Origin of the sequence: Aeromonas sp. R10-1, assembly GCF_040908465.1 — a bacterium.
Taxonomy (GTDB): Bacteria; Pseudomonadota; Gammaproteobacteria; order Enterobacterales; family Aeromonadaceae; genus Aeromonas; species Aeromonas caviae.
Genome location: NZ_JBFODT010000038.1, coordinates 57672 through 115342 on the forward strand (window position 1 = coordinate 57672; position 57671 = coordinate 115342).

The 57671-nt window shown below is 62.0% G+C and carries 47 protein-coding genes (2 of these 47 cut by a window edge); 9 read left to right on the forward strand and 38 right to left on the reverse strand.

Translation table 11 applies throughout. The features are described from left to right. The 4 genes from amoF to AB5Y93_RS19220 form a co-directional block, all read right to left on the reverse strand. Positions 1–272 carry the start of an amonabactin biosynthesis non-ribosomal peptide synthetase AmoF gene (gene amoF, locus AB5Y93_RS19205; protein WP_368230143.1) on the reverse strand. It extends 2830 nt beyond the left edge of the window, so only the first 272 of its 3102 coding nucleotides appear in the window; it begins with the start codon at positions 270–272; its stop codon lies beyond the left edge, outside the window. After that, positions 269–1177, reverse strand: coding sequence for an amonabactin biosynthesis bifunctional protein AmoB (gene amoB / locus AB5Y93_RS19210; protein ID WP_368230145.1), 909 nt, complete (start codon positions 1175–1177; stop codon positions 269–271). The genes amoF and amoB overlap by 4 nt, the downstream gene beginning before the upstream one ends. A gap of 17 nt (positions 1178–1194) precedes the next feature. After that, on the reverse strand, positions 1195–2859 hold the full coding sequence (amoE, locus tag AB5Y93_RS19215) for an amonabactin biosynthesis (2,3-dihydroxybenzoyl)adenylate synthase AmoE (protein ID WP_368230147.1): 1665 nt from the start codon (positions 2857–2859) through the stop codon (positions 1195–1197). A 76-nt stretch (positions 2860–2935) separates the two neighbouring features. Then, the gene (locus AB5Y93_RS19220) at positions 2936–4123 is read right to left on the reverse strand and encodes an isochorismate synthase MenF (protein ID WP_368230149.1); all 1188 of its coding nucleotides are present in this window, start codon (positions 4121–4123) and stop codon (positions 2936–2938) included. A 320-nt stretch (positions 4124–4443) separates the two neighbouring features. Between AB5Y93_RS19220 and AB5Y93_RS19225 the strand changes: the two genes are divergently transcribed. Together AB5Y93_RS19225 and AB5Y93_RS19230 are read left to right on the forward strand one after the other, a co-directional pair. Continuing rightward, positions 4444–4995 carry a lipoprotein gene (locus AB5Y93_RS19225; protein WP_045524966.1) on the forward strand — a complete coding sequence of 184 codons (552 nt, stop codon included), beginning with the start codon at positions 4444–4446 and terminating at the stop codon, positions 4993–4995. Positions 4996–5141: 146 nt separating this feature from the next. Next, a complete protein-coding gene (locus tag AB5Y93_RS19230) occupies positions 5142–7142 on the forward strand; it encodes a hypothetical protein (RefSeq protein WP_368230151.1) in 2001 nt (666 codons plus the stop codon). 58 nt (positions 7143–7200) lie between these two features. On the opposite strand, the gene glgC is transcribed toward AB5Y93_RS19230, so the two are convergent. After that, on the reverse strand, positions 7201–8475 hold the full coding sequence (gene glgC, locus AB5Y93_RS19235) for a glucose-1-phosphate adenylyltransferase (RefSeq protein WP_010674430.1): 1275 nt from the start codon (positions 8473–8475) through the stop codon (positions 7201–7203). 188 nt (positions 8476–8663) lie between these two features. Between glgC and AB5Y93_RS19240 the strand changes: the two genes are divergently transcribed. After that, positions 8664–10301 carry an EAL domain-containing protein gene (locus AB5Y93_RS19240; RefSeq protein WP_368230152.1) on the forward strand — a complete coding sequence of 546 codons (1638 nt, stop codon included), beginning with the start codon at positions 8664–8666 and terminating at the stop codon, positions 10299–10301. Here the strand turns inward: AB5Y93_RS19240 and AB5Y93_RS19245 are convergent. The 9 genes from AB5Y93_RS19245 to recR all read right to left on the reverse strand — a co-directional run bounded on the left by AB5Y93_RS19245 (position 10264) and on the right by recR (position 20063). Further along, complete coding sequence (locus tag AB5Y93_RS19245) at positions 10264–10758, reverse strand: hypothetical protein (RefSeq protein WP_368230154.1); 495 nt, start codon at positions 10756–10758, stop codon at positions 10264–10266. The two genes, AB5Y93_RS19240 and AB5Y93_RS19245, sit on opposite strands and share 38 nt — an antisense overlap. A 147-nt stretch (positions 10759–10905) precedes the next feature. After that, complete coding sequence (locus AB5Y93_RS19250) at positions 10906–11268, reverse strand: DUF2750 domain-containing protein (protein ID WP_010674427.1); 363 nt, start codon at positions 11266–11268, stop codon at positions 10906–10908. Between the two features lie 123 nt (positions 11269–11391). Next, positions 11392–13020, reverse strand: coding sequence for a methyl-accepting chemotaxis protein (locus tag AB5Y93_RS19255; RefSeq protein ID WP_225315776.1), 1629 nt, complete (start codon positions 13018–13020; stop codon positions 11392–11394). A gap of 162 nt (positions 13021–13182) precedes the next feature. After that, complete coding sequence (locus AB5Y93_RS19260; RefSeq protein WP_010674425.1) at positions 13183–14487, reverse strand: inosine/guanosine kinase; 1305 nt, start codon at positions 14485–14487, stop codon at positions 13183–13185. A 175-nt stretch (positions 14488–14662) separates the two neighbouring features. Further along, on the reverse strand, positions 14663–15055 hold the full coding sequence (locus tag AB5Y93_RS19265; RefSeq protein WP_104455791.1) for an MAPEG family protein: 393 nt from the start codon (positions 15053–15055) through the stop codon (positions 14663–14665). A 64-nt stretch (positions 15056–15119) separates the two neighbouring features. Further along, on the reverse strand, positions 15120–16094 hold the full coding sequence (gene hemH / locus AB5Y93_RS19270; RefSeq protein WP_368230155.1) for a ferrochelatase: 975 nt from the start codon (positions 16092–16094) through the stop codon (positions 15120–15122). A 119-nt stretch (positions 16095–16213) separates the two neighbouring features. Beyond that, the gene (gene adk / locus AB5Y93_RS19275) at positions 16214–16858 is read right to left on the reverse strand and encodes an adenylate kinase (RefSeq protein ID WP_010674422.1); all 645 of its coding nucleotides are present in this window, start codon (positions 16856–16858) and stop codon (positions 16214–16216) included. Between the two features lie 238 nt (positions 16859–17096). Further along, entirely contained in the window at positions 17097–19010 is a 1914-nt protein-coding gene (gene htpG / locus AB5Y93_RS19280; RefSeq protein ID WP_201888934.1) for a molecular chaperone HtpG, read from the reverse strand. Positions 19011–19460: 450 nt separating this feature from the next. Further along, positions 19461–20063: a recombination mediator RecR gene (recR, locus tag AB5Y93_RS19285; protein ID WP_010674419.1), complete on the reverse strand. Its 603-nt coding sequence runs from the start codon at positions 20061–20063 to the stop codon at positions 19461–19463. 752 nt (positions 20064–20815) lie between these two features. Here recR and hypF point away from each other — a divergent pair. The 5 genes from hypF (at position 20816) to hypA (ending at position 26091) form a co-directional block, all read left to right on the forward strand. Beyond that, positions 20816–23227 (forward strand): carbamoyltransferase HypF, encoded by a 2412-nt coding sequence (gene hypF / locus AB5Y93_RS19290; RefSeq protein ID WP_368230158.1) that lies wholly within the window; start codon positions 20816–20818, stop codon positions 23225–23227. 5 nt (positions 23228–23232) lie between these two features. Beyond that, positions 23233–23484 (forward strand): HypC/HybG/HupF family hydrogenase formation chaperone, encoded by a 252-nt coding sequence (locus AB5Y93_RS19295; RefSeq protein WP_040065728.1) that lies wholly within the window; start codon positions 23233–23235, stop codon positions 23482–23484. Further along, on the forward strand, positions 23478–24590 hold the full coding sequence (hypD, locus tag AB5Y93_RS19300) for a hydrogenase formation protein HypD (RefSeq protein ID WP_368230160.1): 1113 nt from the start codon (positions 23478–23480) through the stop codon (positions 24588–24590). Before AB5Y93_RS19295 ends, hypD begins: the two co-directional genes overlap by 7 nt. Before the next feature lie 85 nt (positions 24591–24675). Beyond that, positions 24676–25680: a hydrogenase expression/formation protein HypE gene (gene hypE / locus AB5Y93_RS19305; RefSeq protein ID WP_368230161.1), complete on the forward strand. Its 1005-nt coding sequence runs from the start codon at positions 24676–24678 to the stop codon at positions 25678–25680. Positions 25681–25749: 69 nt separating this feature from the next. Further along, the gene (hypA, locus tag AB5Y93_RS19310) at positions 25750–26091 is read left to right on the forward strand and encodes a hydrogenase maturation nickel metallochaperone HypA (RefSeq protein ID WP_005333346.1); all 342 of its coding nucleotides are present in this window, start codon (positions 25750–25752) and stop codon (positions 26089–26091) included. On the opposite strand, the gene AB5Y93_RS19315 is transcribed toward hypA, so the two are convergent. Further along, the gene (locus AB5Y93_RS19315) at positions 26069–26428 is read right to left on the reverse strand and encodes a hypothetical protein (protein ID WP_368230163.1); all 360 of its coding nucleotides are present in this window, start codon (positions 26426–26428) and stop codon (positions 26069–26071) included. The genes hypA and AB5Y93_RS19315 overlap by 23 nt on opposite strands. Between AB5Y93_RS19315 and hypB the strand changes: the two genes are divergently transcribed. Then, a complete protein-coding gene (hypB, locus tag AB5Y93_RS19320) occupies positions 26309–27151 on the forward strand; it encodes a hydrogenase nickel incorporation protein HypB (protein WP_368230165.1) in 843 nt (280 codons plus the stop codon). The two genes, AB5Y93_RS19315 and hypB, sit on opposite strands and share 120 nt — an antisense overlap. A gap of 346 nt (positions 27152–27497) precedes the next feature. Here the strand turns inward: hypB and AB5Y93_RS19325 are convergent, their stop codons facing one another. From AB5Y93_RS19325 to tssK, 23 genes are all read right to left on the reverse strand, one after another. Next, entirely contained in the window at positions 27498–28139 is a 642-nt protein-coding gene (locus AB5Y93_RS19325) for an ATP-binding cassette domain-containing protein (protein ID WP_368230167.1), read from the reverse strand. Beyond that, positions 28139–28927, reverse strand: coding sequence for an ATP-binding cassette domain-containing protein (locus AB5Y93_RS19330; protein WP_368230169.1), 789 nt, complete (start codon positions 28925–28927; stop codon positions 28139–28141). Before AB5Y93_RS19330 ends, AB5Y93_RS19325 begins: the two co-directional genes overlap by 1 nt. Then, on the reverse strand, positions 28921–29733 hold the full coding sequence (locus AB5Y93_RS19335; RefSeq protein WP_368230171.1) for an ABC transporter permease: 813 nt from the start codon (positions 29731–29733) through the stop codon (positions 28921–28923). The genes AB5Y93_RS19330 and AB5Y93_RS19335 overlap by 7 nt, the downstream gene beginning before the upstream one ends. Further along, positions 29723–30733, reverse strand: a complete 1011-nt coding sequence (locus AB5Y93_RS19340) for an ABC transporter permease (protein WP_368230172.1) — start codon at positions 30731–30733, stop codon at positions 29723–29725. The genes AB5Y93_RS19335 and AB5Y93_RS19340 overlap by 11 nt, the downstream gene beginning before the upstream one ends. Continuing rightward, positions 30718–32349 (reverse strand): ABC transporter substrate-binding protein, encoded by a 1632-nt coding sequence (locus AB5Y93_RS19345; protein WP_368230174.1) that lies wholly within the window; start codon positions 32347–32349, stop codon positions 30718–30720. The genes AB5Y93_RS19340 and AB5Y93_RS19345 overlap by 16 nt, the downstream gene beginning before the upstream one ends. 107 nt (positions 32350–32456) lie before the next feature. Beyond that, positions 32457–32999, reverse strand: a complete 543-nt coding sequence (hybE, locus tag AB5Y93_RS19350) for a hydrogenase-2 assembly chaperone (protein WP_368230176.1) — start codon at positions 32997–32999, stop codon at positions 32457–32459. Beyond that, positions 32981–33511, reverse strand: coding sequence for a HyaD/HybD family hydrogenase maturation endopeptidase (locus AB5Y93_RS19355; protein ID WP_368230177.1), 531 nt, complete (start codon positions 33509–33511; stop codon positions 32981–32983). Before AB5Y93_RS19355 ends, hybE begins: the two co-directional genes overlap by 19 nt. Further along, positions 33511–35214: a hydrogenase 2 large subunit gene (hybC, locus tag AB5Y93_RS19360; protein WP_368230179.1), complete on the reverse strand. Its 1704-nt coding sequence runs from the start codon at positions 35212–35214 to the stop codon at positions 33511–33513. The genes AB5Y93_RS19355 and hybC overlap by 1 nt, the downstream gene beginning before the upstream one ends. Next, positions 35211–36398 (reverse strand): Ni/Fe-hydrogenase cytochrome b subunit, encoded by a 1188-nt coding sequence (hybB, locus tag AB5Y93_RS19365; RefSeq protein ID WP_024941907.1) that lies wholly within the window; start codon positions 36396–36398, stop codon positions 35211–35213. The genes hybC and hybB overlap by 4 nt, the downstream gene beginning before the upstream one ends. After that, positions 36391–37416 (reverse strand): hydrogenase 2 operon protein HybA, encoded by a 1026-nt coding sequence (gene hybA, locus AB5Y93_RS19370; RefSeq protein ID WP_368230181.1) that lies wholly within the window; start codon positions 37414–37416, stop codon positions 36391–36393. Before hybA ends, hybB begins: the two co-directional genes overlap by 8 nt. A 2-nt stretch (positions 37417–37418) precedes the next feature. Continuing rightward, the gene (hybO, locus tag AB5Y93_RS19375; protein ID WP_319901652.1) at positions 37419–38552 is read right to left on the reverse strand and encodes a hydrogenase 2 small subunit; all 1134 of its coding nucleotides are present in this window, start codon (positions 38550–38552) and stop codon (positions 37419–37421) included. A 599-nt stretch (positions 38553–39151) separates the two neighbouring features. Next, entirely contained in the window at positions 39152–39949 is a 798-nt protein-coding gene (locus tag AB5Y93_RS19380) for a hypothetical protein (RefSeq protein WP_261999798.1), read from the reverse strand. A gap of 3 nt (positions 39950–39952) precedes the next feature. Beyond that, on the reverse strand, positions 39953–42511 hold the full coding sequence (locus AB5Y93_RS19385) for an N-acetylglucosaminidase (RefSeq protein ID WP_368230183.1): 2559 nt from the start codon (positions 42509–42511) through the stop codon (positions 39953–39955). A gap of 9 nt (positions 42512–42520) precedes the next feature. Then, the gene (tssI, locus tag AB5Y93_RS19390) at positions 42521–44566 is read right to left on the reverse strand and encodes a type VI secretion system tip protein TssI/VgrG (protein WP_368230185.1); all 2046 of its coding nucleotides are present in this window, start codon (positions 44564–44566) and stop codon (positions 42521–42523) included. Positions 44567–44576: 10 nt separating this feature from the next. Further along, positions 44577–44864 (reverse strand): type VI secretion system PAAR protein, encoded by a 288-nt coding sequence (locus AB5Y93_RS19395; protein WP_017411057.1) that lies wholly within the window; start codon positions 44862–44864, stop codon positions 44577–44579. A gap of 257 nt (positions 44865–45121) precedes the next feature. After that, complete coding sequence (locus AB5Y93_RS19400; protein WP_368230187.1) at positions 45122–46552, reverse strand: VasL domain-containing protein; 1431 nt, start codon at positions 46550–46552, stop codon at positions 45122–45124. 46 nt (positions 46553–46598) lie between these two features. After that, positions 46599–50084: a type VI secretion system membrane subunit TssM gene (tssM, locus tag AB5Y93_RS19405; RefSeq protein WP_368230189.1), complete on the reverse strand. Its 3486-nt coding sequence runs from the start codon at positions 50082–50084 to the stop codon at positions 46599–46601. A 41-nt stretch (positions 50085–50125) separates the two neighbouring features. Continuing rightward, positions 50126–51565, reverse strand: a complete 1440-nt coding sequence (tssA, locus tag AB5Y93_RS19410) for a type VI secretion system protein TssA (protein WP_368230191.1) — start codon at positions 51563–51565, stop codon at positions 50126–50128. Positions 51566–51573: 8 nt separating this feature from the next. Next, positions 51574–52179, reverse strand: a complete 606-nt coding sequence (vasI, locus tag AB5Y93_RS19415) for a type VI secretion system-associated protein VasI (RefSeq protein WP_368230193.1) — start codon at positions 52177–52179, stop codon at positions 51574–51576. Then, a complete protein-coding gene (gene vasH, locus AB5Y93_RS19420) occupies positions 52179–53717 on the reverse strand; it encodes a sigma-54-dependent transcriptional regulator VasH (protein ID WP_336989104.1) in 1539 nt (512 codons plus the stop codon). The genes vasI and vasH overlap by 1 nt, the downstream gene beginning before the upstream one ends. Positions 53718–53719: 2 nt before the next feature. Next, positions 53720–56362, reverse strand: a complete 2643-nt coding sequence (tssH, locus tag AB5Y93_RS19425; protein ID WP_336989103.1) for a type VI secretion system ATPase TssH — start codon at positions 56360–56362, stop codon at positions 53720–53722. Positions 56363–56382: 20 nt separating this feature from the next. Beyond that, a complete protein-coding gene (gene icmH, locus AB5Y93_RS19430; protein ID WP_010634228.1) occupies positions 56383–57162 on the reverse strand; it encodes a type IVB secretion system protein IcmH/DotU in 780 nt (259 codons plus the stop codon). 22 nt (positions 57163–57184) lie between these two features. After that, on the reverse strand, positions 57185–57671 hold the 3' end of the coding sequence (tssK, locus tag AB5Y93_RS19435) for a type VI secretion system baseplate subunit TssK (RefSeq protein WP_213319489.1). 848 nt of this gene lie beyond the right edge of the window; 487 of the gene's 1335 nt are visible here — the last part of the coding sequence; the start codon falls outside the window, past its right edge — the gene reads right to left on this strand; the stop codon is at positions 57185–57187.

Below are 57671 nucleotides of genomic sequence, written 5' to 3' on the forward strand. Positions count from 1 at the left end.
AGCGTCTCGTCATCGTGCTCGAGGGAGACCTCTTCATAGGCCAGGGGCAGCTCATGCGAGACGAAGCAGACCGTCTCGCCGTCCTGTTCGAAATGGCCCTTGAGCGCCTCGCACTCCCCCACCGCCTTGGCAAGGGCCGCGACCAGCACGGCCGCCTCGACCTTGCCGTCGAAGGCGATGCACTCGGCGGTGTTGAACATCGCCTTGTCGTTGTTGAGCAGATGTCCGGACCAGAGCCCCTGCTGGGGAATGGTCAAGGGGAAGCGGTTCATGGGGTCACCTCCAGGGCCTGGGCTGCCAACTTGGCCTCGATGAGGCGCCACCAGCCGTTGAGGGTCGGCAGCTTGGCGAGATCCACGAAGCCGAGCTCCACCCCGGCGGCGCGCCACTCGGTGAGCAGGGCCATGATCCGCACCGAATCCAGACCGTAGTCGATGAGGTTCTCGTCGGGGTCAAACTCCCCTTCGTCCTCGTCGATATGACTCAGCAGCCGTGCCTTGAGCCCCTCATACGTCAGCAACGGATTGCTCTGGACGGCAGAAGCGGCAACCGGCGCAAGGGCCAGCACCTCCTCGCAGCGGATCACCTTGCCGCAGCGGGTTGCCACGTAGTCGAGCGCCATCTGGTGATCGGCCAGGGAGAAGTCTGCCACCCCGTCCGCCAGGAAGAAGGGCTGGATGTCGCGCATGAAGGCGTCGCAGGCGGTCATCATGCAGCCGATATGGCCGTAGATGCCGCCGATGATCAGCTGATCCCGCCCCAGCGCTTTGAGCATCAGCTCCAGCTCGGAGCGCTGGAAGGCGCTGTAACGCCATTTGACCAGCACGGTGTCGTCACGCTCCGGGCGCAGCGCTGCCACCACCTGCTGCTGCTCGGGCCGCTTGTTGAGACCCGGGCCCCACATGTCGTTGAGCAGGGCGCGATCTTCAGGGGATTGATCCTTGGGCTGGGCGGTGTAGAAGACCGGGATGCCGAGGGCCTTGCACTGCTTGCGCACGGCGGCCAGACGCTCGGTGAGCGCCGCGATCAGCGGGCTGTTTTCGCCATAGAAGGCGGTGAAGTACTCCTGCATGTCGTGGATCAGCAGGGCAGCGCGTTTGGGATCCAGAGACCAGTCGACCTTGTTGGCCTTCCACTGGCTGGGCATGGCGTAATTGTTCAGGGTTGGGATAGCCATAACGTCATGATTCCTTACTAGTTTTTATGCTGTAGAGGCTGGTTGGCGGCGATGAGGTGCGCGATGCGCGCCCGCAGCCCCTGCTTGTCAATCTTGCCCACCGCCGTCATGGGCAGGGCGTCCAGGGTTTCGAAGCGGTCGGGCAGCTTGAAATCCGCCACTCCGCGCTCGCGCAGAAACTTGCGCAAGGCCAGCGGCTTCAAGTCGGGATCCGTGCTGACGATAAAGGCGCAGCTCTTCTCCCCCATGGCGCTGTCAGGCATGGAGACCAGGGCCGCATGGGTAATGGCCGGATGGTGCAGCAGCTGGTTTTCCACCTCTTCCGCCGCGATCTTCTCGCCGCCCCGGTTGATCTGATCCTTTTGCCGCCCCACCACGGTGAGGTAACCATCGGCATCCTGTACCACCAGATCGCCGGAGCAGTAGAAACCCTCGGCATCGAACACCCGGGCGTTGTGGGCCGGGCTCTGGTAGTAGCCGCGGAAGGTATAGGGGCCGCGGGTGTGCAGGGCGCCAGGCTCGCCGGGGGCAACCGGATTGCCCGCCTCATCGAGGATGCGCACCTCGTCGTCCGGGCTCATGGGGCGGCCCTGGGTATGGATCACCTTCTCGTCGGGATCAGAGAGCCGGGTGTAGTTGACCAGCCCTTCCGCCATGCCGAACACCTGCTGCAGCTGGCAACCGAGCAGCGGCCCAATCTTGCTGGCCACCGCCTCCCCCAGCTTGGCACCGCCCACTTGCAGCAAGTCGAGGCTCGCCAGTTGGGTGCGCGCTGTGGGATCCGCTTCCGCGGCCTGCAGCCAGAGGGAGACCGCCGGCGGCACCAGCGAGGTGAGATTGACCCGGTGGCGGGCAATCAGCGGGAAACAGCTGATGGGGCTGGGATCGGGTGCGAGCACCACAGTGCCGCCCGCCTCGAATACACCGAGCGCTCCGGGGGAGCTCAGGGGGAAGTTGTGGGGCGCCGGCAGGGCGCACAGATAGCGGGTATGGGGGCCGAGGCCGCAAATTTCGTTGCTGCGGCGCACGCTGTACAGGTAATCGTCGTGGGTGCGGGGGATGAGCTTGGGGGTGCCGGTGCTGCCACCGGAGAGCTGGAAGAAGGCCACCTCGTCCGCCGGGGTCGGGCCATATTTCACTGGCTCACTCTCATCCCCCTTCGTCAACCAGTGGGTCAGCCCCAGCGCCCCTGTGTCGCCATCCAGCAGCACCAGCTCAGTGCCGATGCTTGTCAGCAGCTCGCTCTCTCGACCCTTGCTCGCAAACAGCGGGTGAGCCAGCGAGCCGACAAAGAGGCGCGGAGTGATCTGTTCGGCATAAGAGAGAAGCTCCAGCCGGTTGTGGCTAAAGAGCGCATTGACCGGCGCGATGCCGGCCTTGAGCAGGGCGAAGAAGACCAGATAGAACTCGGCCACGTTGGGGAGCTGCACCAGTGCGGTATCCCCCACCCCCAGGCCGTGGCGGGCCAGATTTGCGGCCAGCCGGCTCGAGGCGGCGTCCAGCTCACGATAACTGAAGTGGCGCTCGCCGCAGAGAATGGCTTCGGCGTCGGGGGCCAGCTCGCACTGACGCGCCAGCATGGCGGTCAGCGGCTCGCCGCGCCAATAGCCCTTGGCGCGGTACTGCCGGGCCAATTCGTCGGGCCAGCGGGTATAGGACAGGAAGTGGTTTAATTGGCTCATTGCGCTACCTCCGGACTCAGGCCCAGGGCTTCCAGATTCGGCTGTCCACTCTGCCAGCCCAGATATTGAAGCTGGGTCATTGCGCCACCTCCAAATCCAGGCCAAGGGCCTTGAGCATGGTGCCCAGCTTGGTGCCGGTCTCGGCCCACTCCATGGCGGGATCCGAGCCCGCGACGATACCGGCGCCGGCAAACAGCTCGACCTGATGGCCATCGAGCACCCCGCAGCGGATCACCACGGCCCACTCGCCGTTGCCCTGGCTGTCGCACCAGCCAACGATGCCGCTGAACAGGGCTCGCCGGAAGGGCTCCTGCTCGCGGATGAACTGGCGGGCGAGTTCGGTGGGATAGCCGCACAGGGCCGGGGTGGGATGCAGCTGGCAGGCCAAGGAGAGCACCGACGCCTCGCCGCCATTGAGCCTGCCAGCGATGGGGGTGCCCAGATGCCAAAGGGTATCCGTGCTCATCAGCGAGGGATGAGCGGGGATCGCCAGCTCGCGGCAGTGGGGGGTCAGCACCCGGCGGATCTCGTCGATCACCAACTTGTGTTCATGCTGATCCTTGCGAGAAGCCAGCAGATCCCTGGCCACCATTTCGTCTTGCGCCGGCTCGCTCACCCGTCTGGCGGAGCCCGCCAACGGATGGGTGAACACCTCTCCCCCGCTAACCCGCAGCAGCAGCTCCGGGCTGGCGCCCAGCAGGCGGCGGTCCTGGCCGAGCGGCAGGGAGAAGTGGAAGGCGTGGGGATTCTGGGCCATCAAACGGGCCATCACCTGCTTAGGGTCAGCGGGCTGGTGCAGGGTAAGGGTGAGTTTGCGCGACAACACCACCTTGGACAACCGGCCTTGTGCAAACGCATCCAGCGCCGCACTGACCGAGGCCTGGAAGTCGCTGGCCGGCGGGGTGCTCTGCACCGAGATGACGCTGTTGGCCTCGGGGGCCTGCTCAGCCGCTGTCACCGATGACGGCTCTGTCGGGGCCAGTTTCTCGCCCCGCTTATAGTTGCCGGGCACATAGAGGCAGGAGGCCTCCGCCTGGTCGAACGCAAAAGCACCTATCAGCAGAGGGTTGGTCTGGCCGGCAGCCCTGGCGGCATCGAGGGCCAGGGTTATCTGCTGTGCCAGCAGGGGCCACTCGCAGGCGGGGGTGGTGATGGGTTGCCCCAGGTCAGTGGCACTGATCGTGCCCTGACACGAGGTAAACAAGAAATCAGGCGACATCTTCGCCTCGGCAGGTGCGCCATTGTCCATTACTCGAGTCTTCACGTCATACCCTCAAAGAAGATTCAAAATGATAATGATTATCAGTTTGACTTTGTGCGGCGGTAAAATACTCGCTTTGAAATCGCGGGGTCAATGGGATTTTGCATCGTTAAAACAGGAGCTTGTCTGTGGGTATGTCGGGGATGACGCCAGGGCGGGCCTGCTGGCGGTGAAGGGAAACAGCTACTCGAATGAAAACGGATTGCCATCCCCATATGGGGGATGCGACAGAAACCGGTCAGGGCGGCCCCACTGGCGGCCAACCCGCTTTGCCTCTAAGATGGCGCCACCTCTTGTGACAGCCCCGAAAATGGAACCCTCCCATGTTGAAACACCTGCTTCTGCTTCCCTTCGCCCTGCTGCTGGCGGCCTGCTCGCTGACCCAGTACAGCGTCAGCGAAGGGGAGATCAACCAGTACCTCAAGGAGCGAGTCGCCTTCGAGAAACAGCTGGGGATCCCCGGCATCATGTCGAGCAAGATCCGACTCGATGACATGCAAAGCCGCATCGGCCGCAGCCAGGCCGACAAGGTCGAGCTGGATGCCGCCGGCGAGCTGCAGGTGGCGAGCCCGCTGGGCAGCCAGCAGATGAAGATCCGCCTCTCCCTGCGGGCACGCCCGGACTACGTGGCCGAACAGGGCGCCATCTATCTGCGCGATCTCGAGCTGCTCTCCGTCAAGACAGAGCCGGCGGACGTGGGCACCGCCCTCTCCCCGCTTTTGCCCACCTTCAACCAGTCCCTCTCCCTGTTCCTCTCCCAGACCCCCGTCTACCGGCTCGATGGCAGCCGCCAGAACGAGGCGCGGATCAAGGACAAGGTCGAAGCCCTCAAGGTGGAGCCGGGCCGACTGGTCATCCCCTTCAAACTGATGTGACACCTGCCGCCGCGCCTCTCCTCTTCACCCCACCGGGGCGCGGTTTTTTTCTTCTCAAGCCCCGCCCTTTGCCCCATAATGCACACCATTCTCATTTAGATTCATGAGAAGCGTCATAATAAAATCAACAATATGGTGAGAAGGACATGAGAAAAACCGTACTGGTGCAGGCGATCGCCTGCGCACTCCTCAGCAGCGCCGCACAGGCTGCCGTCAAGGTGGAGGACAAGACGTTCAACACCGCCGCCAACATGCTGGCCTACACCGAATTCGAGCTCTCCGGCGAGCCGCTGGCCGAGGCCCTCGGTCTGGATCTGGATGTGCTGGACGCCAACCGCGCCGACGAGCCGACCCCGTTCGACTTCGCCGCCGGCATCGAATCCTATGAATACTCCGAAGAGGCAATGTACGCCCTCAACTACCAGTCCGGCATGGGCCCCCATCTGGTCAACGGGCCGCAAAACCAGGCCCGTGGCGGCACCCTGGCCGACCTGGGCAAACGGGTACTGGCCATGGCAGAGGCCGTCGGCTTCCCCGCCGATGAAATTCCCCAGGGCATGTATCCCCTCTCCCTGCCCTACGCCTCCGCCAACCCGGAGTTCGCCCAGGCCGTAAACGCCACCCCGGTCAACGGTGACCAGATCACCATCAAGACCGCCAAGGGCAACGAGAAGAGCGTCAAGACCCAGGTCCCCGCCTACTTCCGCGACTACGCCACCCTGCGCTGGAGCGGCAGTGACAACCTGCTGGTCCCGGCAGCAGTGGGCGGCATCCTGCTCAAGGAAGTGATGTGGTCCCAGGACTTCCTGGGGGGCATGCACGTAGCTGAGAGCGATGAAGAGGTGGAAGCCGCGTCCGCCACCATGGATCAGGACGGCAAGCACAAGCTGGGGGTTTCTGCCGCCGACGGCTTCAACGGCATGATGCTGACCGAGCAGTCCATCGACAAGCTCGCCATCCTGCAAGGTCAGCTCGGCTTTGACGGCAAGACCCTGGGCGCCAAAATCACCCCGCAGTACGATCCGGCCAAGGGGGTTGTCTACTTCCCTCATCAGGTGAAAGTGACCGAGACCAGCAAGAACGACGCCGGTGCCATCGGCAAGCTGGAGGTCGTGGACGGCTCCGCCCAGTTGCGCGACGCCTGGATGCTGCTGTGGCCCCTCTCCGAGTTCTACGCCTTCAGCGATCAGCGCACGGCCAACACCAATCAGAACCCGGCCTTCCACGCCGTGTTTGACGGTGCCCCGTTCGCCGCCGCTCCGGCTGCCAACCAGACCAACGATCTGGGCAAGGCGGTGGCGGGCAGCGATGCCTTCTCCCTGGCCCTGAACCTCTCCAACCTCACCTTCAAGAACCTGCTGGCCCTGCACTTCGAGCCCAAGGCTGGCACCCTGGTCGACAGCTGGCAGGCTGGCAAACAGGCCGGGCACGTCACCACCTTCGACGCCGCCTACGCCCTGGTCGCCCTGCAGATCTTCCAGCGCGCCCAGGATGCGCTGCCTGTGGGTTACGCCGCCGGTGACAATGGCGAGCTGAACCTCAAGACCCCACAGGGTGAGCAGGCGATCGCACTGGTCCGCAAGCAGGCCGATTTCATCCTCGCCCACCTCAAGGGCAAGAATGGCCTGGTCCATGACGGTCTGACCCTGGGCGGCAAGCTTGACGCCGGTCAGTCCATCGACGCGCAGTTCGCCGCCATCCGCGGCTTGACCGCCGCCTTCCTGGCCACCTCGGATGCCAAGTACCGCACCGCGGCGCGCGAGCTCTTCATCGCCGCCGACAAGGCCTACTTCAATGCCAAGGCCGGAACCTGGCTCGCCGGCAAGCAGGGTGAATACACCCCCTGGACCCAGGCCGCCATCTCCGGCGCCCTGCGCTCTGCCATGCTGAACCTGCGCAACGAAGGGGCCGAGAAGGCACCCGAGCTGGAGCTGGCCCAGCTGACCCAGCGCTACGTGAGCTGGTTCCGCGGCACCGTCAACGGCGGCATGCAGATGGCCGAGTGGATCGGCGACTCCGGCGAGAACGTCATCGAGGGTGCCGGCAGCGACACCGACGAAGATGGCGTCCCGCAAGTGACCGCCGCCGGTGGCAAGCATGGCACCGCCATGGTGATGGCCGGCAAGGCCTTGGTCAGCGAGAAATAAATCGACCACCAATAGAAAGGGAGCCCAGGGCTCCCTTTTTTTGTCTGTGTCGACGAGGTTAGCCGAGCTTGGCCAGCATCGGCTTGGTCACCAGCACGATGCCCTGCTCGGAGCGGTAGAAGCGGCGTGCATCCTCGTCCGCGTTCTCCCCCACCACCAGGCCGTCTGGCAGCTTGCACCCCTTGTCCACCACCACCCGGCGCAAGCGGCAACCAGCCCCGATCTCGACCCCGGGGAAGATCACCGCCTGATCCAGGGTACAGAAGGAGTGCACCCGCACGTTGGTGAACAACACCGAGTTGAGCACGAAGGAGCCGCTCACGATGGAGCCCCCCGCGAACATGGAGTTGATGGTCATGCCGTGCTGGCCGTTTCTGTCCTGCACGAACTTGGCCGGGGGCGACATGTTCTGGCTGGTCCAGATGGGCCAGTTCTCGTCATAGATGTCGAGCTCGGGCACCACGGAGGCAAGGTCCATGTTCGCCTCCCAGAACGAATCCAGGGTCCCCACGTCGCGCCAGTAGGGTTTTTGCCCCTCCTTGGCCCCGACACAGGACATGTTGAACGGATGGGCAAAGGCCTTGCCCTCCCCCACGATGCGCGGGATCACGTCCATGCCGAAGTCGTGCTTGGACTCCAGATTGTGGATGTCCTCTTCCAGCAACTGGTAGAGGTACTCCGCCTCGAAGATGTAGATGCCCATGGAGGCCAGCGAGCGATCCTCGCAGCCCGGCATGGCGGGCGGATTGGCCGGTTTCTCCACGAAGGCGCGGATCTTGCGTTGCTCATCGATGTCCATCACGCCGAAGGCCGATGCCTCGCAGCGCGGTACCTCGATACAGGCCACCGTCACCTTGGCGCCGAGGCGCACGTGATCGAGCAGCATGGCGGCGTAGTCCATCTTGTAGATGTGATCCCCTGCCAGCACCACGATGTACTTGGGACCGTAGTCACGGATGATGTCGACGTTCTGGTAGATGGCGTCTGCGGTGCCGCGATACCAGTGCACCTCGTCCACCCGCTGCTGGGCGGGCAGCAAGTCGATGAACTCGTTCATCTGGTAGCGCAGGAAAGACCAGCCCGATTGCAGGTGGCGCAACAGACTGTGGGACTTGTACTGGGTCACCACACCCACCCGGCGGATGCCGGAGTTGATGCAGTTGGAGAGCACGAAGTCGATGATACGGAATTTGCCGCCAAAGTGGACGGCGGGCTTGGCGCGGTTATCGGTCAACTGCTTCAGGCGGCTGCCCCGTCCCCCTGCGAGCACCAAGGCCATACTCTGATTCAATAGTTGCCGTGCTTTGGCGGTGTCTACGGGTTCTAGCAACATATCTACCTCTGCTCTGTTGGGGCTGTTTTCAACCCATCTTCGCTTTTTTTACAGGCCATGAAAGTGTTTTCACTCACATTTAGTTGCATTCCGCCGGCGCTTTATCGTGGAGTTGCGTGAGTACTCATGTTTTGCGCCAGCGACTTGGTTAGAATTTCTACATCATGAACATCATCAAGGATGAAACGATGTTGAATAAACATGAGGGAAACCTGCTGCTGGTCAGCGCACTGGTCTGCATTCCCATGCTGCTGTTACAGGGAGTGCTGCTCGCCCCCCCCGCCTCACCGCTCACCCTGCTGCTGGTCCTGATGACCACCCTGACGGGATTCGCCCTGCTGCTCTTTCTCACCCACAGCGCGCGCCGTGGGGAAAAGGCGAGGCAGGAGCAACGCTGGCTGCTGGCGCTGCAGCAGCGGGATCCCGCCATGCTCGACAGCGTACAGGCACAAACGGCTCTGCGCCAGCTCCTTGCGTCCTTCAATGAGGCCGAGATCGATGCCCACCGCCAGATCACCGAGTTGCACAATCAGGCGACCCGGGACGAGATGACGGGCCTTGGCAACCGCCACGCCTTCCGGCGCGATCTGACCGAGCTGCTGCAACAGGAAAACACCCAGACCGCCATCCTGGTGCTCATCCGCGCCACCGAGCTCGGGACCCTCAACGCCCAGCGCGGCTTCCAGTCCGGGGATGCCTACATCCGGGACATCGCCGCCCTCATCAGCCACACCGTCAGCCGCTTCCCGGGCCACCGGGTCTATCGCATCTCGGGGGCCGATTTTGCCGTCCTGCTGCCCCCCCTGGCCCAGATCCCGCCCCATCTGCTGGGACGGGATCTAAAGCTCGCCTTCGATCGCTATCAGCACGATCACGAGCTCGAGAGCGCCGCCTACTCGGGCATGACCCGCTTGAGCAGCGAGCAGAAGATAGAGGCCATTCTAGCCCGGGCGGATCTCGCGCTGGCCCGCGCCCAGACAGAGGTGGTCAATGGCTGGGCCATCCAGCAGAACGACGAGGTGGTCGAAGTGCAGGGTCAGCGTCACTGGACCCAGGTGCTGACCGATCTGCTGGAGCAGGAGAGCGTCAACTTTACCTGCCAGCCCATCCAGCCCCTGCATCGCGGCATGCTCGCCTATCACGAGATCTATCCCCGCTTTTGCAGCAGCGACGGCACCGTGCTGCCAAGTGATACCCTGCTCGCCATGGCGCAGCGGCTGGACATGGTACTGCGCCTGGCCCAGATGGTGATCCGCCACGTCATCCGCCAATACCGCGCCTTCGGAGGCCACAACAGCCGATGGGGTCTCAATCTGCCGGGCTCCCTGCTGCAAAACAGCGCCTTTCTCATCTGGCTGGATCACCAGTTGCAAAAAGACCCCGACATCGGGGCCAACCTGGTGTTCGAGCTCGACGAGGAGCACCTGGAGCGCAACCTGACCGGGTCCAGGCGGCTGTTCGAGCTGCTCAGGCGCCACGGCAGCCGCTCGGCCATCTGCAACTTCGGCAAGGGGATCGGCTCCTTCAGCCTGTTTCGCGAGCTCAAACCCGACTACATCAAGCTGGACCCCGGTCTCATCACCGAGCTGGAGCAGGATCTCACCAATCAGCAGTTCGTGCGGATGATCGTCGACGTCTCCCATCGCATGGGCTGCCTGGTGATCGCAGAAGGGGTGGAACAGATAGGCCAGAAGCAGATGCTGCAGAGCATGTATGTGGACGGCTTGCAGGGCTACCTCATCGCCCGGCCCCAGGAGCTGGGGCCGGAGATCGGTCAGATGGGGATCTTCACGGAGACGGTTTCAGCTTCAACAGGGTCAGAATGATGTCGTTGAGCTGGCGATAGCGCTCCAGCTCCTTCTGATCGTAACGGGTCGCCAGCATGGTCGGGTTGTGGCGATGCTTGAGGTAGCGGTTGATCTGCAGGCGGTTGAACCCGGCCACCTTGTAGATCTGGCCGAGCAGGGCATTGAGCTCGTCGTCCGTCAGCCCGGCCCGGGTCAGGTAATCGGGTTGGGACGGGCTCTCCTGGCGGGCCGTGACCTTCTCCAGCTGGCCACGCTCCTGCAAATAGGTGAGCCACTGCTCCACGTAGAGCGGCTTGCAGCCCCCCAGCAGATTGAAGTACCCCACGGCATCACAGCGGCACCCGCTCAGCAGCACCAGGGCCAGCTCGTCGCTGTCACACTGAAAGCTCACCGGGCCGCTCTGGCCCCAGTCCAGCGCCTGCACCTGGATCCTCCCCTGCGCCCCCGCCTTCGTGGTCACGTCAAAGACAAACATGGCACCTCCCGATCGGCAAAGGGTTGATGATGACCCATCCCCGGGACGGGTGCAAAGGCAAATCGCCTTTTCATGGCCCATGGCGGCCATAAAAAAACCGGCCCCCCGAAGGGGGCCGGTTCATCACAATCCGGCAGGACGGCAGACTCAGGCGTCCAGTTCCACCAGCGCCTTGGCCAGCTCGATGGGCTCGAGCTCCTGACCTTCCAGATCGGCGTTCCAGTTCGGGCCGACCAGCACGTCATCCTCGTCCAGATCGTTGATCCAGATGTCCAAGAACTCTTCGAGCTCGATCACTTCCGGCTCGTAATCCGCCCACTCGTCCACGCAGTGCAGGCGGGCATCCCCTTCGGCGGACCAGAGCGGCATCACGTCCGCATCTTCGAACTCGGCGGAGCGGCACACCACCCAGTCTTCACCGTAGCGCAGACCCCACACCTGACCCGACTCGCGGACTTCTTCGATGAACAGCTGGAAATTGGCGTCAAGATTGTCAGTTAGTTTGCTCATGGGGTCTCTCTCTTGCAAAGCAATGGCAGGCTGTCGGCCAGGGCTGGCCGAGAATGGGGCAGATGGTGTCCCAAAAGCCCCCCAGACTCAAGCCTTATCCCGAAAAAGCGGGGATAAAGGCCGTCAGATGCGATATTTCGCCACCAGGGCCCCCAGCTCGTCGCAGGCCAGCGCCAGTTGCCCGGATGCCTGCTCGGTCAGCCGGTTCTGGGCCAGGGCATCCGCCGCCAGCTGGGTGATGGCCACCAGCCGCTGGTTGATCTCCTCCGCCGCCCGGCTCTGCTCCGCCGCCGCCGTGGCAATCTGCCCATTCATGGCAGTAATGGTGTGGACGGATCCATCGATGGCATTGATGGCGACATCCGCATCGCCGGCCCTATCCGCCGTCGCGCGGGAGAGCTGCTGCAACTGGCTGATGCCGCTGACCACCTTGCCGGCCCCCTCCTGCAGCCGCTGGATCATCTGCCGGATCTCGTCGGTGGAGCTGTGAGTGCGGGTCGCCAGGGTACGCACCTCGTCGGCGACCACCGCAAAGCCGCGCCCCTGCTCCCCGGCCCGTGCCGCTTCAATGGCGGCGTTGAGGGCCAGCAGGTTGGTCTGCTCCGCCACCCCGCGAATGACGTCGAGCACGGAGCCAATCTGCTGAGTCTCCTGCTCGAGGCGGCTCACCGCCTGCACCGTCTCCACCATCTCGTCCGCCAACTGGCTGATGGACTCCCGGGTCTGGACCACCACCTCGCGGCCATGCTGGGCCAGATTGAGGGCCGAGTCCGCCGCGTCGGCGGCCTGGGCCGCGTGCTGGCCCACTTCGCGGCTGCTCACCGTCATCTGCTCCATGGCGCTGGCCACCCGCAGGGTATCCTGCTCCTGGCCGGTGACGATGGCGCCGGTACGCTCCACCACCTCGGCCAGCTGGTGGGCATGCACCCGGTTCTGATCCGCTATCTGCTGGCTGCGGGCCACCAGCTGCGCCATCTGGCTGGCGAAGAGGTTGAAGTTGATGCTGAGCTGGCTCAGCTCGTCACGCCCCGACTCCGGCAGACGTACCCGCAGATCCCCCTCCCCCCTGGCGATGTTGCCAAGGGCCGAGACCGAGCGGGAGAGGGGCACGACGATGCTGCGCACAATGAGGCCGACCACGGCAAACAGCAGGAGGGCCAGCACCAGCCCGATCCCCAGCAGGGTGTGCAGCACCTCCCGGTACTGGGCCTCGACGTCGTCCACATAGACGCCGGTACCGATGATCCAGTCCCAGGGGGCGAAGCGCTTGATGTAGGAGATCTTGCGTACCGGTTCGTCCACCCCCGGTTTGGGCCAGTAGTAGGCCACCTCCCCCGCGCCCTGGGCCCGGGCCAGATCGGCGAAGGCGACGAACAGCCTGAGCCCCTGCTTGTCCTCCACCCCGGAGAGATCCTTGCCGTCCAGCTCGGGTTTCATGGGGTGCATCACCATGGTGGGGTGGCTGTCGTTGATCCAGAAGTAGTCATCGTTGCCGTAACGCAACCCCTTGATCAGCGCCAGCGCCTCGGCCTTGGCGCTCGCCTCGTCCATCTCCCCCTTGCGCACCCTGGCTTCCAGCCCCGCCACCAGGCTGTAGGCGGTCTCCACCTGGGCCTGGGTCTGGCGGCTCTTCTCCCCCATCAGCCCCTGCTGATAGATCTGCAGGCAGAAGAACAGCAGCAGTCCCAGCAGCGCCAGCACCATCAGGGTCACCAGCGACAGACGCCGACCGATACTCCATTGTCTCAACATACCCTCGCCCCGCAGCAGCTACATATCCTTAACACAAGGTATGCCGCCGCGACGCGGGCTGTCCACGATGTCAGCAAAAGCGATGCCAAAAACATGATCCAGCCCCAAAAACAAGAAAGGGTGCCCAGTGGCACCCTTTCTCGTGGTCGACAGGGAGAGGTATCACCGCTCCCAGTACACCTCTTCCAGGCTGTCTTCCTTCTCCGGCAACCCGCGGGAGAGGCGCGGGCTGCTCTGGGCCAGCACCTCGTAGCTCACCCGGTTGGCGTACTTGCACACCTGGGCCAGAGAGGAGTAGGTCAGGAATTCCGAGAGATGCTTGGCGGAGTTCGGCACGTTCATGCGGTGGTAGGCGTTCGCCACCATGTCGTGCAGCACGGCGGACAGCGCCCCGTCCCCTGCCCCGTTGGTGTTCTTGATCTTCTCCGGGCCGCCCATGTAGGGGGAGATGTGGGAGTAGATACGCGCAGGCTTGCGGCACTTGTCCCGGGCCATGGGGCGGCTGAACTCGTACATGTTGAACTCGGGGATGACGCCGGGCAGCAGGGTGTGGGTGGTCTCGCGCTTGTAGTCCTCGTCGGTGTAGCTCGCCATGTAGAGGCCGATGGGGCCGGCGGTGCAGAGCACCATGTCCGCCCAGTCCAGCGCCTTGTCGGCCGCGCCGAGGGGATCCTTTATCCCGGTCAGGGCCTCCGCCTCGTCTTCGTTCATGGCGAGCACGGTCACGTTCTCGCTGATGAAATCGCGCCACCACTGGGGATTCTCGTCGATGACGAAGCGGGTGCCCAGGGTCAGCACCACGGGCACCCCGGCCTCGCGGGCATAGCGCACCGCGGCCATGGCGGCCTCCTTCATGGGCGTGCCGTCGGCGCCGCGCACCAGGTAGGCGGTGATCACCAGGGCCGAGGCCTCCTTGATGATGGTCTCGGGGATGTGGTCCACATCTAGGTGATCCATCTTGCCGGCGTTGATGCCAAAGCTGCGCTCTCCCCCTTCGGTGATGAAGGTGAAGCAGCGCCCGACCGGGCCGTCCACCGGCTGCAGGTAGTCGAGGTTGACCCGGGAGGAGGTGTTGCACAGATAGCGGTAGGCATAGCTGCCGATGCGGATGTCCTGGCTCATGACGCCAAGCAGGATGGAGTGGGAGTCCGCCAGCACGGAGTAGTTGTGCATGGTGTTGCCGATGGTGCCGCCGGCAAATTCGCTCACCACCATGTTGTTGGCCTTGAGCTCGTCGTAGACCAGCTCCGCCACCTCGTCGGAGATGAGCATGGAGTGGCCCTTGCTCAGGCCGTACCGGTTCAGGAAGTCTTCGTCCACATGGGCTTCGATATCCACCAGAGTCTGATCGATGCCCACTACATAGGCCTTGCCCAGTTCGGTGAGCTGGGAATTCTGCGGGATCAGGGGATCACGTCTGTCGACCGGGAAGTAGTGTTTGGACTTGCGCTGACCGGGAAATTTCATGGCAATCTTCTGTGCTCTGGGGAAAAGAGGGGCGGGATTTTAACACAATCCACCACGCCGAAAAGTCGCACGATTGAATTTTGAGGTCAGTATAGACAAGGGTTTGCGAGGAAAACGTTTGACTTGGCTGCCACAAAAAACCACCCCGTGGCGGGGTGGTGTTGCGGGATGACATTCAGCTTGCCGAGAGCCCCTGCACCAGGGCCAGCACCGAGAACATCCCCAGCGACAGCCAGAAGAAGAGGGTGCCGAAGAGGCGCGGCATGTTGGGAGCCCTGGGGATCTGGATGCCGATGGCATGCAGGATGCGACCCACCAGCAGCAGCACACCGCCCAGGTGCAGCCAGAGCGCCCCGACCCCCGCCAGTTCGCACAGGGCCATCAGCAGCAGGGTGAGGGGCACGTACTCGGCAAAGTTGCCGTGGGCGCGGATCGCGGCCAGCATCTCGGGGGCTTCCCCCTCCCCTATCATCACCCTGAACTGGGCGCGGCGCTTGACCACCCAGAAGGAGAGCAGCAGGAACAAGAGCCCGAGCAGGCCGGCGTAAATCAGCGTGATATGCATCATCAGGACACTCCTTTATCGTTGAATCCGAACGTCCGCCACGTCGGGCACCGGATGAGAACGGCCATCATGCCAGCTCGCGACAGATGAGGGAAACCATCATGCGGATATGGGCCTGATCGCTGTTGAGGGCCGGGATGTATTCAAACTGCTCGCCACCGGCGGCCATGAAGATCTCCCGGTTCTGCACCTGGATCTCCTCCAGGGTCTCGAGGCAATCCGCCGAGAAGGCCGGGCAGATGACATCGAGCCGCTTGAGGCCGCGAGAGGGCAATTCGCCCACGGTCAGGTCCGTGTAGGGCTTGAGCCACTCCTCCTTGCCAAAGCGGGACTGGAAGCTCGCGGTCCACTGCTCCGGGGCCAGCCCCAGCGCCTCCGCCAGCAGGGCGGCGGTGCGCCTGCACTGATGACCATAAGGATCCCCTTCCCGCTCGTAGCGCTCGGGAATGCCGTGGAAGGACATCAGCAGATGTTCCCCCTGGCCGTGCTGCTCCCAGTGGCGACGCACGCTCATGGCCAGCGCCTGGATGTACTCCGGGTGGGCATGGTAATCGCGGATGAGCCGCACCACCGGCAGATTGCGTTCGGTTTTCATCGCCCTGGCCCAGGCGTCGAACACCGAGGCGGTGGTACTGACCGAATACTGGGGATAGAGCGGCAGCAGGATCACCCGGTTGACCCCCTGGGCCTTGAGGGCCTGCCAGCCGTCGGCCAGCGACGGAGCGCCATAGGTCATGGCGAGCGCCACCGGCACCTCGACCCCTTCCCGCTTGAGCTCGTGCTCCAGGGCCGCGCGCTGCTGCTGGCTGATGACCATCAGGGGGGAACCCTGCTCGGTCCACACCTGCTGATAGAGCTTTGCCACCTTGGGGGAGCGGGTCGGCAGGATGATGAAGTGAAGCAGGGGGCACCAGAGGTAGCGCGGCAGGTCGACGACCCGCTGATCGTGCAGAAACTGGCTGAGAAACGCCTTGACCGCCGCCGTGGTCGGCGCGGCCGGGGTACCCAGATTGACCAGCAAGATCCCGGTTTTCGTGGTCACGTTAGCATCCTGTCGTTCTGTGTCATGGGAATGGAATGCAAGAAAGGGCCCGGTATGGACCCTTTTCTCACCCTCGTAGCCAGCCAGCGAACGGCTGCGTCCTGCCGGCCATGAATGGCTTAACCGAGAATGGCGGCCAGTTGCTGGCTGACCAAATCCACTGGCTGGGTGCCGTCGATCTTGACGTAACGGGTGTTGCCCGCTTCCGCTTCCTTGCCGTAGAAACCGATGAGCGGCGCGGTCTGCTGATGGTAGACATCCAGACGCTTGCGCACTGTGGTCTCTTCGTCGTCGGCACGGATCACCAGATCCTCGCCGGTCACGTCATCCTTGCCTTCCACTTTCGGCGGGTTGAACACCACGTGGTAGGTACGGCCGGAGCCGGAGTGCACGCGGCGGCCGCTCATGCGCTTGACGATCTCTTCGTCCGGCACGTCGAACTCCAGCACGAAGTCCACGGTCACACCGGCATCCTTCATGGCTTGCGCCTGGGGAATGGTGCGTGGGAAGCCGTCCAGCAGGAAGCCGTTGGCGCAATCCGGTTGCGCGATGCGTTCTTTGACCAGGCCGATGATGATGTCGTCGGAGACGAGCTGACCTGCGTCCATCACGGCTTTGGCCTTGAGGCCCAGCTCGGTACCCGCCTTGATCGCCGCACGCAGCATGTCGCCGGTGGAGATCTGCGGAATACCGTGTTTTTCCATGATGAACTGAGCCTGGGTACCCTTGCCGGCGCCCGGAGCTCCCAACAGAACAATGCGCATACACGCTCCTAGTTGATTGGTTATTCAATTCTTGAGAAGGCAAAAAACTACACGTTTTCGCCCGTATTAACAAGCTCGCCCCGTGTGAGTGGCCAGATTATCACCACACTCCCGCCCCGTCTCTGCGACCAAAGACGCAGACGACGACCACGAAAAATGATTGAAAATGCAGCAGCGCACCAGAGGGGAACGGCCAAAAAAAAGCCCACTGTCATGCAGTGGGCCAATCACAATCACATCACGCCTGGAGTAGCAGACGGTTGATACGGGAGACGAAGCTCGCCGGATCATTGAGGCCACCCTGCTCCGCCAGCTGGGCCTGCTCGTGCAGGAGGGAGACCCACTCGCCAAACAGGCTCTCATCCTCGATGGTGCCGAGCTTCTTCACCAAGGCATGGTCGGGGTTGAGCTCCAGGATGTACTTCTGCTCCGGCACCGGCTGACCGGCGGCGCGCATCAGCTTGATCATCTGGGTGCTCATGCCGTGGGCGTCAGTGACGATGCAGGACGGAGAGTCGGTCAGACGGTGGGTGACGCGCACCTCTTTCACCGCCTCCCCGAGGCTCTTCTTGACCCGCTCCACCAGACCGGCGTTGGCTTTTTCGGCCTCTTCCTGCGCCTGCTTGGAGGCGTCGTCTTCCAGATCCCCGAGATCCAGTTCGCCACGGGTGACGGAGACCAGCTGCTTGCCGTCGAACTCGGTCAGGTGGCTCATCAGCCACTCGTCCACCCGCTCCCACATCAGCAGCACTTCGACGCCCTTCTTGCGGAAGATCTCGAGGTGCGGGCTGTTCTTGGCAGCGGCATAAGAGTCGGCGGTGATGTAGTAAATCTTCTGCTGACCTTCCTTCATGCGGCCAACGTAATCCTCGAGCGACACGGTCTGGGCTTCGCCCTCACCAGCGGTGCTGGCAAAGCGCAAGAGCTTCGCGATCTCTTCCCGGTTGGCGTAATCCTCGGCCGGGCCCTCTTTGAGCACATTGCCGAACTCGCTCCAGAACTTGGCGTACTTCTCGGCATCGTCTTTCGCCAGCTTGTTGAGCATGGTGAGCACGCGCTTGGAGCAGGCCTTGCGCAGGGAGGCGGTCACCTTGTTGTCCTGCAGGATTTCACGGCTGACGTTGAGCGGCAGATCGTTGGAGTCCAGCACCCCTTTCACGAAGCGCAGGTAGGTCGGCATGAACTGCTCGGCGTCGTCCATGATGAAGACGCGCTGCACGTAGAGTTTCAGGCCGTGCTTCTGTTCGCGGTTGTAGAGATCGAACGGCGCACGGGCCGGGATGTAGAGCAGGCTGGTGTACTCCTGGGCCCCTTCCACCCGGTTGTGACCCCACAGGAGCGGATCTTCGAAGTCGTGGGCGACGTGCTTGTAGAACTCCTGGTACTCCTCGTCCTTGATGTCCTTCGGGTTGCGGGTCCAGAGCGCGGTGGCGCGGTTGACCTGCTCCCACTCCCCCGGGGTGCCGACGATGGTTTCACCGTCTTCTTCCCGATCCGGCGTACCCTCCTTGAACATCTCCACCGGCACGCTGATGTGGTCGGAATATTTGCTGACCACGGAGCGCAGGCGCCAGTCGTCCAGGAACTCCTCTTCATCGCTGCGCAGGTGCAGGATGACGTCGGTGCCGCGACCGGCTTTGGTCACGTCAGCCACGGTGAAGGAGCCTTCCCCTTGTGATTCCCACTGCACGCCCTGCTCCGGCGCGGTGCCGGCGGCGCGGGAGACCACGGTCACCTTGTCGGCCACGATGAAGGCGGAGTAGAAGCCCACCCCGAACTGGCCGATCAGCTGGGAATCCTTGCCCTGGTCACCGGAGAGGTTCTTGAAGAACTCGGCGGTGCCGGACTTGGCGATGGTGCCCAGGTGCTCGATCACCTGGTCACGGGTCATGCCGATGCCGTTGTCCGAAATGGTCAGGGTCTTGTTCTCTTTGTCCACCACCAGGCGCACGCGCAACTGGCCGTCGTTTTCGAACAAAGAGGCATCGGAAAGCGCCTTGAAGCGCAGCTTGTCCGCCGCATCGGAGGCGTTGGAAATCAGCTCGCGCAGGAATACTTCTTTGTTGGAGTAGAGGCTGTGAGCCATCAGGCTCAGCAGTTGTTTGACTTCAGTCTGAAAGCCGTGGGTTTCGGCGTGAACACTTTGGGTCATCGACCAGTCCTCAAAACGTCGGGTTGAACAGATTCCCAAGCTAGATGGGGTTGGCCTTTCAAATATCAAGGGGCTTGCGTGCAAACTTGAGAGCAAATTTGCACACCGGCCCCTCGCTTGGCCCACACAGGCAACCCCCTCCCGGCCTCCCCCTTCACAAGGGGGAGGTGCACTGCCATCCCCTGTCTGGCGAGGAGGGTCAGATTGGAATCGAGAGGGGAGCCAATAGCGGGGTCAGCCTTGCTCTCCCCTGACATAGGAGGGGTGGGATTCGTAGCCCCCTCCTCTGCCAAGGGGAGGGCTGGGGTGGGGTCCATTGCTCTCTCCCCTATCAAGGGGAGGGCTGAGGCGGGGTTCGTTGCTTTCTCCCCTGCCAAAGGGAGGAGTGGGGCAAGATCCATTGATCCCTCCCCTGCCAAGGGGAGGGCCGGGGTGGGGTTCGTGGCCTCTTTAGCTCAGGCGCTGGCGCCCCATCAGGGAGTGGGAGAGCGTGGTGCCATCCACCAGCTCCAGCTCCCCGCCCACCGGCACACCGTGGGCGATGCGGCTCACCTCCACCCCGGCGGTGCGGGCCATGTCGGCGATGTACCAGGCGGTGGCATCCCCCTCGATGGTGGGGTTGGTGGCGAGGATCAGCTCCTTGATCTGCTCCTCTTGCAGGCGGCGCTCCAGGATATCGAGCCCCAGCTCCTCGGGGCCGATGCCGTCAAGGGGCGACAGGTGGCCCATCAGCACGAAGTAACGGCCGGAGAACTGGCCGGTCTGCTCGATGGCCGCCACGTCCGCCGGGCTCTCCACCACGCAGAGCAGGCCGTTCTCCTCGCGCTTGGGATTGGCGCAGATCTCGCAGCGATCGTTCTCGGTAAAGGTGCGGCAGTGGCTGCAATGACCGATTTCGGTGAGCGCCCGGTTGAGCAGGGAGGCCAGACGCAGACCGCCGCTGCGCTCGCGCTCCAGCAGGGTGAACGCCATGCGCTGGGCGGACTTGGGGCCCACGCCCGGCAAGACCTGCAGCGCCTTCATCATCTCATCGAGCAGGGGACTGAATTTCATGGGGATATCCTTTGATGCCGCGAAGAGAGGCGCCGCCCCAGGGGCATCGGCAAGCCGTCTCTCCAACCTCTTTTGTTGGCGCAGGACTATACCAGCCCAGGGCCGCCAATGGCAGATCCCGCCCGCAGGCGCCTCGCCGCCGAGACGCACCGGGAAACCGGACTGACCTCCGTTTTTCAGGGCCGGCAGGCCCCCGCCAGCCCCCGCAAGGGGTAAAACAGCCCCCAAGGTGTTCAATTTTTCCACTCGATTGACCGCAATCGTTAAATAAAACCAAACAAAAAACCTGCGTGTTGGCCCCGCCATCCTCGATTTGCCCCCTTCAGGGGCCGGTTCAGCGCCCCGGGGGTGCGGCGCCGCCAGTTCTCACACGCCGATCGCTGGCGGAGCAGGCTCACAGGATCGCAAAGAAGCGCCGCATCTGGCACTCAAACAGGGGCGAGATCAAGGTATTGGGGACCAGGGCCCCGGTAAACTTGGCCCCCGCGGCAGGATAAGAGGCCCGCTTCCCTCCCCTGCCCAGGCTACGCCCCTTCTATCGCGACGCAGCCCGTTGCCCCCCGTTCGTTGCACCCGATGGCCCATGCCGTGGCGGCAGGCCAGCAGATGGGAGTTCGATATCGCATGACATCCCCCAGGATGATCGCCGGATGGCCGCCCCTGTCGGCCCTCCCCAGCCTCCCTGTCATGAGGGAGGGTTCCCTGCCCCCCGGTTATCAGGGAGGGGCGCTGGCCCCTCTTTGGATGGCGCCATGACCACGTCGACACGCCTTCGACTGCGCCGGGAATTTCATATAGACGGTATCGTGCAGGGGGTCGGTTTTCGCCCCTTCGTCTATGGGCTGGCGCTGCGCCACGGCCTTGCCGGTTATGTGTTGAACGATGCCAACGGCGTCACCATTGGCGCCGAAGGCTCCGCCGAGCAACTGGCCAGCTTTGCCCGCGAACTGCGGGAACTGGCGCCGCCCTTAAGCCGCATCGATCATTTCAGAGAGCGGGAACTGCCCCTCGCTCATGATCCCGACTTCGATGGCCAATTTCATGACCAGTTTCGAATTAAAGCGAGCCAGCAGCAGAGCGCGGCCACGGTCGCCATTTCGCCGGATCAGGGGATGTGCGAGGCATGCGCCACGGACGTGGCCAATCCAAGCGATCGCCACCACCACTACCCCTTTACCAACTGCACCCACTGCGGCCCGCGCTACACCATTATCCGCCGCCTCCCCTACGACAGACCCCATACTGCCATGGCAGGCTTTGCCATGTGCCCGCGCTGTGAGGCGGCCTATGAAAACCCGCTGGATAGACGCTACCACGCCCAGCCGGTGAGCTGCCCCGAGTGCGGGCCCCATCTAAGCTGGCGAAATGGCCGTGGCGATGCCTTGGCCGAGCGCGAGGATGCGCTGCACACAGCCGCCCGCGCCCTGCAAGCGGGGGCGCTGATTGCGGTCAAGGGAATGGGGGGTTATCACCTGATATGTGATGCCCGAAGCGACTCTGCCGTGGCGCGGCTTCGCCAGCTCAAGCGGCGCGAGCGCAAGCCGCTGGCGGTGATGATGGGCTCCCTTGCCGAGGCCAAATTGCATGTCACCGGCAGCGAAGACGAGTGGAAGCTGCTCACCTCTCAGGCCAGACCCATCACCTTGCTGCGCAAGCGCATTAACGATGATCGGCTCTCAGAATCCCTACTGACAACCGCGCTGCTGGCCGAGGGGATCGCCCCCGGCATCCCCTACCTCGGCATCATGCTCCCCTATACCCCGCTCCATCAGCTGCTGCTGGATGCCTGCGCCATGCCGCTGGTGGCCACCAGCGCCAATGGTCGCGGCAGCCCTATCCTGATCGACTGTGAGGCAGTAGTCAGGGAACTCGGCAGTGAGATTGACGGCATCCTGGATCACAACCGCCCCATCCTGCACCCGTGCGACGACAGTCTGGTGCAGTGGGCAGGCGGGCGACGTCAGACGTTGCGCCTCGCCCGGGGCTATGCCCCCTGCACCCCCAGCCTACAAGAGGCGGTCAAGGTGCCGCTCTTGGCAGTCGGGGCGCAACAGAAGAACCAGCTGGCGCTCGCCTTCGGCCGCCAGCGCATCTACAGCCCCTATATCGGCGATCTGCACAGCCTGCCGATGCAGGAGCACTTCGAGCAGACCCTGGCGACCTTTCGCGATCTCTACGATCTCAAACCCCAGCTGCTGGTCTCGGATCGCCACCCCGGCTACCTCAGCCACCAGTGGGCCAAGGGCTATTGCCGCGATCACAATGCAACCCACCTCGAAGCACAGCACCATCACGCCCACCTGCTGGGGGTGATGGCCGAGCACAACATCACGGGCCCGGTGCTGGGTGTTGCCTTCGATGGCACCGGCCTTGGCGATGACGGCACCCTCTGGGGCGGCGAGCTGCTGATCGCAGACGTTAAGGGCTTCGATCGTGTTGCCCACCTCGCGCCTTTCAAGCTGATCGGCGGCGAGGCGGCCATTCGCGAGCCGGTGCGCCAGCTGCTGGGGCTGCTGTTTGAATCGCACACTCCTGAGCAGATCAGTGCCCTTGATATTCCGTTGATCAAGCAACTGCCCCTTAAGCGGATCAGCAACCTGCACCAGCTCTGGCAGCTGAGTCGCAACGCCCCTTATACCAGCTCCATCGGTCGGCTGTTCGATGCGGTGGCGGCGCTGCTGGGGGTGATCAACACCCCGGATTACGAGGGCGAGGCGGGACTCTTGCTGGAGGCGGCTGCCTTGCAGCTGGCCCCCGATGAACAGCCCTTCCCCCTCGCCTTTGACCTCAGCCAATCAGCGGAAGGGCCACTGCAGATCGAGTGGGCCGAGCTCATCAATACCCTTGTCAGCGAGCGGCGTCAAGGCACCTCAACCGCCAGCCTGGCCGCCGGTTTTATCCGCGCCATCAGCGCTCTGGTCATCGCCCTTGCCGAGCGCTTCCCCGGCTATCCGGTGGTACTCGGGGGCGGCGTCTTTCAAAACCGGGTGCTGATGGATCAGCTGGTGCCCGCTCTCGAAGCAGCCGGCCGGCAGGTATTGACCAGCGAAACCCTGCCGCTCAATGACGGTGGCATCGCCGCCGGTCAGCTCTGGTTTGCCATCCACCATCTTGCCACGCATCAGCCTGCCACAGCCGGTTGTGCCACCTTGTCGGAGTCCTGAAATTCATGTGTCTATCCATCCCCTCTCAGGTGGTGCAGCTGCACCCCGAAGATAACTGCGTCACCGTCGATACCCTGGGGGTGCAGCGGCGCGTCAGCTGCATGCTGCTCGAAGAGCCTCTCCAGGTGGGCGACTATGTGCTGCTCCATATCGGCTTTGTGATGAGCAAGATTGACGAAGAGGAGGCGCAGGCCAGCCTCGAGAGCTTCCGCCAGATGGTGGCCCTGATGCCCAAACAGGATATCTTGCCATGCTGACCTTGAATGACCTGTTCCAGGGCTTTCGCCAGCCCGAGGTGATCCGCGCCCTCGCCGCCCAGATCACCGAACTGGCCAAAGATCTGCCCGAGCCGCTGCGGGTGATGGAGGTGTGCGGCGGCCATACCCACACCATCATGAAGTACGGCCTGCACCAGCTGCTGCCCGCCAGCATCGAGTTTGTCCACGGCCCCGGCTGCCCGGTCTGCATCATGCCCAAAGAGCGCATCGATCAGGCCATCGAGCTGGCGAGCCAGCCCAGCGTCATTCTGGTCACCCTGGGGGACATGATCCGGGTGCCGGGCTCCAGGGGCACGCTGGCCCAGCAGCGCGCCAAGGGGAGCGATATCCGCCCCGTCTATGACCCCCTCGATGCCCTGCGTATCGCCAAAGAGAATCCGGAGAAAACCGTGGTCTTCTTCGCCATCGGTTTCGAGACCTCCACCCCCATGACCGCAGCCTTGCTGGCTGCCGCTGAAGAGCAAGGGGCCCTGAACCTCCTGTTTCATATCAACCATGTGCTGGTGCCGCCCGCCATTCATGCGGTGATGGCCGACGGCGTTGCCAAGGTGAACGCCTTTATCGGCCCCTCTCACGTCAGCGTCATCACCGGCGCCGATATCTACCTGCCCATCGTCGATCGCTATCAGGTGCCTGTGGTGGTGAGCGGTTTCGAGCCGGTGGACGTGATGGAGGCGCTCTTGATGATGGTGCGCCAGAAAGTTGAGGGTCGCTACGCGCTGGAGGTGCAGTACAGCCGCGCCGTCACCGCCAGCGGCAATAAAGCCGCCCAGTGGCTGGTCGAGCGCTTTTTCGAGACCCGCGAGCACTTTCGCTGGCGAGGTCTGGGGGATATCAACGCCTCCGCCCTGCGCCTGCGCGATGCCTTCGCCAAGCGCGATGCGGAGCGCTACTTCCAGCTTGATCAGACCCCCATCGACGATCACAAGGCGTGCCAGTGCGCCGATATCCTGCGCGGGCTCGCCAAGCCGAACCAGTGCAACGTCTTTGGCCGGGGCTGCACCCCGACCCAGCCTATGGGCAGCTGCATGGTGAGCTCCGAGGGGGCCTGCAATGCCTACTACCGATATATGGGGATCCAATGAGAGAAATTCAGTCAAGCCACGGCGGTCGGGTGATGAGGAGAGATGAACCAGCCTGTTTCTGCAATCTTGTGGAGAACCAGACCCGATGAGAGAAATTCAGTTAAGCCACGGCGGCGGCGGTGTCGAGATGAACCAGCTGATCAACCAGCTCTTCTTTCGCCACTTTGGCAACGAGATCCTGCTGCGCGGTGAAGATGCCGCCCTGCTGCCGGTGAGCGGCCCCGTCGCCTTCACCACCGACAGCTTTACCGTCTCGCCGCTCTTCTTCGAGGGGGGCGATATCGGCAAGCTGGCCATCGCCGGTACGGTCAACGATCTCGCCATGATGGGGGCCAAGCCCGAGTATCTGAGCTGCAGCTTTATCATCGAGGAGGGGTTCCCCTACGCCGATCTGGCCCGCATCGTCGAGTCGATGGCGACCGAGCTTGCCAACAGCGGCGCCCGCATCGTCTGCGGCGATACCAAGGTGGTACCCAAGGGGGCAGCCGACAAGATCTTTATCAACACCTGCGGGGTCGGCACCTTCCCTCTGCCTGAGCAGAGCCGGGGCATCTCGGTACGCAACCTCAAGGCCGGTGACGCCATTCTGGTGTCGCGGGATATCGGCAGCCACGGCGCCTGCATCCTGATGGCCCGCGACGCCCTGCAACTGGGATCCGATCTCAAGAGCGACTGCACCACCCTCTGGCCGCAGGTCGAAGCGCTGCTAAAAGCGGGTATTACCCCTCACGCCCTGCGCGATGCCACCCGCGGTGGCCTTGCCGCCGTACTCAACGAATGGAGTTGCGCCTCCCAGGTGGCCATCGAACTGGAGGAGTCCGCCATTCCGGTGTGCGATCCGGTGCGCGGCCTGTGCGAGCTCTACGGTTTCGAGCCCCATGATCTCGCCAACGAGGGAACCATGGTGCTGGCCCTGCCCGCCGAACAGGCGCGGGACGCGCTGGGCATCTTGCGGCAATTCAACCCCGCCGCCAGCCAGATCGGCGTGGTGCAGGCGAGCGATCGCCACAAGGTGATCTTGAACAACCCCTGGGGCAGCCGCCGTTATCTGGAGCTACCGCAGGGGGAGCTGCTGCCGCGGATCTGTTGAGCAACCATGCCGTTACGTCAATTACAGGGAGGAGTCACAGCTCCTCCCCCTATCGGTTAAGGAGCTACCATGCACGAAATGTCTCTGGCCATGGCTGCCATCGATCTGGCGGCCGAGCAGGCCACCCAGCGGGGCTTTACCAAGGTGACCGCCCTCTGGCTCGAGGTCGGCAGCTTCTCCTGCGTCGACCCGGACACCATTGCCTTCTGTTTCGAGGCCGCCGCCAAGGGCACCGCCGTCGAAGGAGCCCAGCTGCACTTTCAGCACCAGGCGGCAGAGGCCTGGTGTTATGACTGCAACAAGACGGTCACCCTCACCGAGCGCGGGCAGGCCTGTCCCGAGTGTGGCGGATACAAATTACGAGTCGCGCAGGGTGATAGCCTGCGCATCACCGACATCGAGGTAAGTTGATATGTGTAGCGTATGCGGATGCGGCCAGGCGCGGATCGCCGGCCATGAGCACGATCATGAGCATCATCACGAGCATGAACATCACCATGAACATGGTCATGAGTACGACCATCATCATCATGATCACGAGCAGAGTGCGCCGCGCACTCTGATCATTCACCACCACTATCACCATCAGGGGGATGTCCATCACCACTACCACGGGGTGCGGGCTCCCGTGAGCCACAAGGAGCATAATCAGCCTCATGAGCACCACAATGATCACCCTCACGACCATCATCATGATCATGCCCACTCTCATGAACACGGCCATTCCCACGCGCATCCCCATGACCATGACCATGACCATGACCATCAGCAGGGTGATCTGCACTATGGCAAAGGGGAAGCGGGATTGTCGGTCCCCGGTATGGGGCAGCGCCAGCTGATCGCCATCGAGATGGATGTGCTGGCCAAGAACAACGCGCTGGCGGCCCACAACCGCGAACACTTCACGGCTGCCGACCAGCTGGTGCTCAATCTGGTCTCTAGCCCGGGTTCAGGCAAAACCACTTTGCTGTGCGAAACCCTGCGCCAGCTGGCCAACAAGCGCCCCTGCGCGGTGATTGAAGGGGATCAGCAGACCAGTGCCGATGCGGATCGCATCCGTGCCACCGGTGTCCCTGCCGTGCAGATCAACACCGGCAAGGGTTGCCATCTGGATGCCAAAATGGTTCACGACGCCTGCCACCAGCTGCCCGCCAATCAAGGGGGCATCCTCTTTATCGAGAACGTGGGCAATCTGGTCTGCCCCGCCAGCTTCGATCTCGGCGAGAAGTACAAGGTAGCGATCCTCTCTGTCACCGAGGGGGAAGAGAAGCCGCTGAAATACCCGGACATGTTTGCCGCCGCCCAGCTGATGGTGATCAACAAGATCGAGCTGCTGCCCTACGTCAGCTTTGACGTGGCCCGCTGCATCGAGAACGCCAAACGGGTCAACCCCTATATTCAGGTGATCCAGGTCAGCGCCACTACAGGCGAAGGGATGGATGCCTGGCTGAGCTGGCTGGCCAGTGCCTGAACCGGTTAAACGCCGCTGATAACGGTAGAAAACAAAAGAGGGAGGCTGATGCCTCCCTCTCTTTTATCTGCGCGCTTTGCCAACGATTCTCTCTGTACAGAATGGTCAGCGTTTCATACTCGCGCGCCCTCACCCTGGCCCTCTCCCCAGGGAGAGGGAACCGGTTTGTGGATGCCGCGGCTATACAACGCCCTCAAGCCCCTCAGGGGGCTTCGAGCATAACAACCAGCCATATTTTCACACATCGAGGTTCTCCAAACCCTAAACCCCGAGCCTGGCGAAATGGCACCTTATGCTCCCTTCTCCCCTTGCGGGAGAAGGGCTGGGGATGAGGGGGAACTAACCCTCAGGCCGCATTTTCAGCCAATACACCAGTCACGGGCTGCACCTCACCAAAGCGCAGCACCCGATGGCAGATCTGGCGCAATAATGCCTGCTGGTGACTGAAGATCACCATGCCCAGTCCACGCTGCTCGCACTCAACCATCAACTCCCGCCAGAGCTGGCGCTGAATCTGCGGATCCAGCTGGGCGGTCACCTCGTCGGCAATCAGCAACCGGGTGCGGGGATCGAGGGCGCGCAGCAGCGCGATGCGGGCTAACTCGCCACCGGAGAGCTGACCGGGTTTACGACCAAGCCATTCAGGCTTGACCATAAAGCGGGCCAGCATGGCGTCATCGGGGCGCCACACATCCCACAGCGCCTGCCCGGTGGTGCGATAGGGATTGAAGGTGAGTTCCGGGTGCTGGGGCACCAGCTGGATGGGGTTATAACCTTTTACCTGTTCAGGCACCGGCTGCCCATCCAGCAGGATCTGCCCGCTTGCACGAACCGGTTGCCAACCGGCCAATACCCGCCCCAGGGTGGTCTTGCCATGGCCGCTCGGGGCGGAGATGCCGAGCCGTTCGCCCGCTTTCACCGTCAGCGACAATCCCTGCCAGAGGGGGCGTTCCCCCTGGGCGATGGTGAGATTTCGTACTTCCAGCATCAGGAGACCTCCGGCACAGAGAAGAGCGCGTTGAACTCCGGCAGCGCCTGCCAGTGAGCTCTGAGCATCTCGCTCCCCTGCCCCTGGCGCAGATGGTGGCAGCTCAAGGTATCGCTCACCTGCCCCTGATGCAGCGCCACGATGCGATCGGCGAAGCGGGCCGCCAGCGCCAGATCGTGGGTCACCCAGAGGATACCGCTGCCCTGATTGGCCAATTCACGCAACTGGCCGAGCAGCAGACAGGCCAGCTCCTCGTCGAGCCAGGCGGTGATCTCGTCTGCCAGAATGTAGCGGGCACCGCCGAGCGCCGCGGTGCAGGCCAGAATACGCTTGGCCATGCCGCCGGAGAGCTGGCGCGGGAATCTGTCCAAGGTGGTCGCGGGCAGCTGGTAGCGCAGCAACTGCTGGCCGAGTCGCTCACGCGAGCCGCTCTGACCACAGAGACAAGCCGCGCGGCCCAGCTGGCGTGCGACAGTCAGCAGCGGGTTAAGGGCGCTCACCCCCTGCGGTACATAGCAGAGGGTATGGCCGCGCAAACGGGCACGACTGGCGTCGCACAGGGGGGTACCATCGAGCGAAATAGTGCCGCGCATGCGCAGGTTATCCGGCAGCAGGGTCAGGGCACTTTGCAGCAGCAGGCTCTTGCCCTCGCCACTCCCCCCCACCAGCGCGACGATCACCCCCGGCGCCAATTGCAGGCTGATATCGGTCAGCAGGGGCTGCCATCGCCGTCGTCCCAACCAGGAGTAGTGGGCCGCCTCTATGGTCACATGGTCGAAGCTCAGCATTGTTCACCCCCAAACCAGAGTTGTTGCAGGGCGCGAGTAGCCTGATCAAACAGTAAAACCAACGTCAGTAGCATCAGACCGGGGAAGAGGGCCAGCCACCAGCCACCGCCGGCCAGATATCGCAGGGCATCGGCCAGCAGCAGACCCAGCGAGGCCTCGTGGGCCGCCAGACCGAATCCCAGAAAACTGAGCGCCGCGCTATGCAGCACTGCATGGGGAAACATCAGCAGGGTGCCGATAAACCACTGGGGCAACAGCCCCGGCAGCTGATGGGTGCGCCAGCGACGCAGCGCCCCCATCCCCTGACAGCGCGCCAGCACCACATAGTCGCTGCTGGCGATCCGCCGTGCCTCGGCGCAGAGAATGAGCGCCAGCTTGGGCCAGTGGGTGAGCGCCACCGCCAGGATCACCCCGCGCATGCCGCCCCCTGCGGTAAAGCAGATCAGGATCAACAGCAGCATATGGGGCAGCGCCAGCATGGCATCGATAACCAGCCGCACCGCCGCATCGCACCTGGGGTGAATGAGCGACACGCTTGCCGCCACCATGGCCAGCAGCCCGCTACAGAGCGCCGTGCTGATACCCAACTCCAGACTGGTAAGGGTGCCCTGAAAGGCCCGCAACCAGAGATCCCGCCCCATCTGATCGGTACCGAACCAGTGCACCAGCGACGGGGGTTGCTGGCGCGCCAGCAGATCCATCAGCACATCCTGATGAGAGAGGCTCCAGCCGTAGCTGGCCAGCAACAGCAGGCAGATCAGCGCAAAGCCCAGACGTAGTAAGGAGGGAAGCGGGTTAAACAGCATGCTCGCCCTCCCAACCCCGATTGATGCGGGCCAGCAGCAAACTGGCCAACGTGTTGCCAATAAAGACCAGCAGGGTGCAAAAGAGCACTATGCCCATCAGCAAGGGGATATCCCCCCGCAGCCCCGCATCCACGGTGGCCTGGCCGAGCCCCGGGTATGAGAAGACCTTTTCGGCCAACAGCGATCCGCCAATCAGCTCACCAAGGGAGGCAAACTGCAGGCAGAGCGCCGGGGTCAGGGCGTGGCGCAGCACATGAAAACGCAGCATGGGCCAGCCGCCATCCCCCTGAGCGCGGGCGTAGCGGATAAAATCGCTCGCCAGCACCTCGGCCACCCGCGCCCGGGTGTGCAGGGCGATGTTGCCAAGCCCGAGCAGGGTCAAGGTCGCCACCGGCAGCAACAGATGGCGTGCTCGCATAGCCCAATCAGCCTCATCGGCGGAGAGGCCCGGCGTCCAGGCGCAGCAGACCGGCAACAGCGGCCAGTGCACCGCAAACAGGGCGAGCAGCAACAGGCCGACCCAGAAGGTGGGCAGGGAGGCGAGCAGGTAGGCAAAGCGGCAAATCAGGTGATCGGGCCAGCGATTGAGATAACGACCGGCGCAGAGGCCCAGCAAAATCCCGAAAAATCCGGAGAGTAGCCAGGCGCCCGTCAGCAGCAGGAAGGAAGCGGCAAAGCGCTGGCCTACGACTTCACCCACAGGCGCGTTGTAGAGCATGGAGTAACCGAGATCCCCCTGCAGCACCTGGGTAAACCAGTGCCAATAGCGCAGCCAGAGCGGCTGATCCAGCCCCCAGCGGGCGGCGATGCGGACGTACTGCTCCGGCGGCACATGCAGCAGATCGTTGCCGATATAGGCCTTGATGGGATCGATGGGGGAGTAGCTCAGCAGCACAAAGGTGGCGACCGAGACCAGACATAACAGCCCTGCCAGACGCAGCAGGGCTTTTAGCAACAAATAACCGGAGTGATTCAAGGGCGAACTTAACGGCACGTCCACCGCCAATCCTGCAGGTTGTTGAGCAGGGACCAGCTACCGTGGATTTCCGGCGCCCCCTTGCCAAGGTCGATGCAACGGTTGGCGAGATAGGTGTGCTGCACGTTGAGCAGCCAGGCCCAGGCGGCATCTCCCTGCACTCCGGCGCCGGTCTTGCCATCCCACTCAACCTGCTGCCAGAACGGCACGGCCGCCTGCCAGTTGGGGGCATCCAACGCCTGCTTGAGGTGGTCATCCACCACAGGGTTGCTGTAGTAGCCCGGGTTGTAGAACTCCACTCCACCGGAGCCGCTCTGATAGTGGTGATAGAGCTCCATGGGATCCAGACTCCCCCACCCCATCAGCACCGGATTGGCGTGCATCTCCCTCTCCACCTGCTCCCAGCTGCCGGACTTGAGGCTCACCTCAAGGCCAATGGGTTTGAGCATGGCCCGCACCGCTTCCGCCAGATCCCGGCGAGTGCTGTCGCCGCTGGTGTACCAGAGGGTAAAGGCGGCGCGCAGGTCGCCCTTGTGGCGAACGCCGTCGCTGCCCATCTGCCAGCCTGCCTCATCGAGCAGGGCATTGGCATGGGCAACATCGCCATCCTTGAAGGCGGTGGCCTTGTTCAGCCAGGGCAGGCCTTCTATCGCGCTGTAGGCGGGGATGGCATGTCCTTCCAGCAGTTGATCGGCCAGCAGCTTGCGGTCGATGGCGTAGTTGATGGCGCGGCGCACCGCCACGTCCGAGGTCACGTCGTTGCCGATGGGATAACCCTTGGCATCTTTTTTACCAGCAGGAGGAATGGGGAAGACGATACCGCGGTTCTCGACACTCGGCCGCACCCAGAGCTTGAGGGAAGCAGGCACGGTTGGCGCCAGTGACGGGGCAATGCGCACCAGGTCGAGCTGGTTGCTCTGGGCGGCGGCATAGGCGCTCTCCTCGTCGATAAAGACAAACACCAGCCGTTTGAAGTCATTGTTGCCGCCGGCGTAATGGGGGTTCGCCTCCACCACCAGTTGCTGGCCGGGCAGGAAGCTTACCAGCCGGTAGGGGCCGGCGCCGACCGGCTTTTGGGCATATGCTTTTGCGTCGTAATCCTGCTTCGACACTATCCCCAAAGCTCCCAGCACGTTGACAAAGGTGCTCTGGGGGGCACTCAGGGTGATGGCCACCTCGGTGGGCGAGAGCACCTTGGCCGAGACAAAGTTGCCCATGTCGATCCTGCCGCCACCCTTGGCTGCGCTGTTGTAGGTAAAGGCCACGTCTTCGGCGGTAAGCGGTGCGCCGTTGGAGAATGTCAGGTTCGGCTTGAGGCGGATAAGCCACCCCTTGCCATCCTGGTTCGGGGTCACCGCTTGGGTCAGCACGTTATGCCAGCTGAGATCGGCGTTTTGCTTGAGCAGCGGGCTGTGCAGCAGCAGGTAGCTGCCGTGGCTCCAGCCGAGCAGCGGGTCGAACCCTTCGGTGGGCTCACTGCCGATGGCGAGCTTGAGTTCGGCGGGGACGGGCTGGGCAGCCAGCGCCATGGAAGAGAAATCGCCCGAGAGCAGGGCCAGCAAGGTGGCCGCCGTGACAGAGAGGCCTTTACGGCGGGTGGCGTTGCTGCCTGAGTGGCAGCCAAAGCATTGAATGGTCATAAGATCCCTTGTTCGTTTTACCACTCACTACCCAAAAAACAGGGGCACGACAGAAGCGAGTGAGGGGCCAAAACGGCCCCTATTCTAAACCTGATTGCAGATGAGACCTAGCGCTGGGTGTCACCCACAGGGTCGCCGCGCCGGCCGCTGAACAGGCGGCGCCGGCTCAAATTCACGCCGCCCTCCCCCTGCTGCACCGGAAGCGAAAGCAACATCTTGAGGGTGCTGCTCACCAGCGCACGCCCCTCGTCGGCCACCAGATGCGGGTCGATGGGGGACATGAGCGAGCAGGCCAGCAACTGCCCCGTCTCGGGCAAGGTCCCCACCATAAAGGTCAGGTTGCCGCAGGGGAGCTGCAGGGCGAGCCGATCACTGCTGCCGCGCACCGGCCAGAGTTGATCCGGCCCCGGCAGCACCACCACGCTCAGCATCCAGGGGGTGAGCACGCAGCCGAGCCACTGACCTTCAAACAGGGTGCACTGCGCCACTATCGGCATGGCCGGGTGGTAGAACGGCAGGGCCTGCATCTCTTCGCGTGCGATCCGCCCGTACTGGGCCACCAGCAAGGGTGCGGGATTGGTGGCAAAACCGATGAACTCCTGCACTGGCTCATGCACGGCATCAACCTCGCTTAAATGGGACTGCGCCATAGGCCCTCCCGTGCTTGTTCAGCTTTTTCCTGCTCAGAGAGCGGGATGGCAGGGGCACCGACACTGGCCAGCAGGGTCAAAATCCGATCCGTCGCCTCCCCCATGGCGGCCGCCACCACAGGGGTGAGCCCGATGCGCGGTTCGAGGGATTCGGGTTCGATGCCGATCAGGGTGAGCCGCCTGGGGGATTCCCCCGTCATGTGCAGCGCCGAGAGCACGTCCGCCAGCCCCAGCTGGTGCGGGGAGATCTTGCGACCAAACAGGGTCGGGACCTCCTCATCCTTCAGGGTCACTACGGTACCCGGTGGATTGCCGCTGCGCACCGCATCCGCCAGAATGATGTGGTCGCGACTGGCCATCGCTTCGAGCAGTTCCATACCGGCAGTACCGCCATCGAGCAACTCGATGCCGGGGGCGAAACGGTATTCACGCCCCAGCGTCTCGACGATACGCACGCCCACTGCCTCGTCACTCAACAGCAGATTGCCCACGCCCAGGATCAGGGTGTTCATCACAGCACCTTCACCTGAGTCGTTTCGCAATTTTGGGTATCCACCACGTGGACCGCGCAGGACATGCAGGGGTCGAACGAGTGGATGGTGCGCACCACCTCCAGCGGCTTGGCCGGGTCGGCCACCGGGGTGCCTACCAGGGATTGCTCGTAGGGGCCGGGCTCGTCGTTGAAGTTGCGCGGGCCCGAGTTCCAGGTCGACGGCACCACCGCCTGATAGTTGGCAATCTTGCCGCCCTTGATGACTACCCAGTGGGAGAGCATGCCGCGCGGCGCCTCTTCAAAGCCCACCCCGCGAAACTCCTTGTCCGCCGGGATCTCGGTCTTGATATAGGCGCTGACATCCCCCTTGCCGATATTGTCCACCAGCGCCTGCCACTGGTGAGACAGGGTGTCTTTGAGCACGCAACAGCGCACCGCCCGGCCGATGATGCGGCCCAGGGTGGAGTGCAGCTGTTCAGTCTTGATGGCTGAACCGGTGAGCGTTTTGTAGAGACCGTTCAGCTGGTCGAAGTGTGCCACCGTCTCCGGGTGCTTGGCGGCGAGCTTGACCAGCAAGTCTGCGAGCGGCCCCACCTCCACCACCTTGCCGTAGAAGGTGGGGGATTTGACCCAGGAGTACTTGCCGTCATCCTGCCAGCCGGTGTAATCGGGCTCGGTCTTGCCCTCCCAGGGCTTGAGGGGGGCGTCATCCTTGTACCAGGCGTGCTTGTTGCTCTCGGCGATGCCATCCATCAGCCAGGCATCCTGATGGCTCTCGATGGGACGATAGCCGGCCAGATCGCCGTTTTCGATGTAGCCACCCGGCATCAGGAAGCTGCCGCCGTCACCGTCGGTGGGCAGCTCCGGCACGCTCAGGTAGTGCCTGGCCCCCTGCCCCAGGTTCAGCCACTCGGGGTAATGCGCGGCTATGATGGCGGCATCCACCTTGTAGACCTGCTCGATAAACTCGCCGAGCCGATCGATAAAGCTTTTCACATAGAGCAGCCGCTCCAGGTTGAGCACGCTCGGTGCATCCAGGTTGATGGGGTTGGCCACCCCGCCCACCGCCAAGTTCTGGATGTGGGGGGTCTTGCCGCCGAGAATGGCGACGATACGGTTGGCATCGCGCTGGCACTCCAGTGCCTGCAGATAGTGGGCCACGGCGATGAGGTTCACCTCCGGGCTCAGCTTCATCGCCTTGTGACCCCAGTAGCCGTTGGCAAAGATGCCAAGCTGGCCGCTGGCTACCAACGCGCGAATTTTATCCTGCACCTTGGTCAGCTCGTCGGCACTGTTGAGGGACCAGGTCGATACCCCCTTGAGCATGTCCGCCGCTTTTTGCGGATTGGCCTCAAGGGCCGCGGTGATGTCCACCCAGTCCAGCGCGGAGAGCTGGTAAAAGTGGACGATGTGATCGTGGATGTTGTGGGCCGCGATGATGAGGTTGCGGATGTACTGGGCATTGACCGGCACCTTGGCGCCGATGGCGTTCTCCACCGCCCGCACCGAGGCGATGGCGTGAATGGAGGTACACACCCCGCAGATACGCTGCACTATCATCCAGGCATCGCGCGGGTCATTGCCCTTGACGATCTCCTCCATCCCGCGCCACATGGTGCCGGACGACCAGGCCTTGGTGACAACGCCGCCTTCGATTTCGCAGTCGATACGCAGGTGACCCTCGATACGGGTGATGGGGTCTATGGTGATACGTTGGCTCATACGTTGGCTTTCCCTCGGGCCTGATAATCTTGGTGAACACGTTCAAGTGATGGCAGTACCGGCAACAGCCGGATCAGCAGCAAATAGGCACACACCTCGATGGCGACGAAGCCCAAGGAGATCAGCACTTCCGCCGCGGAGGGGAAGTAGTGGTAGCCATTGCCGGGGTTGAAGGCGAGCAGGGAGTAGTCCAGTCGCCAGAGGGCGGCGCCCAGCAGCATGCTGAGGGCCCCTAGGAACAACATGCGCGAATCGCGGCGGCTCTTGTCCCAGTGGAACACCAGCAGCGGGAAGATCATCAGCGCGATCTCGCTCCAGAACATCAAGGCGTAGCGATTCCACTGGGAGAGATACTCCGACTTGTCGTTGATGACGATCTCGGCAAAGCGCAGCGCCACGAACAGGATCAGGAAGATGTCGATCACCTGGGTCAGCTTGTAAAACAGCGACTTCTCGTTGGGGCCGCGCCCCGCCAGCCCCGCCTGCACTAGGGAGCCTTCAAACACCACGATGGAGAAGCCCATGATGAAGGCGGTCAGAAGCGAAAAGACCGGCAGCAGCTCGTAGCTTTGCCAGAGCGGATGGATCTTCTCCCCCGCCACTATCATCAAAGAGCCCATCGAGGATTGGTGCATGGTGGGCAGCAGGGCCCCCAGCGCCAGGATGAAGAACATGATCTTGTTGAGCCGCGCCATGGAGGCCTTCCAGCCGAACTTCTCCAACAGTACGGGGGCAAACTCCAGCGCCATCACCCCGATGTAGATGGTCATGCAGACCGCCGTCTCGAACAGCACCGAGGAGGTGTTGAAGAAACCCGGAATGTAGAAGTAGGGCAAGTTCCAGTAACGGCCGACGTCGATGGTGATGGAGAGGCCGCCCAGGGAATAGCCGAACAGGCTCGCCAGCAGGGCCGGCCTTACCAGGGGGTGATACTCGCCCCGGTTGAAGACGTAGACCGCCCAGGCCAGCGCCCAGCCGCCGCAGGCGAAACCGGTGCCGATCAGCAGATCGAACGAGATCCAGAGCCCCCAGGGATAGCCGCCGTTGAGATCGGTGACCGAACCCAACCCGAAGATCAGGCGTTTGAGGATCAGCATGCCGCACAGGATGACGAACGGCGCCAGCACCATGACCGGCCAGCTGACCAGCCTGCCTCCCAGCGGATGTGCCTTGTGATTACTCATGATCCTTGCCTCCCGATTGCTTGTCATGGCCCGCGTGCGAGTCATGATCGTCGCCATCCTGATGGTCCTTGGTGTTGCAGCGAATGAGCACCGAGAGCCCGGTCAGCACCACCAGCGGCAGCACCATCCCCTTGTAGAGGGTGTGCTGGATGTGCTCGGAGCGGGCACCGGAGGAGAGCTCCGGCAGATCGGGCATGTCGAGCTTGGTATAGGGCACCCCGGCCAGCACCAGCACCTGGGTGCCGCCCCCCTCCTTCTCGCCATAGACGTAAGGCTGGTAGTTGGGCACTTCATGCAGGTAGGGATCGTTGGCGCTGAAGGTCTGGCGCGGGTAGGCATATTCGCTGCCCGGAGTGGCCAGCAGCCGGCGCTTGGCTTCTGCCATCAGCGCCTCGCGGGTGCCGAAGATGACGGCGCCGGTCGGGCACACCTCGACACAGCCGGGCAATTTGCCCTGATCAATGAGCTCAAGCCCCTTCTGGTTGCAGAGCTCGCACTTGTGGATCGCCCCGAACGGGTTGTCGTAGTCATATTTGGGCACATCGAACGGGCAGCCCACCATGCAGTAGCGGCAGCCGGTGCAGACGTCCGGGTCGTAATGGACGATGCCTGTCTTGGGATCCTTGGTCAGCGCCTGCACAGGGCAGACGGAGACGCAGTTGGGATCGACACAGTGCATGCACTGCTTCTTGATGTAGGCATAGCCATCCACCAGCTGATCCTTGTGCTCACCTGTGCCGCTCTTCCACACCTGAATGATGTTGTTGGTGTAGGGGCTCAGCTTGTCGTTGTTGGACCAGGTCGCTTCCCCGGCCGGATTGGCCGGGTTGCCGTTGAGGCGCTGACACTCCGCCACACAGGCCTGGCAGCCGATGCAGAGGGTGGAGTCGTAGAGCATGCCGAGTGCGCCGGGAATGGGCGGCTTGTTCTCGGCCGCCGCCAGCGCGGTGCCGGAGACGGTGGTGCCCGCCGCCAGCGCACCGACGGAGGCGAATTTGAGGAAGTTGCGTCTGTTCACGGTCACTCCTCCCGTGAGGTGTGCTGCCCGGCTTCATGGCGCTTCTGCTGGCGACCGAGCTCGCGCACCGTCATCAGACTCACCCCGACCAGCACCCCGAGCGCCCCACCGATAAGGCCGGTGGCGGTGGGCGACATGTGTCCTCCCTCCTGGATGGCCACGTCGGGCTTGTTCACCCGCGGGGTGGGATTCTCCACCTTGGCGAGCTGGAAGATCCCCTTGCTGAACCCCACTCCCTGCTCGTTGCAGCCATAGCAGGGGTGGCCAATGCCCACCGGCCAGATGCCACCGCCCACGTCGCAGAACTCCAGGGTCGAGCAGTTGCCGTAGGTCTCCGGCCCCTTGCAGCCCAGGTGATAGAGACACCAGCCCTGACGGTGGCCCTCGTCACCAAACTCCTTGGCGAAACGGCCGGCGTCGAAGTGCGGGCGACGCTCGCAGTTTTCGTGGATGAGCCGCTCATAGGCAAACAGCGGCCGCTTCTTGGCATCGAGCGCCGGCAGCTTGCCGTAGGTGATGTAGTAGGCGACCGTGGTGAGGAAGTTGTGGGGATTGGGCGGGCAGCCCGGGATATTGATGATGGGGGTGCCGATATTGCCGAGGGCCTCTTCCAGGCTGACGGCACCGGTCGGGTTGCCGCCGCTGGCGGGCACCCCGCCCCAGGCGGCGCAGGAGCCGATGGCGATGACGGCGGCCGCGTCACTGGCGGCGCGGCGAATATGGTCGACAATGGGTTCACCGGCCACCATGCAGTAGATGCCGCCATCTTTAAGCGGGATGGATCCATCCACCACCAGCACATACTTGCCCTTGTAGCGTTCGATGGCTTTGTGCTTGTTCTCTTCGGCCTGATGGCCGAAGGCCGCCGAGAGCACCTCGTGGTACTCCAGCGAAATGGTGTTGAGGATCAGGTTCTCGATGGTGGGGTGGGTGGCGCGCAGCAGCGATTCGGTGCAACCGGTACACTCCTGCGCCCCTATCCAGATCACCGGCGGCCGCTCGGGGCTGGTAAGCGCGGTAGCCATCTTGGCCACGGCATGCTGGCTTAATCCAAGGGTTGCGGCCATCCCGGCGCACAATTTCATAAAGTCACGGCGATTAATTCCATGAGCCGATAAAAAAGTATCCTCGACCATTCTTCTTATTCCCGTCAGTGAGCATTGTTTGACAAATGCTTAATTGCGGGAATGCTATGCCTCCCCTTCCCCCTTTATGTTGATCTCCATCAAGTCGAACCCTATTAATGCCTCTGTTGGACTGGAGAGTGAAATTAAAAAAGCTATATGCCACATGCATTTATTATTTTCTGAGCCCCAAAAACACCCACAAAGAGGTGTTTCAAGAAAAACCTAATTAACACCATATAAATTACGTCTTTGTTTTCGGCATGAAATTTATAAAAATGAAGGCATTGTCACAGAATTTATTTTTCGGCCCTGTTATTCCAGCATCTCATCTTCATCAATAAGTGTTGCAGCGTACATAACGCCACCAGTCAGTCCTTCATCTCTTGCCAAAACAGAAATAAATTAATCAAGCGCGGTACTTTAATAGCCAAGCTCAAGGACTACAGAAAGTGGCTGAATCACCAGCAGAAACGCTTGTGTCTCATACGCAACCCGCTTTCATTGTACAGACAAGGCAGGCCTCCCAAGCCATGATGACACAAGAAAACACCGGCTGAAGCCGGTGTCAGGTGATAACTAGATCTGTACAGTCAGTCAATAACTCCATGTCATACTGGGTTTATTGAAATATCTATTTGCTTAACGGTTTCGGAGCCGATGAAACGTATTGATTTATTATCATAATAGTAAATTAAATCACCATCTTGTATCGCTGAAGGCTTACCATATACTTTTAGGACGTTAAGCATTTTACTTCCAACAAAAATCCCCCTACTGCTAAACCCTATATCGCTCTTGAGGGTAATCCTAGTTATTCTGTAATCATCAAAATCTCTTTTTATTTTATCATAGTTAAGATTAGATGACTCTATATAAATAGGGTCAAAATCGTGTTGATAAAACTTATAATCAACCCCATTTATAGTTCTAAATAAATCTATATATTTATTCCCATTATCTATTTCAGTGAGATTGTCAAACAACCATGCTATATCACTGTAACTATTATCAATATGTATTTCAGTACCATTGAAATCTACAAAAAAATCACCTTCTCTCACATTTAATTTATCTGTCGATATGCTATCTTTGCTGATGCGAGGTGATTTAACCCATCCAGCATGTACTATTCCATTTCTATCTAAATAATTTATATATTGGAAGCCATTATATGATGCATATGATACTGCTTTATCACCATTAATAATGAAAACTTTATTTGATTTACATTTTTCGAGTGGAAAATCATAAAAAAAAGTTCTCCCTTTCGAGGTCACAATGACATCTGAAAGACCATAGTTCACGCCTTCATAGTCAGTATCAACACTCGAAAAACTCATTTTTTCACACTCGGATTGAGCACTGAAAGAAAGTAGTAAAAAAACAAGATAAAATATATTTTTCACCAATCACTCCTCGTAAACAGGAACATCTATGTATAGAACGGCATCTGGAAAAATATCAAATCGTTTCTTCATGTTAGGTATTTGATGTTTGGCCCACAGAACATCGCTAGCGTACTGATGTTCACCTGGTGATGCGGGGTTCCAACGCATTTTATAGAGTGTATTTTGTTTGTATTTGGGATGGTTAACAAAGTTATCAGATATCCATTTAGCCCCTCCATCTATTGCTTTATCAATAGAATCCCATCCTTTATCAAACGCATACTTTGTGCCTAGTGAAGGCTTATCATCTCTAACATTAATTCCATACATATTATAAACTTTAATTCCGTTAAATTCTTTTCCACGTGCGAACCCTGATGTCCCTCGACCAGTTTCTAGTGATGCATGGGAAACAAGATATACTTCACTGACATTATATTTTTTAGCTGCAGACGTAAAAACAGAACCTTTCCCTTCCAAAACTCCTTGACCAAACAAAAATTTATTTATTTCATCATCTGAAACTTCAGAATACTTAGACAGATCAAGAAATTGATAGATAGAATCTTTAGTGACGTCATCGTCTGGAGTTAAATTCACCAACACTTCATTTCGACTTGCTATCTTATAGTTTCCTACTTTGGGGGCATACTGGGAAGGGATTGCCATTTGTTTATCCAGTGCATACGATAGTGGATATCTATAGTGCGTATAGTTTACTACAAATCGATCTTTTTTCTTTCCATAAATAGCTATGGGATAAATGTGATAAATATTAGGTCCAATCTTTAAACTAGCAGCAGTCTGCATCCACTCCAGCTTATCGATACGCTGTTTCTCGTGATCCACCAACTTGTCAAAATCAGGTAAACCAATTTTAGCCATCAGTTTTTCCAGCCACAGATAACTGCTGGCCGACGATTTTTCATACCACTCGCTGGGATGTTTGACGATAAGCTTGTGAAGTTGCTCTGCATTGCTGCTATTTTGCAGCGCGGTCTGTATCTCTTCACTGCTAAGTTCACCACTCTTGTCGGTATCGAAACTGTTTACCAATTCGGTAAAGAAAGTAGGCGGCACATCCGGGTCCAGATAACCATCTGATCCTGAACCATCGACCTTTTTAAAGCCAATCTTAAGCCAGTCATGCTGGCTCAATAGCTCCACTTGCTCTTTCTTGACATATTTTCCTGACGAAATGCTGACCCACTCCTGCTTGGCGGCATCTTTTTCAAACTTTGGTGATTCAACCAGCGCTTCCAGACTCTTATCACCGGTTGCCACCCAGAGATCTTTACCATCCTGCTTTTTCTTCTCGTGCAAGATGAGTCCCGCCGGGACCTTGGCATAGGTGGCACCACCTTTTGTTCCCGCTTTGTTGGCCAATACATCGTCCAGTCTGGGATCCTGGGTGAAGATTTCAAGATGGACTTGATGCTTGCTCTTCTTGCCACCAATCAAAGAGCCAGGCGTTTCCACCAAGCCGAGATAGCCTATGGTCTCACCTGCGGCAATAGCCACGGGAGATGGCAACACATATAGCTCACCAAGATGAGAAGGTGTACGCGCATTTACCTTGATAAATTCATCTTCGACGCACACCCAGGCCATACCGCAACTACCCGCAGCACCATCTGCATTCGGTGTCACATATTCGCATTTGGCCATCTTGCGTGCTTTGTCACCCACCCAATGGAATTCGAGTTGGTGGGCATCATACGTCACTTTTGTTCCTGCGGGCAGAGAAACGCTTCGGTCTCCTGCCCTCAGACGACCTGTAGGCCCATTGAGAACAGGATCCGCACGACCAACCATATTCGTCAGCACCTCGGCATCTATTTGATCGAATAGCCAGGTTGGCACATTGGGCTTGATAACGATCACCGCATCCGGACTATTGGCGATCCAGACCGAACTCCCTTGACTGACCACAACACCGGCCTTCTCAGCCTCTTTCATCTGGGTATTGGACAGCTGACTCTTGATGATCACCTTGATGAAGTCATACACCTTGCCCCCGACATTCCCCTTTTGGGATGGTACACTGCTGTCCATTTCCAGTTCGGTATCTTTAGGTAGCGTGAAGCGCGGCAAGGCGGCATCAACACGCTGCTGCTCGGCATCGGGATTGGCATGGGGAACGGAATTGCGCGCATTCCACCCCTTCTTCAGTACCAGCTTCTCGGTGCTTTGGTACTGATCCCAAGGCAGCAGATGCATATAGAGCGAGTAGAAGGTGAACTCATTTTTCGCCTTAGTCTCTGCATTCACTTCACAATATTCATGCTGTACCAGGCAGAAGCAGTTGGAATAACGCAAGGACTCCCCCTGAAATTCAGAGGTCAGGTAATCCTTCATCATCCGGAAGGCCACCACCTTGCCATCAGCCATGGCTCTGACAGGATACTTATCCTTGCACCAAGGGGCACTCTTGTCGCTGATATGAATGCCACCATGCCATTTGTTGTGATTGCCAAGAAGATAGTGACCCGATTGCTCGCCATTGATCAGCGCAGTCAATGCTTTGGCATCTTTGAACTCTTCCCCTTTGGCAGTGAGGATGGGAAATGCAAACTTCATGCTGTTTCCTTATTCAGAAAAGAGGTAGAACGCGCCAGGCTTCTCTTCTTTCAAGAGCGCCTCCATCGCCTTCTCGGTGGGGATGGCCTTGATGAGTTCAACCAGTTCGGGAGCCTTGACCACTTCTACCCCCTTGGGCACCACGGGAGCCTTGCCACCCCAGCCAGATCCAGACCCTGCGCTGCCGCCGGCATTGAGTTTGATGGCGGGGCCGACCAGCTTGACGCCGCTCGGGTCCACTTTCACAAAGCTGCCGCCTCCCTTGAGGGTTATTTCAGAACCCGCCTCCAGCACCAACTTGTCGCCCACCTTGATATGCACTTCCTGACCTGCTTCCACCAGCAGGGACTGCCCCAGTTTCTGGTGCAGGCTGGCATCCACCGTCAGCGAGTAGTCGGCTTTTATCTGGTCGCGCTTCTCACCCTCCACCGTCAGGTGGTCGTTGGCCTTGATGCGGGTCACCCGCTCATTGTCGATATCGGTGTGCTGGTCGTGCTTGATGTGCCAGGCGGCATCATTTTCGATAAGCACGTTCAGGTCTTTCTGACCGTGGATATAAATCTCTTCCTGACCCGCCTGGTCTTCAAAACGCAGCTCGTTGAAGCCCTCGCCCTGGTGGGTCTCGGTGCGCAGCACGGTGCGGGTCTTGTTGGCTGGCAGCTCGTAGGGCGGCCGATTGGTGGCGTGGTAGGTGCGACCGGTCACGATGGGTTGGTCGGGGTCCCCCTCCAAGAATGAGACAATGACCTCGTGGCCGATGCGCGGGATGGCCATCATGCCGTACTGACCGCCGGCCCAGCCTTGGGAGACCCGCACCCAGCAGGAGCTCTGGTCGTTGCTCGAGCCGTAGCGGTCCCACGGGAACTGCAGCTTCACCCGGCCATGTTCGTCGCAGTAAATCTCCTCACCGTCGGGGCCCACCACCATGGCGATTTGCGGGCCGTCCACCATCGGCTTGTGAGGGGCCTCCGGGCTGCCGATGCGTGCCCGCCAGGTGGTGCTCGCTTTCACTACGCCAAATTCGTTGTGATAGATGGTGGGGCCGCTCCCCCCCTCCTCTTCCAGCGCCTGTGGCTGCAAGCCGGTGTGCTGGATACGCACGATTTGCCAGTCGATGTTGAGGCTGCCGTTGGGGTGCTCGGTGAGTGAAAACGTCTGGCCCGGCAGCAGAGCCGCGCAGTTGGACTTAGCCTGGCCCGCCACCGCGTCATTGCGCAGGGCATCGAGCCGGTGCTGGGCAAAGGCCTTGCCGCTCTGGTCCTCTTTGTAGCGGCCCGGGTAGTCGAAGTGCTGGTAGGTATCGCGCTGGTGCTCAAGCTCGCTCCCCCGCTGCTTGTGGGACAGGCCATAGGCCGGGGTCTTGAAGCTGTAGTCCTTGAGCTCCACATCCGAGGGGCGCACCGCTTCGCGGTAGTGGAACTGGCGCACATAGGGGCCTTGCTCGAGGGAACGATTGCCGAGGTTGAAGAAAAGCTCGGGGCCTTGAGTCAATGCCGCCGCGTCGTCGGCAAACACGATGCGGTGCTTGCCTGCTTCAAACTCGTGGAAGTAGAACATCCCCTCTTCGGCGGCGAGGCGGTTCACAAAATCGAGGTCGGTTTCCCGGTACTGAACACAGTATTCCCGCTTGGCATGCTCGTTCTTGAGCGCAAAGGCGTAGTCGGTGATGCCGTGCTCTTGCAACAGGATGGAGAGGATTTCATCGGGTTTTTGCGCCTGGAAGATGCGGGAGTTCTGGCGCAAAGAGAGTCGCCACAGGGCCGGCTGCACCATGAGCTGATAGCGGGTGCGGCGAAAGCCGCTGTCCCCTAGCGCGAAGTCACTGACCACTCCGCACACCCGGCGCTGCAGCTCGCCGTTGTACCACGCCAGCAGCTCGCACGGCTGGTCCAGCACGGCGCCAAAGTCGATGTCGGGCTGGGCACTTGCCAGCTCCAAGCGCAGGTTGAATGGCCGGTTGAGCCCTTCATCCAATGCAAACTCGGCCACCACGAAGGTGCTCTCGGGCAGGGCCCCCACCTTGACGGTAAATTGTAATCCTGTGCTGTCAGCCATGAAGCGCTCCTTAACCTGCCTGTCCGCTGCCTGAGCCAATCACCACACCGCCGCAGCCGACGGCGGTACCGGTCACGGCGATGGGCTTGCCGTTGACCAGCACAGAGCCCACGCCGCCCGAGATACTGCGCGGATGGGGTGGATTGTTGGGTTTGTCGTGGGGGGCCAGCGGATCGCCCTGCCGGGCCACCGGCTTGCCATCGAGGAACACATCCGGGCTGGCGGCAATCACGGGGGATGGGTGGAAACCATCGTGGTCGGTGCCGATGTCACCGAGCAATGCAATAGAAGGACACATCTGGATTCTCCGTGGGGCAACCATGGTGCAAGCGCAGCCTGGTGCAGAGACAGTTGGAACGGCGACCCAGCAGCCTCCATGCCATGGCAAAGTCGCCCACAATCACATTAAAAATCAGCCAATTACGATTCAATCTCGTTGAGCCTGACAAATCTGCTGCAATCCATTGCGCAAGACAGGGCAAGTTTCCCGGCAAACCTTGCCTTGCCAGTCAAACTCACCACACCTTGCGCAATTTTTTGCTCAAGGCAGTACTTTCAGCTACCAGAAGCGCCCTGCTGCAGCTGATAGAGGCGGATATTGAGCGCTTTCAGATCATTTTCCAGGCTCTTGAGCTCGGCAGCCGTGATGGGCTCCTGAGAGGCTTTTCTCGCCTCCAGTTCACCGAGGCGCAGACTGAACGGGATGTTTTGCATCAGGTTCTTCTGCACTTCGTAGAGCTGGGATTTGAGGTAGGAGATGGTCACCGTCTTGCGCTGGCGCTCCAGCTCCAGCAGCTGATCGAGCAGGGCATCCACCCCGGCGCGGGCATCCAGGTAGGTGGGCACGCTGATGACATCCCCCTGCTGGCCGCCAAGCTGCGTCTGCCACTGCTTGTCCAGCGCCTTGACCGCCAACGAGTCGGGATAGAGCATCGAGAGCGAGTTGCGCAGCCCCTCGCCGTAGCGATACCAGTAGAGCGGCGACGTCTGCTCAAGCCGGGTCAACTGGTTCTGGTAGCGGGCCACCAGATCGCTCTCCATGTTCTGCAGGGTCTGCTCCCCCAGCACGATGCGGGCCTGGCGAATGTCGTCATAGCTGAGTGCTCGGGGCAGCTCGGCGGCCGGCTGCACCAGACGCTGGGCCGCCACGGTCTTCTCCTGCTGATGTTGCTGCCAGCCCAGCCACCCCATCACCGGCAGGGCGCAGCTGAGCAGGCCGCAGCCAAACCAGAACCAGGCGGGGCGCTGCCGGCGGTGCTGCTCAATCTTCAGCACGGTGGGCTTGACCTGCCCCTTCTCGCGCCCCACCAGAATGCTGCCCTGGGGCAGGTGCGGTGTCGATGCCGAAACCGTGCTGCCCTGCTCACTCTCCAGGTCGGACTTGAAGAACACCATGGGCGGGATCTGCAGATCCTCCTTGAGGCCCGGCTCGTCGGAGACGATGACGATCTCGGTCTCATCGAACAGGTGGGTATACCCCTCGATGAAATGCACCAGATTCTCGACCCGGGGAATGCGGCTCAGATCCGCGTTGTGCAGCTTCTCGCTGATGAGTTGCAGCGCCCGCTCGCAGCGATAGATCAGCCGCTTGTCCTCGTGGCTGATCTGGTACTGGCGAATGACGTCGCTGATGCGGGCGATAAACCAGTCGAGCATCTCGATGCGGGCCCGCTCCTGATGGACCGGCGGCCAGAAGCTCTCCCACTGGGTGACGATGAGGTTGGCAAGAAACTCGCACCCTTCGGTAAAACCGCTCAACCCCTGCAGGCGCGAACGGGCCAGGGTGAAGTAGATGGCGGTCTGCAGATCCACCCCGTGTTTTTCGAAGATAAGGCTGGCGAGCTGATGGATCCGCTGCCAGTCCACCTCGGGGCGCGAAGCGTGGCTGAGTTTGTTGATCTCGGCCCGCAGCGCCTCGTACTCCGGCAGCATCCTGGGGTCGCGCCCCACTTTCAGGGCCTGCTGACCTTGCTGATTCTGTGACATATGGACTTCCAACGCAGGAAGGGGGCACAACGTGCCCCCGACGCGATCAATAGAGGGATTCGGGCAGTCTGAACTGGCTGAACAGGCCGCCGGTGAAGGGGTTTTGCGCGCTGTCGGTGTAGACGCGATAGGTCATGGCACCCTGATCCACCGGGAAGCGCACATCGAAGGTGGCGTCATTGACCTGGGTCAGCTCCCCCTTGTCCATCAGGCGGAACATGGCCCAGGGGCCGACGAAGCCTTCGCTGCGCGGTGAGCGCTCGCGGGCGGCCGGCACCAGGGTGATCTTGCTCTCGGCCCCATCGCGCATGGTGTTGGGCCACACCAGCGGGATCTTGGTACGGCGGCCGTGAGCATATTCCAGCAGTTGGCCATCCAGGTTCAGCACGCTGCGCCGCTTGTTGGCGGTGAGCTCGATGGGCTCGAGGGCGAACTGCACCTCCAGGTTGCCCTGCTGGCTGAAGAAGATCTGACGGATGCGGGCTGCACGGTCCAGCTGCTTGACCAGCTCGGCCTGGATGGGCGAGCTGAACTCCCCTTCCATCAGGCCGCTCTCCACCATGGGTTTGAGGTTGACCTGATAGAAGCTGTCCAGCGTCCCGTTGGGTGCGAAGAAGCGCTCCATCTCGGAGAGGGGCACGTCCTTGTTCGAGCTCGGATCAAACGGATAACGACCGGCCAGCTGGCTGTTGAAGGGGGCCAGCACCTTGTCCTGCCACTCCTGATTGAGGGAGGACATGGCAAGATCGATCACCAGCCGCGAGCTCTGCTCGGAGAGCTGACCCACCCAGCGATCGAGCGGAGCCGGCAGACTGCGGGCATATTGCTGCAGGGCGAACACCGGATCGGCGTACTTGTTGGTCATGCGCAGCTGCACCGCTTTCAAGGCGGACTGACCCGGCTCGGTGGCGTTGACGATGAGCTCCAGGTAGTGCTGCAGCTCCACCAGCTTCTGGTTGACCTCCTGAATGAGCGGTCCCTGCTCGCCACGTCCAGCCAATACTCCATTCGTGGCCATAAAGGGACGACCGATGCGGGCACTGATGGCCTGGGCCGGATCCCCTTCCACATCGGAGATCTTGCGAATGCGGGTGTTGTCATCCAGCGAGGCCAGCACCCGCTGGAACGGCTGATCGTTGCCGGTGATGGCGGCGAGCACGTCCAGCGCCTGCTCCGGGCTCTCCAGGGTCTGCACGTCCAGATTGGTCAGCAGTTTTTGCCACTGGTTGACGTAATCGGTGACGTAACGGTCGTTGACCTGACGGGTGATCTCCTTGCGATCGGCCTCGCTCAGCTGGCTCAGCTTGCGCTGGCCCAGTACCCAGGCATCCATCGCGGTGAGATCGATCAGCGCCTTGTCTTGTTTCAGGAAGAAATCGTTGAAACCGGGCCAGGTGAGCAGCCGCGGTACCTGGCCGGCGTTGTCGCTGCGCAGGGCAAACACGGTGTCAAAGGTGGGGCCCACCTCGTCACGCACATTGAGATCCGGCGGCAATACATCGCCCGCCTTCACCACCAGATTCTGGTAGACCCGCTGATACATGGGCAGCTTGCCGAGTTCGCGCTGGGCACCGTAGACCGGCTCCTTGAACGGCACGAAGGCGGTGATGGCGGCCTGATCCCGCTCGGCCCTGGCGCCATACCAGTTAGTGTGGTCGAGGGCATAGTCCAGGTGCCCCATCAGTTGCTCCTGCACCGCCCCCTGCCCCGGGAAGGCCTTCTGCCAGCGGCTCGCCATGTACTGCGCCACCAGCTCCTTGTTGCGACCGGACGCATCGTCCAGCATCCGCATCACCCGCAGGATGGCGAGCTTCTCCTCGCTCCCCGCAGGCGCCTGGTTGAGATCGGCCAGCAATCCCTGCATTTGGGCCGGCAGGAAGCGCAGGCTCAGCAGTTGCAGGTAGGAGCCCTCCACATAAGGACCAATCTCGTCCCCCTGATAGAGGCCGAGGTCGGCCACCAGCGGCATCCGCTCACGATAGTTGCCAAAGGAGAGGGTCGCCTCGCGAATAAGGTTGAGGCGCGGCAGCTGGCTCACGCCGAAGGCGTGGGCGTCAGCCACCTCGTTGGTCTCCATGAAGGCCTGGGCCTTGGTCAGTACGTTGCGGCCCGCCTCCTCGTTGACCCGGTAGAAGTAGTGCCAGCCACCGATGAGGGCGGCCGAGAAGAGCGACAGACAGCTCAGGCCGATGGCCATGCGGCGCCGACGATAGAGGGTGTGCAACCGGTTCTCGCCGGCCAGATGGGCCTCCGGGAAGATGATGGAGGAGAACAGCTGGCGCACGAAATAGGTGTTGGACTCCCCGCGCAAGGCCGAGTGGATGGGCTCTGGCAGGTTGTAGCGGCGGGATGCCGCCTGGGCAAATGCATCGAACGGCACCCCTTGCTGATAGACGGAGCTGACATAGACCCCGCGTACCAAGAGCGGCTTGCTCTCCTCGATGGCCAGGGTCTCGGCCAGCAGGCTGGTCACGTAATCCTTTAGGCCCGCCAGCTGGCGCACGAACGAGAACAGCGCGTTGCGCTGGGCGGCATCGAGCCGGCTCAGCATCAGCTCGGGCAGATTCTGGTTGAGGTTGTCCACCCACTGATCCCAAAACAGGGCCAGATCCTGCTGCCAGTCGGCGCCCGGCTTGAAGGTCACCCCCAGCACGGCCTCGCGGGCCTCCTTGTCGAGCTGCTGATAGATCACCTCAAAGCCGCGCAGCAGATCGAGCTTGGTGAAGGTGACATAGAGCGGCAACCGGGTATTCATGGTGGCCGACACCTCCTGCAGGCGCGAGCGCATCAGCTGGGCATAGGCCTTGCGCTCGGCCACGCTGGCGTGGGAGAGCCAGGCTAGATCCACGGTCAGCACCAGGCCGTTGAGGGGCTGACGACGACGGTGTTCATTGAGCCAGCCAAGCAGATGCAGCCAGAGCCGCTCATGCTTGCGGGCCTGCGGATCCAGTTCGGCTTCGCTCTGGGAAAGCAACACACCGGCGGGATCCAGCATCACGGCCTGTTCCCCCAACCAGCAATCCACCAGCTGATCCTGCGCCACGTCGCGCAGCTCGGTGTCGAGTCTCGGGTTGAGCTTGTTGGCCGGGTTGGCACGGTGAATGAGGCTGCTCTTGCCGCTGCCGGGCAGCCCCAGCACCAGATACCAGGGCATGGCGTAGAGCGCCCCCTTGCCCAGATGAGTATTCAACGCCTGCAGCCAGCGATCGAGGAACAGCGCCTGCCTGTCGATGAGCCCCTTGACCGGATCCTGCTCCAGCACCACCTCGTGCTGACGCTCGGCCTTGAGCTGCTGCATCTTGCGCCACACCCGCCAGGAGACCACTCCCAGCAGCAACCAGAGCCAGAGCAGGGTGAACACAACCCGCCCCCACAGCGGCTCGAACGGCTTGGCGCCGCGTACCTCGAGACGAGGGCCCAGCCACCACACCAGGATGAGGGTGAGCACCCAGAGCACAGCACCGAGCAGGGGCCAGGAGGGTTTCAATTTCGGCAGCTGTTGCCGCAGAAAAGTAAAAATGGTTTTGAACATAAAATGTGATCCAACTCCGACTCAATGACTCATTTCGGCACTCATTTCGACAACGGCGCCGCCAGGCTCTCCAGGCGGTTGACCAGCCCGGGCTCCCAGTGCGACAACCCGAGGCGACTGGCCTCTTGCCACAAGTGTTGATAGTGCTGGCGCGCAAGCGCCTCCATGCCTTCCTGCGCCAACAGCTCCGCCTGCACCAGCAAGGCGTGGAAGCGATCTCTTGGCTCTTTCAACTGTGCTATCCGCTCATCGAGCAGGGCGAGCGCCGCTGCAACCCCCTGCTCGCCGTGGCGCTGGGCGACCTCCTCGGCCAGCCCCGCCTCGCCACTGCCCGCACTGCCGCCCTTGGCCGGTTGCAGCCAGCGGCTGCACTCGGGGGAGAGAAACGGCGAGCCGTCGCTGAAGACGAGCTCCCGCAGGGCCGGCAGGCGCTGCAGAAAAGTCCCGAGCTCCTCGGCGATCGCCTGGGCCACAGTCCCAAAGCCGAGCTTCTGGGCCACCTCGGCCGAGAGCCTGTGTCCCTCGAACCAGTAAGGCGCCAGGGTCAGGCTCTGCTCGATGCGCTGCCAGAGCCCCTGATCAGGAGCGTTCATGGCGGCGCGGTACTCGTCCACCATGTCCGCCGACATGGGCGCCAACGGGGTTTTATTGCCCGGCCCACTCATGGGGACCGTCGTGATCCCGGACCAGACGGCGTGACGGCGCAGCCGATAGCCCACTGCCGCCTCCGGCTGGCGTTCGATCAAGAGCTCCGCCACCTTGAGCTGGGTCTGGCGCCAGGCGCGATCGTTGGAACTGTCGACATCGACGCCGGCACTGCCGCCACCGCCGCTGAGTACCATGGCGCCGCTGGCACTCGGCCCAGCCGATGCCGGGCTACTCGCTGCCGAGGAGCTACTGCTCTGAGGCTGCCCAGCAGCATCAGCCTGCGCCTGTGCCACCTGCTGGCGCTGGGCCCGTTTCAACCCCATCACCAACGGGTCGAGCAGCTCTCCCTTGTCGGGACACTGGGCCAGCCAGACCCGCTCCAGCTGCTCGGCCTGAGCCTGCAACTGGGCCAGCTCGGCCGCCGAAGCGCTCTCACAAATGCGCGGCAAGGCCCCTTCGAAGCGCTTGACGATTTGCACCATCAGTCGCTGCTTCTGGCTGGCATTGCCGGGCCAGGCCAGCAGCCAGTAAGCCTGGATCCAGGCCTCCAGCAGACTGATCGCAGCCCCCAGCGGGGTCGCCTTGGCAGGGTGCTGCAGGCAGCGCAGCAGCTGGGCCAGCACCCGCATGTCCTTGGTGCGGCTCTCCAGCAAGCCGAGGCAGGCCTCGGCCACCGCATTGAGATCGACCTGGCTGTGAGCGAGGGATCCCAGCTTGACCAGCTCGGTTTCCACGTAGTCCCAGCGCGGCTCATCGGCCAGCACGGCACCTCTTATCTGTTCATCCGGCAGGCTGGTGAGCAGGCGTGCACACCAGGGGTGTTGATAGCTCATCGCCCCTCCTACCAGCGGCACTGCTGACGCAGCGGTGCCAGCGCCTCTTTCAGGCCGCTCAAATCGACCCGCAAGAGGGCGCCGTTGTCGGCCCGCACCTGCAGCTCGCGATGGCCCTGCCAGCGCTTGAGCTCCTCGATGGCGGGCAGACCACGGCCATATTCCAGCAACAGCCCCTGATCCCGGATAAACCAGCTCTGGGAGCCAGCACTCGGCTGACCATCCAGCGCAACCTGCACTTTCTCGCTGCTCCAGGGCTGATCCAGCCGCAGCCGGATATGGGTGATGCTGTCGACGCAGCCGATGGCCAGGGTCGCCCCGCGCAGCGCCGGACGGGTCAGGGTTTCACTGCCGCGCGTTTCATCGCTTTGCAAGAGGAAGGGGGCGCTCGCTGGCGTGCGGGCCTGCTCCTGGGCCCAGATGGCCTGCCAGGCCGCCGATTTGGAGGCTGTCCCCTCGGCGGCACTGGCCGCGCCATTGCCGATGGCGTCGTAGCAGGCGAGCCGTACCAGTGGTGAGGGTTCCTGCCGGCAGGCCTGCCAGCGCGCCATGTCCAGCGGGACCTCGGCCGCACTGGTGGCCAGCAGCAGCGGTAACAAGCCGAGGATGCTCATCAGTTCACCTCCAGTTTCTGGCACTTGTGATCCAGGGTGCGTTTGGGAATGTTGAGACTCTCGGCCACCAGCATCCGATTGCCCTGGAAGTGGCGCAGCCGCGCCTCGATGACCGAGGCCTCGTACTGCTGCATGGCCCGGCGCAGATCGCGGATGTGGTTGTAGTCGTCCATGGCGCCTGGCAACTCGACGCAGACCCGCTCGCGCAGCTCCGGCGGCAGCGCCTCCAGCCCCACCTCCTCCCCGTGACGGGTATGGGCGCAGGCCACCTCCAGCAGGTTGCGCAGCTCGCGCACGTTGCCGGGAAAGTCATAGGTCTGCAGCTGTTTCAAGAACTTGCGCTGCAGCCCCACCAGGGTCTTGCCATCCTGAGCGGCGAACTGGGCCATGAAGTGCTGGCAGAGCAGCGGCACATCATCCATGTGTTCGCGCAAGGGGGCGATCAGCAGCAGGCACTGACAGAGGCGGTGATAGAGGTCGGCCCGAAACTGCCCCTCCTCCACATGGCGGGTGAGCGGCTGATGGGTGGCGGCGATGAGGCGAAAATCGGAGTGATACTCCTGCTCGGCCCCGAGTGGCCGGTAACTGCGGGTTTCCAGCACCCGCAGCAGCTTGGCCTGCATGGCGGCGGGCATGTCCCCCACCTCGTCCAAAAACAGGGTGCCACCGTTGGCCTGGGCCACCAGCCCGGTCTTGTTGGCAAGGGCGCCGGAGAAGGCCCCCTTCTGGTAACCGAACAGCTCGCTCTCGATGAGGTTCTCCGGGATGGCGGCGCAGTTGATGGCCACAAAGGGCTTGTTGGCGCGATCGGAGCACTGGTGCACCAGCCGTGCCACCACCTCCTTGCCACTGCCGGTTTCCCCCTGGATCAGCACGGTCAGCTTGTGCTGGCCAGCCTGATTGATCTGCTCGCGCAGCCCGCGGATCACCGCCGACTGGCCGACCAGCTGATCGCCGAGCAGCTTCTCGTGTTGACGCAGCCGCTCCCCCTCGCCCTTTATCTGGCGCAGGGAGTCGCGCAGTACCCCCTGATCCCGCCGGCTGCGACCGAGATCGCGAATGAGGGTGAGCTGGTTGCAAAAGACCTGGGATAGCTGGGCCAGCTCGGGGCCGTCGGCCCAGGCCCGCAGCACCTCCCCTTCATCCATCAGGGCCAGCACGGCAAACGGCTTGCCGTTGCCATCCAGCAGCGGATACGCGTGCAGCCCGCACTGCTGGCCAAGGTTGGCCAGCAGTGCGCGAAAACCGGCGTGCTCGATGCGGGCACCGCCGTAGAGGGAGTCCCAGGTGCGGGACTGGGCCTTGTGCAGCACATAGGCAAGGGGGTGGGAAAAATCGTCCACCGCCAGCCCCAGCGCCACTTCCTTCCCCCTGACCCAGCCTTGGCACTCCAGCTGACGGCCGCTCACATCCAGCATGCCGAGCAGCAGCCCCTTGGGCTGGAAGCTGGCATGAACGGTCGAGCTCCACCAGTGGCACAGGTGCGGCTCATCGCGCTGGGCGGTGAGGGCCAGGGCAAATGCGAGGGCTTGCTCCATACTCAAGCCCCCACCTCGGCCACGAACTGGTGATCGGCCACGGAAAAGTGGACGCGCTTGATGGGTTCACCGGCAGAGAGGCGTTGCAGCAGTTGCAGGGAGACCGGCGGCAGCAGGGCGCCGTCGATGACGGATTCGAGCATGCGGGCACCGTTCTCGCTGCGATTGGCCCGCAGCAGGATCTCTTCTGCCACCTCGTCGTCCAGCACCACTTCGGCGCCGAAGCGCTCCTTGAGCAGCTTGACCAGCCGGTTGAGCTTGCCGCCCACGATCTGCACCAGGGTGTCGTGACCGAGCGGCAGATAAGGGATCACCTCCATGCGCGCCAGCAGGGCCGGTTTGAAGAAGGCGGCGAGCTCCGGATAGAGGGCATCCAGCAACACGTCGGGCTGCTCGGCATGGTCGACGATGGTCTGGAAACCGAGGTTGGAAGTGAGGAAGAAGACCACGTTCTTGCAGTCGATGATCCGCCCTTCCCCATCCGCCAGCTCGCCCTTGTCAAACGCCTGATAGAAGAGGTTGAGCACATCCGGGTGCGCTTTTTCCACTTCATCCAGCAGCACCACCGAGTAGGGCTTCTGACGGATCGCCTCGGTCAGCACGCCCCCCTCACCGAAACCGACGTAGCCGGGCGGCGAGCCGATCAGGCGGGAGACGGTGTGCTTCTCCTGATACTCGGACATGTTGATGGTGGTCAGATACTGGCGACCACCAAACATTAGCTCGGCAATCTGCAGCACGGTTTCGGTCTTGCCGACCCCGCTCGGTCCCACCAGCAGGAAGGCCCCCAGCGGACGGCCGGGACGACGCAGGTCGGCGCGTGCGGTCAGCAGGTGCTTGTGCAGGTGGGCCACCGCCACATCCTGCCCCTTGATAAGTTCGCCGAGATACTCCGGCAGACGGGTCACCACGTCCAGCTCCCCTTGCGAGATGCGATTGAGGGGCACCCCGGTCCACTCGGCAATGACGGCGGCAATCTGGGTCTTGTCGACGTGGGCGGAGACCAGCACTTCCCCTTGCTGCAGCTCGGTCAGCTCGCGCTCGAGGGTGGCCAGCTGCTCGGCAGCGGCCTGCGGATCGAGCGGTGCATCGGCGAGATCCAGTGCCTCTCTGGCCAGCATCTCATCCTGCTGATCGGCCAGCAGCGCCGCGCGCAGCTCGACAATCTGGTGCACCAGCCCCTGCTGCTGCTGCCACCGGGCCTCCTGCTCGGCCAGTTCTTCACGGCAAGCCTGCTGAGCTGCCTGCAACTCGGCCAGGCGCTCTGCGTTGTCACCGAGACCTATCAGACTCTGGCGCTCCAGCTGGCGGATCTCCAGCTCACGCTGGCGCAGCGCGTTTTGCAGGTGGCTGACCGCGCGCGGCGGCGTGGTGAGGTTGATGGCCACCCGGGCACAGGCGGTATCGAGCACGTCGATGGCCTTGTCCGGCAGCTGACGGCCGGAGATGTAACGGGCGGAGAGCTGGGCGGCAGCCTGCAGCGCCTCCTCGTCGATCAGCACCCCGTGGGCCTTCTCGTAGATGCTGCGCAGGCCGCGCAGGATCACGGTGGCCTCGTCGGCATCGGGTTCACCGACCTTCACCAGCTGGAAGCGGCGCGACAGGGCCGCATCTTTCTCCACGTATTTCTTGTACTCGCCCCAGGTGGTGGCGGCGATGGTGCGCAGCTCGCCCCGGGCCAGCGCCGGCTTGATGAGGTTGGAGACATCCAACCCGCCGGACTGGTTGCCGGCCCCGATCAGGGTGTGCGCCTCGTCGATGAACAGGATGACCGGTTGCACGGCGTCCTTGACCTCCTGCATCACCCCCTTGAAGCGCTTCTCGAACTCCCCCTTGACCGAGGCGCCGGCCTGCATGGCACCCAGATCCAGCGTCATCAGCTCGACCCCGCGCAGCTTCTCGGGCACCTGGCCCGCCACCATGCGCAGGGCCAGCCCCTCGATGAGGGCACTTTTACCGACACCGGCTTCACCCACCACGATGGGGTTGTTCTTGCGACGACGGGAGAGGATGTCGATCATCAGGTCGATTTCGTGATCCCGGCAGAGCACGGGATCCAGGCTGCCCTGGCGGGCCTGTTCGGTCACATTGACGGTAAAGCGGGCCAGCAGGCTGGCATCGGCCGGCAGGGCTGCCTGGGCCGTCTTGCCGCCGGGGGCGGTGGCAACTTGCGTCTCGGCGGACTCCTTGACCCACTCGTCGAACTGCTGGCGCAGCAGCTCGCGATTGACCTTGGCAAGCAAACGAGTCACCGAGCCCGGCAGATAGCGCTGGGGGGTCATCAGCAGCACCAGCAGCATGACGCCGCTGCGCAGCTGGGCATGTTGCAGCTCGGCGGAGGCGAGCAGCCAGCTGTCCTGCAGCCACTCCACCAGCATGGGCGAGAAGGAGGGGTAACCCTGGCCATAGCCGTTGTCGGCAGCGGACGGTTGCAGCAGGGTCTTGAGCTCTTCCACCTCCACCTCCGCCACCTTCAGGATCTGGCGCACATCGCTCAGCGGGGTCTCCAGCATCTTGAGCAGCAGGTGCTCGATGCGGATCTCGGCTCCCTGGTGATTGACGCAGAGGGCTGCAGCCTCCTCCAGCATGTGACGGCAGATGGGGTTGAGTCTTTCCACCAGTACCGGTAGCTCTATACGAATCAAGGCGTGCTCTCCTTAAGTATTTATTTTAATAATTCGCCCAGTTGACGCAGCACGTCCTGGGTCTGGTTATTGAGTTGGTGGTGATAGAGGCCAAAGATCAGCGCCAGGATCAGCGCGCCACCCATGAACAGGCTGCGCAGGGATACCTGCTTGCGCAGCTGGTAGCGGGAGGCCTGCTGGCCCAGATCGAGGTGAAACACGCTGGGCGCCTCGCCGCCGGCCTCGGGGGCCAACTGCTTGTGCAGCTGGCGCACGATGCGCTCGAACTCCCCTTGTCCCTTGCTCATCACCTTGTAACGCCCCTCGAAACCGAGGCACAGACAGAGGTAGATGAACTCCAGAATGTCGCGATAACGCACCGGGTCTTCCTGCAGGCGGGCCAGCAGCACGAACACCTTCTCGCCGCCCCAGGTCTCGTTGTGAAAGCGGGTCAGCAGCGAATGTTCCGACCATTCGCTCTGACTGCCCCAGTCGCGGCCCATCACGGCCTCGTCGATGAAGGTGCAGAGGATGTAGCGAAACGACAGCACCACCCCGTTCTCGTAGCCCTGGGCCATCAGCTCCTGTTCGATGGCCTGGATCTCGGTCACCACCCGCTGGTAGAGCTCGGGCACCCGGTCGTAGCGCGACAGCAGGCGTACCCGCTGCACCAGCCCCAACAAAGGGGTCACCGCATCGATCATCGGGTTGATGCTCTGGCCGCGCAGGCGGAACCAGTAGTCCGAATCCATGTCCAGCTGCTCGGCATGATCGAACAGCAGGTCGCTGAGTTGCTCGTTCTTGATAATGTCCGTGGTCATCTCTGCTTATTCCTTGGTGCGATCACTGGCTGCGAATGGCCCAGAGCTGCATGTCGAGCTCGGGGAAATCGCCGGCGATATGGAAGGCAAGGGTGTTGCCCACCGCCAGCATCTGCCAGGCCGGGCTCTGCCGGTCGAGCTGGAAGTAGCTGTAACCGGCGTGGTAGGGCAACTGGCGCGGCGCCACCGGCAGCGGCAGCAGCGGGATACCGGGCAGTTGCAGGCTGATGAGCTCGCGGATCTTGTCGCTGGAGGCCACCTTGGTCTGCTGCAGCAACTGCTTGCGCAGCTGCTCCTGCGGCATGCGGGCACGCACCGCCAGCACGAAGTCGGCGCTGGTCATCAGCTCGCTCTCGTTGACCATGGCCACCATGATGCCGTACTGGTGCTTGCGCAGCTGGATGGAGACGGCGCGCGGCGACAGCACTGTGCTGAGCGCCTGGCGCAGGGCCAGCATCACCGGCTCGAAGCTCACCTGCTGATCGTCGTGGCGATAGGCGGGGAACTCG

Coding starts and splice junctions, on each gene's coding strand:
- AB5Y93_RS19345 (WP_368230174.1), bottom strand. CDS start 32,349: ATGACCATTCAATGCTTTGGCTGCCACTCAGGCAGCAACGCCACCCGC.
- tssA (WP_368230191.1), bottom strand. CDS start 51,565: ATGAGCTATCAACACCCCTGGTGTGCACGCCTGCTCACCAGCCTGCCG.
- AB5Y93_RS19245 (WP_368230154.1), bottom strand. CDS start 10,758: ATGTTTGTCTTTGACGTGACCACGAAGGCGGGGGCGCAGGGGAGGATC.
- AB5Y93_RS19260 (WP_010674425.1), bottom strand. CDS start 14,487: ATGAAATTTCCCGGTCAGCGCAAGTCCAAACACTACTTCCCGGTCGAC.
- AB5Y93_RS19330 (WP_368230169.1), bottom strand. CDS start 28,927: ATGCTGAGCTTCGACCATGTGACCATAGAGGCGGCCCACTACTCCTGG.
- AB5Y93_RS19325 (WP_368230167.1), bottom strand. CDS start 28,139: ATGCTGGAAGTACGAAATCTCACCATCGCCCAGGGGGAACGCCCCCTC.
- hypD (WP_368230160.1), top strand. CDS start 23,478: ATGCTGACCTTGAATGACCTGTTCCAGGGCTTTCGCCAGCCCGAGGTG.
- AB5Y93_RS19230 (WP_368230151.1), top strand. CDS start 5,142: ATGAGAAAAACCGTACTGGTGCAGGCGATCGCCTGCGCACTCCTCAGC.
- AB5Y93_RS19265 (WP_104455791.1), bottom strand. CDS start 15,055: ATGATGCATATCACGCTGATTTACGCCGGCCTGCTCGGGCTCTTGTTC.
- adk (WP_010674422.1), bottom strand. CDS start 16,858: ATGCGCATTGTTCTGTTGGGAGCTCCGGGCGCCGGCAAGGGTACCCAG.
- hypA (WP_005333346.1), top strand. CDS start 25,750: ATGCACGAAATGTCTCTGGCCATGGCTGCCATCGATCTGGCGGCCGAG.
- glgC (WP_010674430.1), bottom strand. CDS start 8,475: ATGTTGCTAGAACCCGTAGACACCGCCAAAGCACGGCAACTATTGAAT.
- hybB (WP_024941907.1), bottom strand. CDS start 36,398: ATGAGTAATCACAAGGCACATCCGCTGGGAGGCAGGCTGGTCAGCTGG.
- tssM (WP_368230189.1), bottom strand. CDS start 50,084: ATGTTCAAAACCATTTTTACTTTTCTGCGGCAACAGCTGCCGAAATTG.
- hybO (WP_319901652.1), bottom strand. CDS start 38,552: ATGGTCGAGGATACTTTTTTATCGGCTCATGGAATTAATCGCCGTGAC.
- AB5Y93_RS19255 (WP_225315776.1), bottom strand. CDS start 13,020: ATGTTGAGACAATGGAGTATCGGTCGGCGTCTGTCGCTGGTGACCCTG.
- AB5Y93_RS19335 (WP_368230171.1), bottom strand. CDS start 29,733: ATGCTGTTTAACCCGCTTCCCTCCTTACTACGTCTGGGCTTTGCGCTG.
- AB5Y93_RS19250 (WP_010674427.1), bottom strand. CDS start 11,268: ATGAGCAAACTAACTGACAATCTTGACGCCAATTTCCAGCTGTTCATC.
- tssI (WP_368230185.1), bottom strand. CDS start 44,566: ATGGCTGACAGCACAGGATTACAATTTACCGTCAAGGTGGGGGCCCTG.
- AB5Y93_RS19355 (WP_368230177.1), bottom strand. CDS start 33,511: ATGAACACCCTGATCCTGGGCGTGGGCAATCTGCTGTTGAGTGACGAG.
- vasH (WP_336989104.1), bottom strand. CDS start 53,717: ATGGAGCAAGCCCTCGCATTTGCCCTGGCCCTCACCGCCCAGCGCGAT.
- hybC (WP_368230179.1), bottom strand. CDS start 35,214: ATGAGCCAACGTATCACCATAGACCCCATCACCCGTATCGAGGGTCAC.
- AB5Y93_RS19240 (WP_368230152.1), top strand. CDS start 8,664: ATGTTGAATAAACATGAGGGAAACCTGCTGCTGGTCAGCGCACTGGTC.
- AB5Y93_RS19385 (WP_368230183.1), bottom strand. CDS start 42,511: ATGAAGTTTGCATTTCCCATCCTCACTGCCAAAGGGGAAGAGTTCAAA.
- htpG (WP_201888934.1), bottom strand. CDS start 19,010: ATGACCCAAAGTGTTCACGCCGAAACCCACGGCTTTCAGACTGAAGTC.
- amoE (WP_368230147.1), bottom strand. CDS start 2,859: ATGAGCCAATTAAACCACTTCCTGTCCTATACCCGCTGGCCCGACGAA.
- AB5Y93_RS19225 (WP_045524966.1), top strand. CDS start 4,444: ATGTTGAAACACCTGCTTCTGCTTCCCTTCGCCCTGCTGCTGGCGGCC.
- AB5Y93_RS19315 (WP_368230163.1), bottom strand. CDS start 26,428: ATGGTCATGGGGATGCGCGTGGGAATGGCCGTGTTCATGAGAGTGGGC.
- hypF (WP_368230158.1), top strand. CDS start 20,816: ATGACCACGTCGACACGCCTTCGACTGCGCCGGGAATTTCATATAGAC.
- hypE (WP_368230161.1), top strand. CDS start 24,676: ATGAGAGAAATTCAGTTAAGCCACGGCGGCGGCGGTGTCGAGATGAAC.
- hybE (WP_368230176.1), bottom strand. CDS start 32,999: ATGGCGCAGTCCCATTTAAGCGAGGTTGATGCCGTGCATGAGCCAGTG.
- icmH (WP_010634228.1), bottom strand. CDS start 57,162: ATGACCACGGACATTATCAAGAACGAGCAACTCAGCGACCTGCTGTTC.
- AB5Y93_RS19400 (WP_368230187.1), bottom strand. CDS start 46,552: ATGTCACAGAATCAGCAAGGTCAGCAGGCCCTGAAAGTGGGGCGCGAC.
- vasI (WP_368230193.1), bottom strand. CDS start 52,179: ATGAGCATCCTCGGCTTGTTACCGCTGCTGCTGGCCACCAGTGCGGCC.
- AB5Y93_RS19395 (WP_017411057.1), bottom strand. CDS start 44,864: ATGTGTCCTTCTATTGCATTGCTCGGTGACATCGGCACCGACCACGAT.
- recR (WP_010674419.1), bottom strand. CDS start 20,063: ATGAAATTCAGTCCCCTGCTCGATGAGATGATGAAGGCGCTGCAGGTC.
- AB5Y93_RS19295 (WP_040065728.1), top strand. CDS start 23,233: ATGTGTCTATCCATCCCCTCTCAGGTGGTGCAGCTGCACCCCGAAGAT.
- amoB (WP_368230145.1), bottom strand. CDS start 1,177: ATGGCTATCCCAACCCTGAACAATTACGCCATGCCCAGCCAGTGGAAG.